This window comes from Rubripirellula obstinata, assembly GCF_001642955.1.
Lineage (GTDB): Bacteria > Planctomycetota > Planctomycetia > Pirellulales > Pirellulaceae > Rubripirellula > Rubripirellula obstinata.
The window spans coordinates 1-57671 of the sequence record NZ_LWSK01000013.1; the positions used below are offsets into that span (position 1 = coordinate 1).

Consider the following 57671-nt stretch of genomic DNA (forward strand, 5'->3'; position numbering starts at 1 on the left):
ACCCGGATGGCTGCCCCACATCAATTCTCTGGGTCGGTTTCGCGGCTACGCCGCGAAACCGACCCAGAGAATTGGTGAGAGATAACGCTGCCATCCGGGGATTTACATCCCCGGCAGAGAGCTTCCGTCCCGCCGGGACTATTTACGAACGTTATGATCGCGGATCGATAAGCGACAATTTGCATTTATTTGTTCGACTTCCCTTGGGATGAGTGACGACACCAATCCGGCAGTAACTAATACGACGTTCCCTGCGAAATGACCTGCGAAAGGCGACACTTATTCCCCGCTCGGTCCTAAACGCGTGGGCATCGCCCCGCGCGTCGTGCTGGCCCGAACGCGCGGGGCGATGCCCACGCGGTTAAACAATTTAGAAACCCTTCACAGCGTTGGGCGGTACGGCCTTTCAAAAACCACTACAAAACCTTCGCTGGTCCAGTCGTTTGTTCGTCGATCATTCGGCTGATCAAATCATCGACCGTGATGCCGTCCGCTTCCGCGGCGAACGTGGGGACAATGCGATGTCGCAGCACCGGATGCGCCAGGGCTTGGACATCATCAATTGTTACATGCGTTCGTCCCTTCAATAGCGCTCGCGATTTTGCGGCCAGCACCAGTTGTTGGCTGGCGCGAGGCCCTGGGCCCCACTGAATCAGTTCCCGAACCCAAGGCTGACAATCAGGATCTTTAGGGCGGACGCTGCGCACCGAATCCAGAACCCAATCCTTGACATGTTTTGGTAGCGGAACACGACGAACGGTGCGTTGGAAACCGACGATGTCCTCACCACTGACCACCGCATCGATCGCAGCAGCAAAGGTGGACGTGGTTCGATCGACAATCTCTGACTCTTCATCACGACTGGGGTAATCGACCACGACGTGAAACAAAAACCGATCTCGCTGTGCTTCGGGCAGCGGGTAAGTTCCTTCTTGCTCGATTGGATTTTGTGTCGCTAAAACAAAGAAGGGCTCATCCAATCGATAGGTCTTTCCCGCAGCGGTGACCTCGTGTTCCTGCATCGCCTCCAGCAATGCCGCTTGAGTTTTTGGTGGCGTTCGGTTGATCTCGTCCGCCAACAACATCTGAGTAAACACGGGCCCTTTCTCAAAAATAAACTTTCGACGACCTGTTTCCGGATCCTCCTGGATAATGTCCGTCCCCGTGATGTCACCGGGCATCAAATCCGGCGTAAACTGGATGCGGCGGAACTTCAAATCCATCGATTCGGCCAACGTGCGAACCATCAGCGTTTTTGCTAGGCCGGGAACGCCTTCCAGCAAGCAATGGCCACGGGACAAAATCGCGATCAACAATTGCTCTAAGACCGTTTCTTGTCCCACGACAACTCGAGCCACTTGTTGGCGAATTTGGTTGCATGAGTCGACTAAACGTTCAGCCGCGGCAAGGTCGTCATCAGATTCAATCGGAGGTGGAAGAACCATGGAGGAAGTTTGAAGAGTGAAAGGTGAGGAGTGAAAGCCAACGCCGTGAAGGGTTTCTAAGCTGTTAAACCGCGTGGGCATCGCCCCGCGCGTCGTGCGGCCGCGAACGCGCGGGGCGATGCCCACGCGGTTAAACGAACTAAACACGTGTTTTCCGGGACCAAAACTGCTCACGGCGTTGGGTGAAAGCTGCTGCCGTCTCATCTTAACAGCCAAATCGTTTATGATCTTTAACCACTCGCCTTCCAACCCTAGAATTCCCGTTGACGGCCTTTCACCCTTCACCTTTCACTCTTCAAACTTCCCAATGGCCTCTTTGTTTGTTGTCCGTGGCCGAGACCAAGGAAAGCACTTTCAGCTTTCCCGGGGAGCAATCAAGATCGGGCGTGACCGAAATAGTGAAATCCAGCTCTCAGATTCGGAATCGTCGCGTCACCATGCCGAAATCCATTCTGATTCGACCGATGGATTCGAACTGGTTGACTTAAACAGCAGTAATGGAACGCGGGTCAACGGTAAGGCCATTGATCGAGTGGGCCTGGCGAGCGGTGATCGAATTGAAATCGGATCAACCTTGTTGATCTTTACCGGCACCACGCACACGACGTCAACTTCCAGTCTTTCGAGTAGCGAAGATGGTTCTCGCTACCTTGCGACGGGAAGCAGAATTCGCAGCGGCAAGGAAATGGAAGCGGCGCATGGCGTTGATATCGTTCAAAAAAGCCAAGTTGACGCTAGCCGAATCGTGTCTTCTCTTTCGCAAGCAGGCGTTGCGCCGTTTGAATCTCCGGTTCAATCTCTGGCCGACGATCAAGGTCCCCAATCCCAGGACCAACAACGCCATCTCGAAAGTGGGCTGAACGACGCGGACCGATCTTTGGAAGTGATGTACTTGACCGCGATCGCCGTTGGTCGAACCGACGACTTGGGCGAAGTTTTGAATCGGGTTCTTCGATTGGTTTTCGATTGGGTGGAAGCCGACCGAGGTTGCATCATGTTGCGTGATAACGAAAGCGATGATCTTCGCGCGGCAGCTCGCTGTGATCGCGATGACGCAAAGAACTCCGTTCGCGGCAAACCTATTTCCATCAGCCAAACCATTCTGCAATGGGTGATGGAAAAAAAGCAGGGCGTCCGCACCAGCGATGCTCGCGATGACGTTCGTTTTGACGCAGCGGCATCGATTGTCACCGCCGGTGTCCGTGAAGCTTTGTGCGTCCCGCTTCAAGGTCGTTACGGGATTGTTGGCGCACTTTACGTTGACACCTACACCACACCAGGAAACCTGATCGCCAGTGGAAACAAAAAGCGTTTCAATGACGATCACCTTCGATTGATCACGGCGATCGGGCATCAAGCTGCACTCGCCATCGAAGATACCACCTATTACTCGGCGCTGGTGCAAAGTGAACGCTTGGCAGTGATGGGCCAAACGATTGCAACATTGTCTCACCACATCAAAAACATTCTGCAAGGCATTAGTGGCGGCAGTTACTTGATCGAATCGGGACTCGGACGTGATGACACCGATGCAGTCCGCCGGGGATGGAGCATCGTTGATCGCAACCAGGAAAGAATTTCAAATCTGGTCATGGACATGCTGACGTTTAGCAAAGAACGCGAACCAGAAAGAGTTGACGCCGACCTAAACGAGACGGTTCACGACGTGTTGGAATTGATGCAGGCTCGCGCTGGCGAATTGGGTGTCGAATTGGGCAGCGACTTGGGGACTGACCTACCCGTTGCCTCGTTTGACCAAGACGGGATGCATCGCGCAATCATGAACTTGGTCACCAATGCGATCGATGCCGCGTCAGGAATGATGGCGGTGGAGGATGATTTCGATTCAGACGATTCAGAGGATCAGGAAATCAAAGAATCGCCGAAGGTATTCGTGCAAACGACCTTTGATCCTAAAACGGGATGGATGATCGATGTCGTTGATAACGGACCAGGCGTTGCACCGGAGGATCGCGAGAAGATCTTCTCGCTCTTTGAATCTCGTAAAGGGATGCGTGGAACAGGCCTGGGATTGCCCGTTAGCGCGAAAATCATGCGTGAACACGGTGGAGAGATTGACATCGTGCAGCCCGAGAATGTCAGCGGAACCTGCTTTCGCCTACGCCTACCACCTATCGGAACGCGTACGTCGGAAATGGAAAACCGGAAAACGCTTAGCTGAAAGCGGCGCTGGCCCGTTTAGCCGCTTGGGGAACGCCTAGGCTGACGAAAATGTTTGCGTGGAGGGAAACTGGACGGCTTTGGGGATTTGTGGCTGACCGGCCTCGGTGTTGATTGCAAAATGAACACTGAAAAATGTAAATTGACCAGCAAATACCGCTTCCCAAGAATTTTCAGTTTGCAATGTTCATTTTGCAATTTGCAATGTTCGACTGGTTCGCGAAAAACATCACCCACCGCATTTTCATCAGCCCAGGCAACGCCCCGCGTGTCGTGCGGCCCCACAGTGCGCGGGGTGTGTCCACGGCGGGGGGCCGCCATGCTACTTTTCGCACCGCATGGACGCGCGGGGCGATGCCCACGCGGTTAAACAATTTAGAAACCCTTCATAGCGTTGCCCGGCAGGGGCGGCAGCGAGCATTTATCGGATCGATTACCCCTCCGGGGCAAGTCATGTTTTCTGGTCGATTACCGGTGGCCGTTGGCCACCGGCAAAGTGCTATTACCCCTCCGGGGCAGTTCAATGTTTTTAGCAAGTGCCATTGGGCGATGCGCACGCGGTCAAACAGTCTATCCCATCCAATTTTGCGGCATGATTCCCTGATAGCGTGCGTCTGCAAAACTCCGAAGCCACTGGGTTGCTCGAAGGGTTTTTGCTTGTTTTGCTTCGGTTAATTGATTCGTCGGCTGGGACACTTCCAGCTCAACGCGGTTCGCAAATTGATAAAGCGATTCACTTGGTTCGCGAACAAATCCTTTGCGGCCAAGCATGCGATCCACACGAGCCAACATTTTCCGACAAACCCGCTCGGCAACTTCACCTGGTGTCTCGTTGGCTCTCCTAAGCCGTCCAACCAACCAACCGATCAACCCAATCAGAATCGCGACTTGGCCGTATCGGAAAATCACGAAGAACGTGTCGGTTGCTCGTATCGAAAACAGATAACCCCACATGTTGCTTAGAAACCCTCTGACACCACCGCCCGAATCCGATTCACCAGCAAGTCCTGCATCAATTTCGGTTTGGGATGCCAACACATCCGGTGGCGAAACACTCTGGTAGCTACGTCCGGGGGTTGATTCGACTGCGAACCAACGCCGCGCCGCGTCGTCGTAGGCTTCGGCCCAGGCGTGTGCGTCGCGATTGCGCGCCAGCCATCTGTCCCGATCGTCACTCTCTTCGTCGGCAGCGTAGCCCACGACATATCGACTCGGGACACCGGCGGCTCGAAGCAAAAGCACGGTCGCGGTCGCAAAGTACTCGCAGTGCGCCGGATGGCGACTGTTCAAAAAATGCAAAACTGGATCAACGTTGGGCGGACGGCGGATCGATTCCAAGCCATATGAAAAATTGGATTGGAAGTAAGCTGCGACTGCATCCGTTTTCTCTTTTGTTGATTGCGTATTCGCAAAAACAGTATCCGCGATCAGGGTTAGTCCCTCCCGCTGCTGCGGTGCAACTTCTGTCAAAAGCATGCGCTCGGTCTCGGACAACGTCACTTCTGCTGGACCAGATTCAGCCCCGACGACGTACGGTTTGCTGGTATCGACCCCCACTCGTATTGCTTGATGACAAGTGATGGTTAGCGAATAGCTTCTTGCTTCCATCCAGCGAGTTCCAAGCGGCACAAAAGCGTTGTTGCCGCGCATCGGATCACCAACAATTTCCATCTGCGCTTGTCTGCCTGAAGCCACAGGTGCAAGCTCGAATCGATTTAGCTTTGCGCCCGAATTTGATTTCAGTTGGACTCGCCCACGTCCACTGGGCGAAACGGATCGATCAGCGAGCGGAGAATCGAGCAGGTCATCGCTGGGGATTTGTTCGGTAACGCTGTACCAACGTGAATCTCGATACAGGTCAAAAACATTGCCTCTTAAGTAACCCGGGCGCTGGTTTGAGAGAATCACCATCACGACAGCTTGTGGATCGATCGTCAAATGCTGTCTTATTGAACCTAAGCTGCTGCCACGCACATACCTCATTCCGCCGACCAAACGATTGTGCTCAACCACCTCGATGGTTGATCGCAATCGTTTCTGCAAATCGTTTTGAATCGAAGGTAAAAACATCTCCGTCACGCTGGCGACCGCACCAGTGACCATCATCAGGGCAGTCGCAGTTGCGATGATGACAACGCGACGTTGTCTAAATGCCTGGCTTAAATGCTTCTCAGTGCTCTCTGCGATTTGAATGGCTTGTCCCTCAGCTCCACGCGACGCTCGCTGCGGGAAAACGATCTTTGTTACCGACAAGAATCCCAGACAAGCAAAAACGCCGACGGTTGTCTGCGCCTGAAGCGAACGGCTGACGCCCCCGGATGCCACGCACAGTAAAACGACCGTCAAGCCAAGGAATGGCATCAGCGCGTGTCCTCGTGACGGCCGAAGCGACCATAGCATTAACGTTGTCAGCAGAGAAAAATGGGCCAGCGTATCCACCGCGACTGCGACCACGTTCCCGCCTTCGCCCAGGTTGCCGGGAACCCGCCAAGCAATCGAAATGACCGCGATGATCAGCATTCCCACCATCACCGATAGTGGCTTCAATGGTGATCTCACGTCGAAATCATGATTGGCTTGCTTCCGAATCAAACCACTGCCATGAATCCCCATAACCAGGGCGATTGCTAAGGCAAAGAAACCTCCCAACGTGATCCATTCATCGAAGGTCGAACAAACCAGTGCAGCCTGAGCGGCAACGATCATTCCCAGTACACGTACCGACCGATTCATGACGCATCCCTCACTTCAGCCAAGTCGGGTACTGCATTACCACGCAGCTTGGGTTCCGATTCGTAGCGAACGATGTTCACTTGCCCAATCGAACTATCCCGGTATTCGGTCTGATGGGTCATTCCTACGTCCTGGTCCCCTTGGTTTGGGCCAAATCTTTTTCGGACGGTAAACAAGATCACCGACTTGGGATCAACATTGCCAAGAACCGTTTCAATCCGTCGCTCACTTTCATTGGCTTCGATCATTGTAGCGGCAGCCAATTGCACCATCAATTTTGGCAAGTCAGAAACGCCAAGATAGTCGGACCCTAGAAACGCGGATGCAGGTTCACTTGAAACATACATGCGAGTTGCCACCGACAACCGGCTCCAGTGCTCGATGGCGGTAGCGACCCATCGCAATAGCTGTTCAAAATCAGCTTCCTGTTCTTTAACGGACTTATCGCTATGAATCGAAGTATCAACGGACGAATCAACAATAATGGTTGCCATCCGCGTGGAAGGGCTTTGGAATTCTTGCACGATCGGTCGCCCAAGCCTGGCCCACGAACGAAAGTCCCAGCGTCGAACCGGCATTCCAACTTCATACTCGCGATTGCCTGCGAAATCAAAGCTGTCGCCTGATTGCCATCGCCGAGTCCAGCGACTGATTTGATCGATCAAAGCTCCGCACATCACGTCCTTATCACGATCCAAAGGCGCGGGAGCGATGGCGATCGATGCGTTACCATCCCACGCTCTCTTGCACTCAAACAGATGAAACGGAAACAGAGTCGTCGCTTCGACTGGCGGCAAAATGTGAATACCGCGTCTGAATCCTTTGAGCGAAACATGGGTTTGAAGCCGTCCGTTTGCTTCAATAAACGGAACCATCTGAAAGCTCTGTTGATCGCATGGAACGATTGACCGTTCACGGTTCGAAAGCAATCGACTCGGCTGATTCTCAAATCCAATTCGGTTGTCAAACGTTGGCAATCGACCGCGATGGTGCAGGTGCATCGTGACCGAGAACGAGTCACCCGATACTGCATAATTGGGCAGCGACAATTGCACCGCCAATCTTGGTCCAAGCAAGCGGTTGACGATAATGCCAATGACCAGCATCGTGGACGTGGCCGCAAACATGCCCATCCACGGGTAACCCCAAACAATGTTCAGCGAAACAATTGCGATCAATAGCAATGACGCCGAGGCTCCGGTCATCGATCGACGAATGCCCACCAGTAGCGAAACGGGCATCCACAGCAACCTCCAAACGCGGCGTCCAGCGTGCATGTTTTCGCCTAAACGGGGATGTCAGTCTTCTGCAAGATATCTTCGACGATCCGCATCGCACTCGAACTCGATCCCACGCCGCTTCGGGGAACCAAGCGGTGTGCGATCACTGACACAGCCAGCGATTGAACGTCATCTGGAATCACAAAGCTGCGTTGTGACAACATTGCTTTTGCCTTGGCCGCTTGCAGCAACATTTTGGACCCACGCGGACTGCACCCAACGCGAATCCGAGAATCGCGACGTGTCGAGCCGACTAGATCCACGACGTAGCTGGCGACCTTACGTTCCACATGAATCTGCCTGACCGCTGATTGAAGCGTCAACAATTCGGAACGATCCATCACGGGTTGATGACGGCTGCCATCGTCCCTCCCTTCGTCTGATACTAATTCATCCTTCGCTTCCATCAGCAAATCGATCTCGCTTTCCGCATCGGGGTAGTCCATGGAAAGACGTAGCAAGAAACGATCAAGCTGGGATTCGGGCAGCGGGAACGTGCCCTCAAAGCCACTGGGGTTTTGCGTCGCGATGACCAGGAAAGGTTGCTTCAGTTCGTATTGATTTCCGTCAATGGTGACCTGCGATTCCGCCATTGCTTCCAACAGCGCACTTTGGGTCCGAGGTGACGCGCGATTGACTTCATCTGCGATCAGTAGATCACAAAAAATGGGGCCGGGCCGAAACTCAAACTTGCCGGTCGCAGGTTGAAAAACCGAACTTCCCAAAATGTCGGCTGGCAACAAATCCGGCGTGCATTGAACGCGAGCAAACTTCAAATCGATCAACGAGGCAAGCGATTTTGCGAGCGTCGTTTTGCCGACTCCCGGAACGTCCTCCAATAATACTGAACCGCCGGCCAGCATCGCGGTAAGCACAGACTCGATCACATCCGCTTTACCGCGGATGATGTTTTGCAAGCGGGAACGGACTTGATCTAATTTGCGTAGCGATTCTGTGATCTTGGCGTCTTCAAAAGGAGAAACGCTTGCATCTTGGTTGCCGATGCGAGGTCTGTCATTCCCAAGCTCGGGTTGATGTTCAGAAACAAGTGACTTTTCACTTGAAGGAGGGTCTTGAGACTCAGATGGGGCGTCTCTAAACGCAGACGCGCCGTCGCTAGACGCAGACGCGCCGTCGCTAGACACTGATGAGCCGTCACTAAACAAGGGGCATATCCAAGATGCGGAAAGCAACAATAGAGAAAATCGTAGGGGTTCAGCGTGCCCTAGTTTACGAATACTGGCAAGGCGTGTGTAAATTCTGAACGTTCTTTTTTCGATCAATCCACGTAACGGGTACCGGGCTATCCGCCAATTGATTCTCGGCCTCATTCGACCTCAGTGCAAACACATGAAGATCCTCGCTCGGGATCGCCTGCAAATCTAAGCTGCCGGGACACCGCCATTCACGCTCCTTTCGCCAGTCATAAGTTTTACCGACGGGGTGAAATCGAAATCGATCATCGGGTTTTAGTTTCGTCTTCATTGCTGGCTGGCCGTAGATGACTGGTTGACACCCCATCGCTGTGGCAGCGGATCTGCGAATCGCGACACCGAATGGTTCATAATCCCATCGGCCCAAGTGGGGACGAAAACAACGCTGAGACAACGTAAGTGATAATGTGTTTTCAGTCAGGCAGACCACCGGGTAATTTTTGGACGTGGCAACCGATGACGCTACCAAACGACCGCTTCTTAGAATCTGTTGCAGCGAATCGAGCGGTTGGCGATTCAAAACAGACCGATCACCAAGGATCATCGAATCGCGGTATTGATTGATCGTCTGGTCAGGCCATGGTCCCGTCGGGGCGCGCGTGCAATGAATCAACCATTGTCCCGATTGCGTTGCCCAGGAAGCGTCAGTTTGGAAACTGAATTCCTCGGACGACGTGGATGACGTGGACGATTCAGCAGCAATCTTTTCCGAATCGATGCTGAAATCGAACCAGCCGACTGCACCGGCTTGGACCAATGCGGCCGCGTCGGACTTCAGCGATTTGGAAACACTGGCCGGCGGGATCGCGACGCGGATCGACGCATCATTGGATCGCAACATGCGAGACCGCAACGCTGCCGAAATGCGACCGCCCCGTCGCACATGGACTGCATCGATTCGGTCGGCAATCTCTAACAAAATCTGATCACGAGAAAGCGACTGCTCTTCCGATCCAATCGAGATTTCAGCGTGTGTTTTTTCGCAGCGCTGATTCGAAGACTTCTCGCTAGCGACAGCAATACGAACAACCGGCGCATCAAAAAGTTCAGCAGCTCGAATCGCCCAGGGCTCGATCGCCGAACCAGACGCGACCAACAGAATTGCGTCACGGCGACGACAATCCAAAATGCTCCGCGATAAAAATCGACAGACGTGCCAATGGATTTCAGAGCGATGTCCAAGCCGGCTGCTGGTCAACGCGATCAAGGTCTTGGAAGATTTCAGCCAAGCATCCGGGTCGTCCACTGTTGCCTTTCCCAGCACGTCGGCGATTCGCTGTTCGCGTTGTCGATTTGGCCGCCCATGCCTGAGTTGTTCTGACCACTCCTGCATCGATCCATCCCTAGCGAGTATCATCCGGACTTTACGCAAGTTCATTGTACTGGATTTGCATCGCGATCACCAAAACCAGATTGTTTGTTTCGTGGAAGAACAGTTCGCAGGCGATTCATCCGTCGATTTAGAGACAGTTTTCGATGACACGCCGTGGCAGGTTGGTCAGGAATGGGCGAACGCATTGACGCACGGGTTGGCTGCGATTGGAACGATTGCAGTCGCAATTCCGTTGTTGGCGGCGACGCAGACCACCGGGATGATGTTGGCGTGCGGTGCCTACATGGCCTCGGTTTTTGGGACGTTTACCTGTTCGACGCTGTCGCATTTGGTGCGTCCCAGCCCGTTATTGATTCGATTGCGTTCTTGGGATCAGGCTGTCATCTATACCATGATCGCCGGTACCTACACGCCGCTGATTTATCGTTTCGCCGATGACAGCGTTCGACCGTGGTTGTTGGGGGCGGTGTGGATTGCGGCCGGATACGGTTTTCTGGGGAAGGTGGCGTTGAAGCATCGCGTCAATTCAATCAGCACCGTCACCTACCTTGCACTGGGTTGGCTACCCGCAATTCCGCTGATCGGCCGCGTACCGGGGAACGTCGTAATGTGGATGTTCATTGGCGGTATTCTTTACACCGTTGGCGTTGGATTCCTGATCAACGATCGCAAAGTTCGTTACATGCATGTGATGTGGCATTTGTTCGTGATCATGGCGGCACTCGCGCACTACTGGACCATCTATCAACACGTGGTGGTGCTATAGCAACGATCGGGGAAGTTAGTGTCGCCTTTCGCTCCGCGAAAGTAGCGAATCTACTACTTTCGCGGAGCGAAAGACGACTATAAGAAATCGCACGTTCCTTAGTCGCATCATTGGTATTCAAAATTTTTCGCAAATGATGTTGTGCTGAAAAATCCTCTAGCACGAGCGATGCGATCGCCTGACGAATATGCGGGATCTAACGATTGTGAAGGCATCGGTTGTGAATCCCTCGGCTGGTTAATCAGTATTTGTTCGCCTACTTGAAAACACGAACTAGCTTCGGGGTTTCAATGGGTTGCGTGAATGTTTACTGAACACGCGTCCCAGTAAGACACTGGTACGTGTCTTGATCCAACACCTGTGTTTTTCATCCAGATTGAAACCGAAAGAGTAACCACCATGAAGTCAACTTTCCGAACACGATCGCTGATCGCTTCGCTCGCGATTGCCGCCCTGACGTTTGGCAGCCTGCAAGCTCAAGACAAAGATGGCAAGAAGGCAGCGATCGCCAAGGCCAAGCCAGTAGCACGCGCCGTTGCGTCCACCCCCAAAATTCGTCCGCTTAGCGTCTCGGTTGACTTGCTCAGCAAGACACGGCTGGAAGGCACATTGACCGACGCGACGACCCTTGAAATGCAAACCTCGTTTGGCGGAGCCAGCATTCCACTTTCCGAAGTCGCAGGCATCCGTTTTGCTTCGGCTGAAAATGCCTCGACAACCGTTGTGATGCTTAATGGTGACTCGATCACCGGTGCAACCGACGTAAAATTGGTAACGGTCGAAACCGAATGGGGCACTGCAACGATCAACGGGTCGAACATTTCTTCGATCATGTTCGTTCCCGGCTTGGATTGGAATCCGGCATCGGGTTTGAATGGCAAGCGATGGAACCTGATCAACGAAAAGACCGCCGTAAAGCCTAAGACCACCACGGTTCCCGCGACTTCCAGCAATGGACGAACGATGGCTCCACCGGCACCACGTCAAAGCTACCCGAGCAACATCCAGCCAAGCCAGATCTACCGAACTCGCTAGTTGATTCGGATGGAATCATCGTTGAAAAACGATGGTTTCTGAGCCAAAAGAGCACAAAGGCGGCCCCGTCAGCGGATGGGGCCGTCTTTTTTTTGCTTTCGTAGTAGTGAACGATTGTATTGAACAGCGTTTGACCTACTATCGAGTAGTCCTTTGACCCAGCAGGGTTTGGGGACCGCCCTGCATTGATTTGCAGAGCAAAACCGCTCGGCATTATGCAGAGCAAAACCGCTCGGCATTATGCAGAGCAAAACCGCCCTGCATTATGCAGAGCAAAAACCGCCCTGCATTATGCAGAGCAAAAACCGCTCGGGGGATGCGGATGTCCGACGCCATGTACAGCACGGCACGCAAAAACGTTTGAAACTCGTTTCTTTTCCCCTATGGAGGATTTCTACTGTGAAGTGGATTTCTCAATTGTTCTACGCGTCGGCATTCCTGTTGACGACAGCCAGCATCAGTGCGGCTGGAAACTGTGGCTGCGACCCTTGCAGCAGCGGATCTGGTGCTTGCACCGGCGGTGCCGGCGGCATGTCGTCCAGCTACGGCATGGTCGATGGTGCCGGTTCGGGTGCTTCGCTTGGTGCCGGTGGCGCTTGCGGACCATCAGTCAGCTATGAAACGCGAACGGTAATGCGTTCGCAAATGGTCACCGAAACTCGCGAAGTTCCTGTGACGACGTACCAACGTCAAACTCAAACACGCATGCGCAGCGTTACTCGCCGCGTCGCACGCGTCGAAACACGCCAGCAAACCTACACGGTCAACGTTCCGCAAACGCAAACGCGTACCGAGAACTACACCGTTCAAGTTGCTGTTCCTTACACCGAGGAAGTGCCGTACACGGTTCAGGTTCCTGTGACAACGCAAGTTCAGCAGTCCTACCAAGTATCGGTTCCGTACACCGAGCAAGTTGCGCAAACGTACACGGTTCAAGTTCCACAAACCTCGCAAGTCGAACAGACTTACACGGTCAGTGTTCCTTACACCGAAACGCAAACGCAAAACTACATGGTCAACGTTCCTTACACCGAGCAAGTCGAACAGGCTTACACGGTTCAGGTTCCTGTTCAACAAACTCGCGAAGAAACCTACACCGTTAGCGTTCCTTACACCGAAAATGTCGAACAGACTTACACCGTCAACGTGCCCGTCACTTCGACGCGAACGCAGACTTATCAAGTCAGCGTTCCCTACACCGAAATGGTGACGCAGAACTACAGCGTTCAGGTTCCTTACACAGAAACGAAAACGCAAACTTACAGCGTTAACGTTCCTTACACCGAAACGGTACAGCAACCTTACTCGGTCACGGTTCCTTACACCGAAGCAGTTCAGCAGAACTACACGGTGCAAGTTCCTTACACCGAGCAAGTCGCTCAAAACTACACCGTTCGAGTACCAGTTCAGGAAACCCGCACTGCTTACCGAACGGTCAGCAAGCGAGTTCCGGTAACTACCATGCGTACGGTTAGCCGTGACATGGGCAGTTACCAAAGCGTTCCTGTCACCGTCGGTGGCGGATCGTCCTACAGCAGCAACTACGGCGGTGGCGGTTACGCCAGCGGCGGACGTCGCAGCGGTGTTCTGGGTGGTCTGCTTGGCGGATTGCTCGGTTGCAAAGGCGGAAACGGATGCGGCGGCGGTTCATCCTGCGGCAGCAGTTGTGGAAGCAGTGGCGGTTGCGAATCCAGTTGCGGATGTGCACCTGAACCAGCTTGCCCGACCGTTTGTTACAAAAAGGTTTGGGTTCCAAACGTTGTTTGCGAACAAGTTCCTTGCACCACGTATCAAACTCAGTGCAGCCAAGAACCGTACACCTACACGGTCACCAAGTACACGTGCCAAACGCAAACGCGAATGGTTCCTGTCACCCGGACTCGCACCGAAACTCGTTCGCGTACGGTCAACGTGACCAAGTACACGACCGAGCAACGCATGCGTGCGGTTCAGGTTCAACGTTGTCGAACCGAGCAACGCTCGCGCGACTACACCGTCACCAAGTACCGCACTGAAACTCGTGCTCGTCAAGTTCCCGTTCGTCGTTGCCGCACTGAAACTCGCACCCGCGAAATTCCAGTCACCACGATGACGACTCAAACGCGAACTCGCACTGTGCCTGTCACTCGCACCCGAACTGAAACTCGTACTCGATCGGTTCCTTACACCGTCATGACGACTCAGCAACGGACTCGAATGGTCACGGTTCAGAAGACACGTCAAGAACAACGGACTCGTAGTTACCAAGTGCAAAAGACTCGCACTGAAACTCGCACCCGTACTGTTCCTGTCACAACGATGACGACTCAAACTCGCACCCGCATGGTGCCTGTCACACGTACTCGTATGGAAACTCGCACCCGCATGGTTCCTCAAACGACCATGACGACCGAGCAACGTACTCGTACCGTCAATCGCACTCGAATGGAATCGCAAACGCGAAGCCGTCAAGTGAACTTCACCGTGAACGTACCCGAGCAGCGTACCCGATCTTACAACGTGACTGTCTATGACAACGTCACCGAGCAAGTGCCGGAAAACTACACCGTGTGCGTTCCCGTTCAATCGACTCGCACCGTTCAAGTGCAAGTGTGCAAGCAAGTGCCATCGACCGTTCAGGTCCCGGTATACAGCTACAACACTGCACCTGCGATGTCGTCTCCTGTAATTTCTTCACCAGTAATGTCGTCACCGGGCATCAGCAGCGGCACCATCATTGATGGCGGCAGCAGCACGATGGGCGGAAGCTCGATGCAAACTGGTGCTGGTTGCACTAGCTGTGGTGGTTAATACCATCCATCCCGAACAGTCATTCAAAGTGAGTGACTGATAGAAAACGAAAGCCTCGCAGTGAAAACTGCGGGGCTTTTTTTTGGCCGAAGAACTAGCTGGACTACGCCATTCCGAACACCAACATCAGCTAATACGAGATCACCAGCCGCAACACGATACCGATCGTCCAGCTTTAGATGGTGCCATGAATGCATCGCAAACCAGCCAATCTAGCCGCGTAGCACTGACAGCCCTTTGCCGTAACGCTGTGAAGCTTTTCTAAATTGTTTAACCGCGTGGGCATCGCCCCGCGCGTTTCGTTCAGCGTGGACGCGCGGGGCGATGCCCACGCGGCTAAACAAAACAATGGGCTTTTACTGGATAAAATCTCTTCACGGCGTTGCCTTTGCCGGGTGCCATGGCCCTCTAAAACGGCACCACCTCAACTTGTTCGCTCGGTAACCATCAGTTGCGGTCCCGCCGAGGCAAGCTCGGACGAAAACAGTCCCTCGCGAAATCAGCTTCCCCTGCGATTCCTCCCCGCTTCCGCCGGGCTCGCCCCGGACGGAGCGCACAACTGGCGGCTACCAGCCAACGCCAAAAACAATCATAAATTCTGAATTTTCAGGCCTCCGCTCCGGGCTGTCCCGGCGGAGCCAACGACTCACGACTCAAGCTTCCGCACCACCCCGCGATCATACCCACCAAACGTCCCGACATAATAGCTGAACTTCAGGATCGGTTTCATCTCGTACACATGCGCGATATTGTTCATCAGCGATAACGCCACCGACTGTGGAGAATCCGTCACATCAGCACCGAGCAGCACATGCACATGGTTGCTCAACAATCCAATGCGAGACAATCGCCACGGCTTCTTCTCGCAAGCACGAACAATCACGCGACGCACTCGCTGCAATTGAGAATCGCGCACCTCGTGCCAGCTTTCTGCATTCTCCACGACGACTTGCAGCGAGTTTAGGTATTTTCCGTAAGTGCCTATCGAGGTTTTCGAGAGATCAACGGATTCGTCATGGAACTGCGCGGCTTCGATTCGTGCCTGAACCGCGTCGTCGGCAATCGGATGCTTCGCGGTCTGCCCAGCGACGTACTGATCCAGGACATTTGAGTTTGCTTCGCCGACGCTTTGGATGTGGTAATTGCGACGGAACGCCTTCGGGTTTTGGTCGCGAATTAGATACTGCAAGCGACCTTTAACACTGCGAACAATATCTGAAGGCGATGATTCAGGACGGGTACTGGCGAGGAATTGAATTGTGTTTTCAGACCGAGCATTGGCTGAAAGAATTCGCACACCATCGGCTTCCGTGGCCGCTTGCAGTTCTTCGAGCCAAGCAGATTGATCTGATAGGTCCGATTTCCCGAACAGCGCGAGTGACCAATTGAGTTGGTACGCTGCGGTGGTTTTGTCGGCTGTGTAAATTGGTTCCATGCGCGGGTGCCAAGCCGAGTCGTTGATCCCGCCGGGGCAAGCCCGGAGCGGAGATCGCGAAAGGGAATATAGGACGGTTCGGTTTTAGTTTAGCGTTAGTAGCTGCCAGTTGTTTGCTCCGCCGGGACAAGCCCGGACGGAAGCAATCACTCACGATATCAGCTTCCCTTGGATCGGCACCGCGCTTCCTCCTCGCTTCCGTCGGGCTCGCCCCGGTCGGAGCGCACAAGTGGCGGCTACAACGCAGACTCAAGAATTACCCATCTACATTCCTGATTTTCAGGCCTCCGCTCCGGGCTCGCCCCGGCGGAGCAAACGACTCATTTCTCGTATGCACCCGAGTCGAAGAAACCGCCCTCGGACAAATCAGTGGCGACGTAAGAATTTCGGATTCGTTAGTTCTCTTCTACCCTCTTTTCCTTTGATCCGTCTTTTGACGCGCCAAGGGTCGCGAAAACACAGACGAGCGTGAACAGAACCGCCATCATCAGGTTTTGCTCGTAACGAAAGTAGTCCAACCAATGGATGGGCCGAACATCAGGCAAGCTCTGTAGTCGTTGCAAGCTTGCAACTCGAACGCAGCTATGGCTGTGTAGTCGTGACCATTGATCATGCGGGGTTGGTCGCAGGTAAGAACGTAAGGCGTCGATCCGCACGCCATCGGGAACGCCGTAGGTCTGCATCAATTCAATGGCATCAACCGTTGCCAGTTCATTGCTGAAGTTCAATTTGGGACTACTGGCAAATCCGCCTCGTCGGGTGCCAAATCTGCCGCTTAAACGCTGCCGGTTGACCAGTGTCTGGTGAACGAATTCGCGATGCGAATCGATATCGAGGGGCCGATTGATCCGTTGAGCGAGTTTCGTGATCGCCAACTGCTGTTCCAGATCTACCTGCCAGTGAAACACTCCGCCGGGACGGAGCAGTCATCGAGATTCGCTTCGACAATGAGCAGGTTGGTGGCAGCGTTTCATCAGCGGTCGCACCACTGGATCATTGTGCTGGATACTACCGAACTAGCTTGGCGATGCGTCACGTACCGTGACAAACCTCCGCGACACCCAGTTAGCAAAATAGAACCAAGGCAGCAAAAGCCCGATCCAAGCCCAAGTCAAAACATTAGCGGTCACGAAGTCGGCATAGAAAAGCAGCCCCAATGCTGCGATGAACTCCGCAAACGGCTTGATCATCCCCGTCACCAAAACAATCGTTTCCGAACGTATCCGTGGATCCAAGATTGAGTAGGCCGCGGCCAAACCCGGATCATGAAGTGCCCGCCGCAACACGTTCAGACCGCTGCCGACGGTGAACACAAGCATCAACATCGGTAAAGAATCTGACGCCACTGCGGCGAGTCCCATCACCGCCAGGCAAACCGGATACATCCTTAGCGGCACGCCAATGCCGAACCGATCGAGCAGCTTACCGGAGGCTGCAAGCTGGATCAGCAAAATCAATCCATCGCTGATCGCGTAGAACGCTGCAAAGTAGCGAATCATCTTTTCTTCTGACAACAAGTAATCATTGACCACAACATTCCATTGATAGCCCACCAGCGTCAGTACAATCACTTTCAAGGCAACGAGTGCCGCCAACCGGTAACGATAGTGTTGCAAACGGTTGGACGTTTTCGGAGGAGCTTTTAAGACGCTCAGAGCTTCGTTCTTCGGCTGCGTCCAATCCGGCAAGAAACACGACAACAACATTGTCATGGCATCCAAGCCCGCAATGACCGCCAACCAAGTTGTCGCGGAAATAACAGAAGCTTCGTAAGACAGCAGAAACCCGGCTAAGATCCCGGCAATCGGTGCCCCCGCAAATACCAATACAAACGGTCGAGCAGTGGTCGAGTCGGCAAAAAAATCGTTCGCCATAGTCGTGGAGTAGACCGTATTCAAACAGCCACGGACTTCCGCCAAAACAAAGATCGTCCCAACCACGACGAACGAATACGGCATCGTCACAATCTTCAACGACAGTATCAGTGTTACAACGCCCAGCGCAAACCAAGTCACCATCAAGCAAAGACGATGATTCGCATAGCGAACAGCAAATCGCGTCAGAAAGGAAATTGCAATCACCGCAATCGCCGACGCGCTCAAAGCAAGCGGCAAGGCTTCACTGCCGACCCGTGCCATCAACAGGCTGACGCCAAGAGCACGAGTCAGGACGTAAGCGGCAGTGCTTAGGAAGGAAAACCCAAACAGGGTCGCCGTCGGATTCGGTTTTCCAACCTTCAAAACATTCCCTCGCTCGCAAAGATGTCCAGTCGCACTACTTCTCTTTCAACCTCAACACAGCCGAGCGAGCCCTCGCTAAAAAATCATTCTTTGGCTCGCCAGCTTCTAAAAAGATAGGCGGTCCAATCGTGATGCATGACAACAGGGGAACCGGCAACACTTCGCCGCGCGGCAAGATACGATTGACGTTGTCAATATAGACGGGAACCAATTCAAGGTCGGGACGTTTCTTCGCCATATAGAACAGACCACTTTTAAACTTCCCCATTTCATCCTCGTTCGCCGACCGTCCGCCCTCAGGAAACATGATTAGCGAATACACGTCGCCCATTTGTTGCAACATGATATCGATCGGGCTCTTGTGAACCTTGATCTCCTTGCGATCGACCAACAACGCATTGAAACTTTTGGCCAAATGCGGTTTTAACCAGCCGCCGGTCCAGTAATCCTTCGCCGCGACCGGTCGAGTCACGCTGCGCAGCTCGCGCGGCAGCGACGACCACAACACCACCGCATCTAAGTGGCTAGTGTGATTGGCAAAATAGATACGTTGGCACGTGTCAGGCTGGCAATCGACCCAGCGAACGGTAAATCCGCTGAAAAGTTTGGCCAACAACACGATCGCGTGGCTGGTGAGCGTCATGGAGCAGTTGGGCTGAATCACAAGAGCAGCACAAAACAGCGCCGCATCACCCGCCCAGTTTAGCCGCTAACCATTCAGAAACGCAGACCACTGAATAACGCCTCACAAGGCAAACGAAACCAAGAACCGCATCAATCCCGCAAAAACCGTTCTTCCAGAGCGCCACTAGCAATTCTGTCGCCATTCGATACACTTTCCGGCGTCGCCAGGAGACACAACTCGTCTTCCACCGACACGCCTCCGTAGCTCAACTGGATAGAGCATCGGTCTTCGGAACCGAGGGTTAGGGGTTCGAATCCCTTCGGGGGTACTCTTTTCAATCTGCGGAATTGGCCCTCCCGGCCAGTTCGCGGGTTGGGAGTCCTTTTTTGGCCAAGCTGGCGGGTCAAGAGACTCCGTGATTCGGGCGTTTTTTTGATTCCTGTGATTTGCCCTGGGCCTCTTTTCCGGAATCGGCTGCTCCAAATCCGCATGGGTTGCATCCGTCTCAACGGTTTTTTTTCTGCGAACCATCGCGCTCTCGGTTCACAAAGTGGCTGCTAGTTGCCACGCCGTTTGCCTCCGACGCACCGAACCAGACGGGGCGTAGGCAGCTAGGTCTTTGTGAATTGAGAAGCGGTTTCACTCTGCACCGTGGAAGGACCGAACGTGTCACGGAAGAAGTTACAATCCCGGCATGGAAATTGAGAGACTGGTCGCTTTTCTGGAATCTTCACCCACGGTTCGTTTGCTGCGTGCCGATCAGGCGGCGTTTGTGGTGTGCTTTTTACGCAAAACGCTGAAGCTGACGAGCGAGGATTCGGCGATCTCGTTGTCTCATGAGGAACTTCAGCACCAACTGACGACTTTTCAAGAACAACTTCGAGACGATGGCTACGACGCGTTCTCGGGAACCCAGGATCGCTATCTTCGGGAATGGTCCGATGCGGGTTGGCTGCGGCGGTTCTTGCCGGCTGAATCGTCGAGCCCGCATTATCAATTGACTCGTTACGCCGAAGACGCGATCGGATTCCTTGAAAATGCAGTCTCGCGTGAACACCGAATGGTCGGTACGGAGAGTCGATTGCGGTTGGTCATCGATACGCTGACTGACCTGGTGCAGGGAGCGTCGGCGGATCGCGATTTGCGACTGCAAACATTGGTCGCACAACGTGACGACTTGAACCGCCAAATCGACGCAATCCGCGGCGGTGCGGAAATCGAAACCTATCATCCGGCTCAGGTGCGCGAGCGGTTTCATACGGCGGTCGATCTGCTGAAGACGCTGCAAGGCGATTTCCGTGCCGTCGAAGATCGCTTTGAAGAGATCGCTCGCGACGTCACTCGCGGCGCGCTGAATGTTGACCGCGGTCGCGGCGACATTTTGGCCGGGGCACTCGACGCGGAGGACTTGGTCAAACAACAAGACGAAGGCGTTAGCTTTGATGCCTTCGTCGCGTTCCTGTTTTCGCCCCAAGCCCAAGCAAAACTTCGTGAGACGATCGGCGAAGTGACGCGATTGGAAGCCATTGCCGATCAACGCGGTGCGATTGAACATGTCCGGGCGATGGTGCCGTCGCTATTGGCCGAAGCCGAGAACGTGCTGCGTCAGACGGGACGGTTGTCACAAACGCTCCGTCGGTTGTTGGACAGTCAATCGACCAGCCATCGCAAGCGTACCGCCGAATTGCTGCAAGGAATTCGGACGTTGGCGTCGAAGATGAAACAATCAACTCAGCAAACCGGCGAACCCGTGCCCAGTGAAATGGGTTTGCGAGTCGACACAACGCTGGGCGTCAATTCACCACTGGCCCGACCCTTTTGGACGCCGGCCCAAGTTTTCGACATCGCCGTCGAAACCAACGAGATCGATTGGGAAACCGCCAAACGGCAAGCTCGCAAGTTGTCCGGGCTCAAACGCTTGCAATGGGATCGTATGCGAGCATTGGTTCATCAGATCACCGATCTGCAAACCAACATCACGTTGTCACAGTTGTTGGAACATCGCCCGCCCAAGGTTGGCGTGATTGAATTGGTCGGATGGATGCAGATCGCTCACGAAGATGGTCACAAAATCGATGCCGAGGCGATTGAGCAAGTGACGGTGACGACGGACGATCCGTTAACGGGCGAGTCGAGCACCGTTCGCGTACGCATCCCGTTGGTCACCTTTTCAAAAACCCAACAAACCGAAAACAAAACGGTTCGCAAAGGAAAACCGAGATGAATGAATCGCCTTCGGATCCGAACTCATTCACCAGCGACGCTTTGCCCGACACGCTGCCGCCTCCGGTGCCGTGGGCACCCGCGGCGGTTCGGTTGCTGCAAGGCATTGTCTACCACGACGACGCCGGCGACACGTGGGAACGAATTCTATCGGGCGTCACGCCGCTGACGGATTACTTCGCGCGCATCGGGTTGCAATTGATCGTCAATGAAGAAGACGGGATGGCCTATTTGCGTCAGATTGATCCAGAGACATTGCCGCCTGAATATCCACCCATCCCCAAATTGTTTCGTAGCATGCGATTGACGTTTGAAGCGTCACTTTTGTGTGTCTTGCTGCGCGAAGAATTGCGACGGTTTGAGGAAGAGATTCATCGCGACGGTCGTTGTGTGGTAACGCAGTCGGCGCTATTGGAAGTTTGGCAATCGCTCGTTCCTGAGGACACTGACGACGTGCGTGCGAATCGAAATTTAGGCGGGCAGCTTCGCAAGTTGGAAGAACTGAAATTCGTTCGGCAATTCGACAAGGAGCCACCAAGCTGGGAGGTGCGGCGAATTTTGAAGGCGAGGTTGCCGCTTCAAGAATTGGAACGATTGAGAAGTGATTTGGAGGCGGAATTGAAACGACGCGGGGAGAAAGCAGGTGACGCAGAGGATGCCTTGTGAAAGTTCTATCTCCCGCGTTCCCCTCTGCGTCTCTCGCGACTCCGCGTCAATTTATTAGTGAATGATCGATGACCAAATTGCCCAAACAAAATCGACCGCTCGAATTGTTCGCCGACGATGACCTTGTCTTGAAGCAAACAACGCCAGGTTTTCGTCTCGCAACGTTCGAAGTTTTCAACTGGGGAACCTTCGATGGCCAGGTTCATTCGATTTCGCCGCAGGGCACCTCTTGTTTGTTGGTCGGGGAAAACGGGGCCGGCAAGTCGACATTGGTCGATGCGATGCTGACATTATTGGTTCGTCCAGGCGTGCGAAATTACAACGTCGCGGCCGGAGCGGGGAAGAAAGAACGCGACGAGCGAACCTACATTCGCGGCGCTTACGACCGGACCGCCGGCAGCGACGAAAAGCCCAAGATCCAGTACCTGCGCGAAGGCAATGGGTTTTACACCGCGCTGTTGGCAACCTTCGCCAGCGGTCGATCCGATCGGACGTTCACGATTTGCCAAGTCATGTATTTGACGTCCAGCGGCGACAAGAAAATCTACTACGCCTTCGATAAGAAGCCTCGCAGTATTGCTGGCGACCTGGGCGACTTGACGTCCGGCGGTGACATCAAAAGCACGCTCACCGATCGCGGCTTTGACGTCACCGAGAGTTTCAAAACGTATCACGGATGGATCAAGCGATTGGTCAAGTTCCGGTCCAAGGCTATGGACATTTTCAACCAGACCGTCGCGGTCAAGGACGTTCAACGGCTCGATCAATTCATCCGCGATCACATGCTGGAGAAAAAATCGTGGAATGATAAGGTCAGCAAACTGCTCGAGCATTTCGCTCAACTGAGCGAAGCCCACCGGGCGCTCGTGCAAGTGCGTCAGCAATCTGAATTGTTGGTTCCCATCTTGAAGGCGGGTGAGCGGTTTCGCAAAACCAACGTCAAACTGCAATCCGCCCGCGACGAATTGGCTGCGGCAGGACTCTTCTTTGACGTCGCGACCGGCGACTTGCTGCGGCCGATGTGTCAGCAATGGAAGTTGCGGATCGAGCATTTGAATGAACAAATCACGCTGCTGGATCGATCGTTGAAATCCAAACGTGGCGAAGCGGCATCGGTGGAGCACGAGATCGGGCACAGCGGCGGCGCGAGACTGCAACAGCTTCCGTTTTTGATCGAACAACAAGAACAGCATGCGGCGTCCAAGAAAGAGAAACGGCTCGCCTTTGAGGCGAAGATCCAGCAAGTTGGCATCCGTCAAACGATCAACAGCCCCGAGCAGCTTGAAAAGGTTCACTGCCAGATCGCGGAGCAACAACAACGCATCGCGGCAGAAAAAACAGCGGCCGTCAGTCAGCTTGAAACACTGAACTATGAAATCGGGACCTTGCGTCAAGAACTCGCCGCTGACGAAAACGAACTCGAATCGCTTCGTCAACGCAAAGGAAATCTGCCCGATGCGTTCATCGAAATTCGCGGTGATTTGTGTACCGCATTCAAACTGTCGCCCAGCGACCTGCCGTTCGCGGCCGAGTTGATTTCGGTCGATCCGGATCACGGACGTTGGGAAGCCTCGATTGAACAGGTGCTTCATTCGTTTGCACGCACGTTGTTGGTCCCTGACGATCTGTATGCAAAGGTTTCCGGCTACGTCGATTCCCAACGTTTGACCGATTCGCGTGGTCGTGGTTTGCGACTGACCTACGATCGAGTCGGCGCTCGCACGTCCGCGACGTCGCAACGATGGACCGAATTGAGTTTGCCGGACATGTTGCTTTACCGTGACGACCATCCGCTGGTTCCGTACGTTCGCGGCGAGATTCTGTCGCGGTTTGACCACTTGGCGTGTGATTCAATCGCCGACTTTCAAATGGCCGGTCGCCGCGCGATGACCATTCACCGACACGTCAAACAGAACCAACGTCAGCATGCCAAGGACGACCGTGCCAGCCTGGGCGACCGCAAACACTTTGTTCTGGGTTGGGACAATCGTGCCAAACGCGAAGCGTTGGAACATTCGATTCGCGAACAAAAAATAGCGATTCAAAAGAAGACGACGTCGGCCGAATCATTACGCCGCAGCAACGACCAAGCGACGCGGCTCATCAGTCTTTTGGATGAACTTTCCGTGGTGACGCAGTTCGATGCGATCGATGATCACCGGCATGATTTCGAAGCGTCGCAGTTGAGACTCGAAAAGCAGAAGTTGGAAGCGTCCAACGATCAAGTTCGACAGCTCAAGGCAAAGCTGGCCGCGCTCAATGCCGAGGTCGAGGGTCTGGAGTCCGACCGTGATCTGTTGGTGGGCGAACGGTCGAACTTGCAAACCCGAATCGGTGATGGCGAAACGGTTCTGAAACGTGTCGACGCCAAAGTGCAGCAAGCTCGGGCGGAGGATCGTTTCGCAGCGGCCGAGAAATTCTTTGACGGGATCACCACCCAGATCGGTGAACGAAAGCTGACGCTGGACAATCTCGGGATCCTGCCGCGGGATGTTTCGGATGAATTGGCGGCGAAAGTCAATGAACTGGAAGAGCGCATCGATCCGCTTCGGGATAACTTGACCAAAGCCATGAGTCGGTTGTTGAATCGGTTTCCGGTTTTTGAATCGGAACTGGATCCGACGCCTCAGGCTTTGCCCAGTTTCGAACAACTTGCCGAGCGAATCAACAAAGACGATTTACCGCGTCATGAACGCCGCTTCAAACAACGACTCAAAGAAAAGGTGTTGCAAGAAATCGGTTTGCTTCACGGTTCGCTCGAAGACGAACGCGAGGAAATTCGCAGCAAGGTCGAAACGCTCAACGAAGCCCTGCGTCAACTCGATTGGAATCCCGGCACGTTCATGCGGTTGGAACCGAGCGACACGTCGGACGCGGAAATTCGTGACTTCCGGCGTGAGCTTGCCGGTTGCCTGGAAGGCACCCTGGGCGGCACCGACGAGGCGAACGAAGTGACGTTCAAGAAGATTGAAAAGCTGGTCGATCGGCTTCGCGATGACGCGAACCTTCGTTGGCGAGAAAAGGTGATCGATGTCCGCAATTGGTTCAAATTTGCGGCCCGCGAATACGACGCGGCATCCGGTGAGGCGGGCAGCTATTACGACGGCGGCACGGGTCAATCCGGTGGCGAGAAAGGCAAGTTGGCGTTCTTGGTTTTGGTGGCGGCGATCGCGTATCAATACGATTTGCAACCAGACGATCCGGCCAGCGAGCGGTTTCAATTCGTCATGGTGGATGAAATGTTTTCGCGCAGCGATGACACGCGGGCCAAGTACGCGCTGAATCTGTTTGAACAATTTGGATTGCAACTAGCGATCGTCGCACCGCTGGATGCGAAGGCGCGAATCACCGAAAGCTATGTCGGCACCTACGGTCACATCATCAAAGACCCGGACACGCACCGCAGCCAGTTGATCAGTTTGACAACCGAGCAGTACCGAGCCGCCGCGGGCGATGAATCATGATCGACCCGCAATCGATCCGCGACAAAGCGAAACGTTTGTTTGGCAAGGCGATCAAGGCGTGGTTGGCGGGCGAGATGGAAGTTTTTTTCCCCCACCGAATTCCCGCCAACCTGACACCGTCGAAGGATCAATCCAAAGCGATCGCGGAAGTCGAGTCGCTGCGTGATCACAGCCAACAAGCAACCGGCGCTGGATACCGCATCGAATGGGAATCGCGTCGCAGTCGAACGCACGGGAGGAATGATTTTCCCCACGCGATCTTTGTCGACACGATGGAGGATCTGGCTTGTTTGAGCAACCGCATGGACGACTGGAACAGGCTTCAATCGTCGGTTGATCTTCTGCGAAGCCGCCAGCCGAATCTTGAAAGCTGGCTGCGAAAGGGAACGAATTGGAAGCTGCTGCTGGAGTTGTCGGATGGGCTTTCGGATTTGCTGTGCATCTTGGACTACATGGTTGAACATCCGCGACCAGACTGTTTTGCCCGCGAACTTCCGGTCGCCGTATCGACCAAACTGATCGAACAGCATCGTCGTCGACTTGCGAGCTGGTTGGATCTTCTGCTGCCACCCCAAGCGATTGATTTTCGGTTTGGGTATGACCAATTCGAGCCACGGTATGGGCTTCGCTACGCGCGGCCGCATTATCTGTTGCGAGTTCTTGATCAGGATTTGCAACACGAGCTCGGTCTTCCGTTTGACGAGCTTTCGTTACCTGCGGAATCGATCGCCAAGCTACCGGCGAGAGATCAACGAGTCATCATTGTCGAAAATAAGGTGAGCCTGCTGTCGCTGCCACCGATGCGTCGAACGCTCGCTCTGGGCGGCCTCGGCAATGGCGTGACCCAGCTTTCCGGTATCTCGTGGCTGCGACAGTGCGATGTGATTTACTGGGGCGATCTCGATGCCGATGGCTTTCGAATCCTCGATCGACTACGAGCTGTTCTTCCCCATGTTGAAAGTCGATTGATGGAGCAAGCGGTCGTGGACGAATTTCGTCATCTGGCAACAGACGGCAACGGCGACCAGCCACACGAAACTGAAAATCTCTGTGAAAGCGAACGTCAGTGCTATCACTTCTTGTGCCAAAGAAACCTGCGAATCGAGCAAGAACACTTGCCGAATGTGTTGATCCACAATGCTTTGTCACAATGAGATTTTCAAGACTCACCGTGGGCGACCATTTCACGCCACTGCCTTGACATTTCGCGTTGACGTTTCCAATCAAGTGTTTTGGCGATGGATCGGCTGGCAAAGCGAGCGGAACACCTGTCCGCTTCGGGAAAACTCTGCCGGCTTGATAACGCGGCGATGTTGCAAGGGGCGTGCCAATCGCCCATGTCTGATGGATCGAAATGTCAGCGGTTTGCGCCGCACGCGACGTCGAGACCGCCCGTTGGCATTGATGAAAGGTGCAATCGCTGCTTCAAGAATCTATTCATCCGCGACGACTTGCGAGTGGTTCGCCACGGTGGTCAGAAACACGCCACCGAGAACGTTTCCGATCAACGCTGGCATCGAGTAGTCAAGCAGCACGGTGGTCCAGGTTTCCGAGCCTGCAGCGGCGAGATAGAACACCTCGATCGAACCGGCAATGACGTGAGTAAAATGGGCCAATCCGATGAGATACGCAAACACGATGATGGCCCAAAATCTCGCCGAGCCGGCAGCGGGCAGAATCCAAACGAGCAGAGCGATCAGCCAACCGGCGAAGATACCACGCAGGACGGTGACGCCGAACGAAGGCTCCATGGCGGTCCGGCCGATCTCTTGAAAGGACGCTTGAACTTCGGGCGCGAAGGTTTGTGTCTTGGCAAGAGCGATTGCGACCAACGCACCGCCGAGCAGATTGCACACCAGGACGACCGACCATACACGAAGCACATTCAAGATCGTCTTGATTGTTCGATCGCGGAGCAGCGGGATGACGACCGTCAGCGTTGTTTCGGTGAACAGTTGCTGCCGACCGAGGATGACGACCAGGAACCCGGCGCTGTATCCGAAGTTGGTGATCAACGGACGCCAAGATTCTTGGGGCAAGCCATGATGCAAAAGCCCCTCGGTGATCAGCGAAAGACTCATCGCCATTCCGGCAGCGATGCCGGACCAAATCAGCGCCGATGTGCTGCGTTCCAGTTCGTGCTCGCCATCGGATCGTACCACGTCGTAAATAGATCTCAGTGACGCACGACTGTCACCGGAGGCGTCAGATTGTCCACTCAGTTTCGATCCATCGTATTGCATCCGTGGAATCCGTCGTTGGTAAGAAGGTTGAGCGGTTCGTTTGTTTGCTCGTGAGAATTTCGACCGCCTAGTTGATATGGGTTCCTTGCAATTGATAGACCAAAGGATACGTGCTAACTGATCAAGATCACCGTCGCATACAGGACGCATCCAATCACAAACGAGCCGAACCGGCTTTCACGCTGGGCGGGCAGCTCTTCCTTGAACGTGTTGAGCAAAATACCGCCCGCCAAGAACGCGGTCAGTCCCGCCGTCAGCAGGTCATGAACCGACGTCACGGTACCGAGGCCCCAGCCAGCCGCCACCGCCAGAACGAGCACCCAGCGGCCGACACGGTGATAGCGATCCGGGTAGTGGCGACGCAGTGCGTCGTCGTTGACCAGAAAATGCAGTCCGATTCCAATCGTGTAGAGCGATAGCTGCGACAAACTCCGGTCTTCGCGGACCAAGACGTAGCCGGTGATCGCGTTGTAGGCCGCAAAGATGGCGACGTGCGACCAGAACAACGTGCTGCTTTCTTCCGCACTTGTTTCGGATCGCTCGGCGTACCAGTCGATCCCGTAGAAAACGACGAGACCCGCCAAGGCGATTGCGTAGATCACATGCGTGACGCCCGACCGATCAAATTGCTCGCTGATCGCTCGCGCGTATTCGGCAAGTTCCGGCAGAAGATGCAACAACGCATAGGAGACCGCGACACCGCCGGCAAGCGAAAGCCAGCGACTGCGCGGCCGAGTGTTCAAGAACTTCAGCTTGCCAGCCGAGGCGTGAACCACCACCAATAGCGTCGTCGCGATTGCCGAAGTCAACAGACGGTTGCTCGACCAGTCGTCAAAGTTTGAATCCCACATGTGTCGTTGGTCCTGCAAATTGCGAACCGATCGGAACGCTGCCAGGGATCACCGGCACGTCGGTTGCATCGTCCAGGATGCAATACGACTTCACAGCACTCTTGCAAAGGATTGACCAATACGATGTCCACTACCCAAGCCACTTCTGACAGAACCGCGGTCGATGATCGCCGAGAGCACGTGAGTCAGGCGAACGACGTGAGTCAGGCGAACGATGAACAATCCTCGTCAAAGATCGTGCTCGGATCGCTCACGCTATTGAGCTGCGTCCTCGTGGTCGCGGCTGACTTCATCGGCTGGGCGATCGTCGAAAAGCACAACCCGATCTCTGAAACGATCAGCAAACTCGCGATCGGCGATTACGCGTGGGTGATGGACTGGGGGCTGAACCTGTTCGCCGCCGGCATCATCGCGGTCGCCGTCGGCATGTTCCGTTGGAACTTCGGAAACAAAAAGTGGAAACTCGCCAGCGGGCTGCTCGTTCTGACTGCGATTTCGATCCTGGTGATCTCCGAATACGATCAATACAGGGGCTTTGACGGCTTCGGTGCCGACGTTCACTACGGCGCGTGTTACGCACTGTTTGGGGTCGTTTTCGTTTCAGCAGCCTGCCTCGGCTTTGACCTCCAGGCGATCGGTCGACGCTACAGTCGCTTGACGTTTGCTTTCGCCGCGTTGTGGTTGATCGGTTGCCCGTTGTTCATGTTCGCCGCACCGGACAGCATCGACGGTGCGGTCGAACGCGGGCTCGCGATCGCTTTGGTCTCCTGGATCGCGATGCTCGGTTGGTTGCTTACACAAGCGCCATCACGCCGAGCAGACTCAAGTAGATGATGATGATGCCGGTCGATTCAAATCCGATGCCCGCCACCCCGCTTTTTTCGCGGTACAACAAACCGCCCAGCAGTAACGCCGTCATCGCGATCGTTGCGGCGATCAACGTCATTTCGCTCGGACCTGATGAACTGGTTGCGGTCGCGGCGGCGTGATAGATCGAACCGTCTCGGTAGGCGATGTCCGACACCGCAGCGAACAGTGTGTCGAAGCAGTTTCCGCCAACGATCCCGCCGACCGCGAGCGTTAACGCGCCGCGACGGATGGCGGCAATCGACGTCACCAATTCGGGCAACGACGTCGCGACGGCGGTCATGAACGCACCGGCCGCGGATTCACCGAGCCAGTTGTGATGGTCCACCATCGTGGAAACAGCCTTCGTGACAACGATGCCGCAAATCACGACGACCAACGCGAACCCGGCAAAACGAAGCCACAAACCCCAGTCTTGCGACGCCGGCGTTTCTTTTTCATCCGGTTGGTCGGTTCGCGTGTGGTCGGTCGAACGTGGCTGCCACATCGGATGTTCCTTGGCTCGTTTGACCATCACCAATCCGGCGAAGTAAATCACGAACATCAATGGCGATACCGGATGGATACCGAAGAAAGCGATCGCGGGTGTCGCCATCGTGATCAACAACAGCGACAAGATGAACACCAACAGAACCGCTTGCAGCATATTGGCCAAGCTCGCCGCCGCGTGTTCCAAATTCGCTTTGCGATACGTTAAGTCGGCGATGGCCAAGAACATCGTTTGGGCGGCGATGCCTCCGATCGCATTGGACAGGGCCATTTGCGGTTTACCATCCACCGCGGCGGTGACCGACGCGGTGATTCCCGGCAGACTCGTCGCCGCTCCCAGCAACGTGGCTCCCACGATCGCTTCGCCCCATCCGGTGCGATCGGCCAACCGGTCGGCCACCGCCGTCATGCGAGTACCGACTGCGGCAATCACCACGGCAGCGATCGCGAATAAGCACCAGGCGGTAATGATGGACAAAGCTTAGCTTCCGTTGAATGGACTATCGGCGAAACCGACTTCCCACGAAGCGCGGCTGCGGTCGAGCAGGCAACTTGCGATCAATGACGCACCTTGCGTGCCGTTTGCTCGCCCCCGAAACAGCCCAGTCAGTGGTCCAACGAATGGCACAGCGATTGCAACCCCGAGCGTTCATTTGAAAACACTGTTTCGAGGAACGATTTCGCCGTCAAAGGGAGACCCGAACGGATGAGTCACTCTCAAAACGGCATGGATGCTTGCCAAAAATGCGCGATCGCGTGCGAGCGATGTCTCAACGCACTGATCGACATGAATTGCGATGACGACTGCCCACACTTCTGTCGCCAGTGCATGGAAACCTGCCACAGCATGGCGGCATAACGATCAACGGTCGTCAGAGGTTGGCGATCCAGTCCGCCACCAAACGCTCATCTTCGAGTGGCATCAAGTGACCGACATCACGCACCCGTGTGAGCCGGCTATCGGGAATGATGCCGATGACATCACGCTCAAGGTTGGCCATCGGAATCACTGGGTCGTCATCGGACGCCAAAACTGAAACGGGCACGTCGATTTGCGAGGCTTCTTTTGCGATCGAGTGCTCCATCCCCTCTCGGAGCCACCAACGCCACGCTTGCCGATGCGACTGCAGGTTCGTCTGGACGGCTAGGTCTCGACGATCCATTGACAGTCGGCTGATTGCCGAATCATCAACCATGTTCTCCGCCGCCGCGGCGCTCGGGTGAGTCGATTCTAACTCGTCCTTTTTTGATTCGGGCATCGGTTCGCAAGTGGCCGGTGAGGGCGCGATCAAACCCAGACGTTGTAGGCCGCTGTGTCGCTGGCTGTCACCGGGTTGCGATGACTGCATCGCCGCCATGTCCATCGCGATCTTGCCGCCCATGGAATGACCGATCAAGACAAATCGTTCGATCCCAAGATGCTTGAGCTGCTGCCAAACCCAAGTCGAATAGCCACGAATGCTTGGGTTAGCGATCATTGGTGATTGCCCGAATCCGGGGAGGTCCAGCGTCACCACTTTCCGATCGGCTGGCAAGCATCGTGCAACATACCTCCAGCTTTCAGAGGAACCGCTGAAATAGTGCAGCAAGACAATCGTTTGCGTCATGAGTTGTTGGCCGCCATCACGCTGTTGCTGTTAACACGGTTTTGCACTGGTCGATCCAGAAGAGAACGTCTTGCGTGTCGTGACGTTCGAGTCCTGACGTATGCCAAAGAAAAAGCAACCGTCATGCCAATTGGGATATGTTTTTTTGAAGACGCTTCGTCGCAATTCCATTTTTGTTCCTGATTGTCGTTCCCCTATCGCAAAGGGATTTCAGCCATTCGCCGGGGGTCGAGCGCAGCGAACACCGCCGGAACAGAAATCATCACGGAACACCGACCCCGAAGGTGTGGTCGTCATCGTTGCCCCCAGGTGCGCTACGCGACCTGGGGCTAATCGAGATATCCCTTCGGGATGAAGACAATCGCAAGCCGAAACCCCAAAGATATAGCGGCCCAGGTCGACCCGGCCAGTACAAAGTAAATCCTTGGTCGAAAGCTTCGCGTATCGGCGAAAGCGTGGTGCTGTTCACCGAAAAGGAGGCGTTGAATCCAAAGCTGAATCGCAAACCAATTGTCGCCTCCGGACGATTCGTAGATAATTTGCTCCGCGATCTCATCGGGAATGAAACCAACTTCGACAACTGACCGGCGATAACACTCATGAATCAACTGACTGAACCCGTTGAAAATGATTCCCCCATCGACCGCCCCGTCGTCGTGGGCGTTGGCGCATCAGCCGGCGGACTCGAAGCGATCGTGCAATTGCTGATCCAATCACCGGTCGATGTGGAGATCAGTTATGTCATCATTCAACACCTCTCGCCGGATCACGACAGTGCGCTCGCGGAGATCCTTGGCAAACGTGTCAAGCTGCCGATTCATCAGGTCACCGAATCGACCAAGGTGCTGCCCAATCACGTTTATGTGATTCCACCGGGAAAGTATTTGTCGATCAAGGATTGCGAGCTGACTCTTTCCGAGCCGCCGGATGCTCGCAACGCTCGCATGGCGGTGGACTACTTCTTTCGATCGCTTGCCGAAGACGCTTGGGAACACGGCATCGGCGTGATCTTGTCGGGCACGGGCAGCGACGGGTCAGCGGGCTTGAAAGAGATCAAAGATCACGGCGGTTTGACCGTTGTGCAAGATCCTGACGAAGCCTCGCACCGCGGGATGCCTCAGGCCGCCGTCAAAGCCGGCGCGGTCGACCTGATCTTGCCGGTCAGCGAGATCGCACCGCGGCTGGTGCGTTATGTCCATCACGCGCGTGAGCATGGACCATTGTCGGCACAAGCGATCGCGTCGATGGAACAAGCCGACCACACGGCGGTCATGGACGTGCTGCGTCAAGTCACCAAACATGACTTTCGCAATTACCGCAACGCCACGCTCGCCCGACGAATTTCACGGCGAATGGGATTGGCCGGACTCGATCAGATTCACGACTACGTCGCGTTGTTGCACGACAACCGTGATGAATTGGAACAGCTTCGGAACGATTTGCTGATCGGTGTGACCCGTTTCTTTCGCGATGCGCGTTCATGGAAGATGTTGCAAGAGAAAGTGATCAAAGACCTGGTCATGAAGGCGGACGAGCGCACGCCGCTACGTTTTTGGTCGGCCGGATGTGCCAGCGGCGAAGAGCCGTACACGCTGGCGATGGTCGTGCTGGAACAAATGAAATTGAGCGACAAACACGTTCCGTTTCAAATCTTTGCTTCGGACGTGTCGGCCGAGTCGTTGGATTTTGCCCGTGAAGGTGTGTATCCCGATTCGATCGCGGCCGACGTCCCGGTCGAACAATTGCGCGAGTACTTTCAGAAAGTCGACGGTGGCTATCGCGTCAGCAAACAACTTCGTGAGCATGTCGTTTTTGCCGAGCAAAACGTGTTGGTGCAGGCCCCGTTTTCCAAGTTGGATTGTATCACGTGCCGCAACTTGCTGATCTATTTGAAACGGCAGGCACAGGAGAACATCTTCTCGGTGTTCCAGTTCGCTTTGAAAACCGGCGGGCATCTTTTCTTGGGTAGCAGCGAATCCGTCGAACGCAGTGCGGACTTGTTTGACACCATCAACGCCAAGCACCGCATCTACCGACGCACCAACGCGAAAGTGTTCCCACCCACGCGTGCCAACGAAGCGGAATCCCCTTCCATTGTGAAGTCCGACCAGCCCAGTTCGCCACCGCCACCGACCGGACGACTCGGGCATCTGGCCTATCGCCAATTGATGCAGGAATTCGAGCAAGGCGTCGCGATCATCGACGAACAGTTCCGGGTGTTGTACGTCGAGGGCCGAGCCGACCTGTACCTGCAACTGCACACCGGTGAGATGTCGGCGGAGCTTCCGGATCTGTTTGCGATCGCTCGCGATGGCGTCAAGTCGCGATTGCGAACGATGATTCGGAAAACTCGACAAGCCAACGATCCGGTGGAAGAAACTTGCCGTGTGCAACGGGACGGTTCCGTGTTTCCCTGCCGCATTCGGATGCGGAAACTGTCTGCCGTGACCGGTCCTGATCGACCGATTCTGATCACATTTCAACCGCTCAGTGTGGAAACGACTCCGGTCCCCGAACGTTTGCTTTCCGGCGATGAAGCGCCGGTGGATCAAGAGGAACTACGGCACGAGTTGCTGACCACGCGAGAGCAACTCAGCACCACGATTGCCCAGCTTGAAACCGCCAACGAGGAATTGAAGGCGTCCAACGAAGAAGCGATGTCGATGAACGAGCAGTTGCAATCGGGCAACGAAGAACTCGAAACGTCGAAAGAGGAACTGCAATCACTCAACGAAGAACTGACGACGCTGAACAATCAGTTGGAATTGAAACTGGAGGAATTGCAGCACACCACCGATGACCTGAACAACCTTCTCACAAGTGCCAGCGTTCCGACGATCTTCCTGGACACGAACCTGCGGCTGCGTCGGTTCACGCCATCTTGCGATGTGCTTTACAACTTCATCGGCACCGACGTTGGTCGACCATTATCGGACATCGTGCAAAAGCACGACGACGATTCTTTGATCGACGATGCCAAGCGGGTGCTGCAAGACTTGGTGCCACTGGATAAGGAATTGATTTGTTCTAACGGCCAGTGTTTCATCCGTCGGATTCTGCCATACCGGACCGAAGACGATCGCATTCAGGGCGTTGTCGTCACCTTTGCCGACGTGACGGAACTTTCAGGTGCCAAGAAAGAACTTTCGCAGAACCTTGCCGTGATGGACAACATCTATCAGTCCGCGCCGGTCGGTTTGGGGTTCCTAACGCAAGATTTAAAATTCGTCCGCATCAATGATGAACTCGCCGAGATCGACGGGGTGTCGGCAGACGATCACATCGGCCGTCACTTGCGAGACATCCTGCCACCCGACTTGGCGGGTGATGTCGTCAAGCTTTATCAGAAAATCATTGACACCGGCGAGCCGCTGCTCAATGTGGAAATCAAGGGCAGGACCAAGGCCAGCGAGTCCGAACGGACTTGGCAAGCCAGCTACATGCCGGTCAAAGGTGACGATGGGAATGTGATTGGCATCAACGTCGTTGTTCAAGATGTGACAGACCGCCAACGCAACGCGAAAGACCTAGCCGAAAGTCGCGACCGTTTGGAGATCGCGTTGACCGGCGGCCGAATGGGAACATGGCACTACCACATCGAAAGCGGTCAGGTTGATTGGTCGAGTCAGATGTACGACTTGTTCGGTGTCAACCGCGAGGAGTTCGTGCCGCGTCGAGACAGCTTCCTCAAACGCGTCCATCCCGACGACCGAGAATACGCCAACGAAGCGATCGACGGACCGCTGCAAAATGGAGGCGAGACGCATCGTTTGGAATGCCGCATCGTTCGCGACAATGACCGTGAAGTCGTCTGGATCGAAAGCCGAGGATTGATTCGTCGCGACGAAGACGGCAAACCAATCAGCATGACCGGTGTGACGATCGACGTGACCGAGCGACATCGCCATGAGGAACGTTTGCAACTTGCCAAAGATTCCGCCGAAGCCGCCAACCGATCTCGCGGCGAGTTTCTGGCAAACATGTCGCATGAAATCCGCACTCCGATGACAGCGATCATTGGCTACGCCGACATGCTGTCGAGCCACTTACGTGATCCGGACAATCTGCAGTGCGTCGAAACGATCCGCCGCAACGGACGGTTCCTGCTGGAGATCATCGACGACATTTTGGACCTGTCGAAAATCGACGCCGGCAAGTTCGAGGTCGAACGAGAACGCATCGCGCCCGAACGCATCATCGCCGATATCGTTTCGTTGATGAACGTGCGAGCCGAGGAGAAGAAGTTGAAATTGGAGGTCGAATTTGAATCGGAATTGCCCAAGTTGATCGAGACCGATGGCAAACGTTTGCGGCAGATTTTGTTGAACCTTGTCGGTAACGCGATCAAGTTCACCGAAGACGGCAAGGTGCGTTTGGTTGCCCGCTACGATCACGACCAGAACCAGTTAGCGTTGTCGGTCGAGGACACCGGCATCGGAATCGACAGCGAGAGTTTGGACAATTTGTTCGAGCCATTCACGCAGGCTGACGGCAGCATCACGCGAACGTTTGGCGGCACCGGCTTGGGGTTGGCCATCAGCCACCGATTGGCCGAAGTGCTGGGCGGAAAGATCGAAGTCGAAAGCAAACCGGGTCAGGGCAGCATGTTCACGCTGGCCATCGACCCCGGCGAGATCGACGGTGTCGAGTTCGCCATGCCCAGCACGGTTCAGGTGGTGTCAAACGCCGACGAGGAAGACGTTCAACTTGATGGCTACTACCTGATCGTCGACGACCGTCGCGACATCCGCTACTTGGCCCAACATTTCATCGAGTCGGCTGGCGGCACGATCAGCACGGCCGGCGACGGCCAAGCCGGCGTTGACGCGATCCAAACCGCCATCGACGAAGGCCGCCCGTTCACGGCCGTTTGCATGGACATGCAAATGCCGATTCTAGACGGTTACGGTGCAGTCCGCGAAATCCGCCGCCGTGGCATCGACGTCCCCATCATCGCCCTGACCGCCAACGCCATGCAGGGCGATCAAGACGATTGCATGGAAGCGGGATGCACGGCGTTCATTAGCAAGCCGATTGATAAGAAGGCGCTGCTATCGAAACTAAAGGAAGTCAGCGGGAAGAAGCATGGGGAAGTTGGGTGAGCGGTAAGGCCAGGTGCCACGACCCCTTAACGCGTCGATTGTTTTAGTAACGGCAGGTAAGACTTCTTGTTTCTCGATCGCTTGTTGCTCGATGACTTGTTGCGCTCGGGGGTTCTTGGATGTTTTGACATTCAGGTTCGATTGTCGTGGCAGTCACGCGTTCACCTTGTTTTTGAGAAGTCAAACAAAACAACGGCCCGCTTCATGGCTAGATTCTGAGCCATCGACTCGAACAGAGATCTTTTTTGGCAGAAATATGTACGATGAAAATTGGAAAGGAAGTTTTTCTATCGATGAGGCAGCACCTGGCCTGATGAAAATCATTGCAACGCAGCAAAATTGGGCAAGCTGCACCATGGCAGACAACACAAACTGGGACGCTGTGAAGCATTGTGGCAACGGCACATTTTCTTATTCGCCAGCATGTAGGCCGTAGCGAGCCATAGCGAGTTACGGCAATTTGCGCAACGCCGTAACTCGCTATGGCTCGCTACGGCCTACTTTGGAGCGGGCTGTTGAAACAAAAGCGTAGTCGCGCAAATCCCGTGCAAATCAAAATGGGTTTTGAAAAATCTTTGTGGGTAATCAACAGCTCTTAGCCTCGTTCACTACGTTTCAACCGGCACACCATTTGCCTTGAACCGATGGCATTACTCATTACCCACACTGGAGCACTGCCGATGTCAATCACACAGCCCACCACTCGCCGCGATTCACACAGTCGATCCTGGCATGGTTTTGAAACCCGTTCGATGCCAGAGGTTCCTTCATGGATCGAAACGCTGGGCCGGTTTGGTCATGCCGCAAAGGGCGTCGTGTACTTCGTCATCGGTTTGTTGGCGTTCAAACTGGCGGTTGGTGCCGGCGGTGAAATTTCTGGATCACGCGACGCGATCCGCGAAATCGGACAACAACCGTTTGGCAAGTTTTTGCTTGGGCTGATGGCCATTGGGTTGCTCGGCTACACGGCCTGGCGATGGGTGCAGGCGGGCAAGGACACCGAAGGTGCCGGGCACGATGCGAAAGGGATCTGCAAACGAACCGGTTACGCGATCAGCGGCTTTGCCTACCTGTCGCTCGGTATCTTTGCGGGATCGTTGGCGTTGGGTCTGGGTGGTTCCTCGGAATCAGGAAACAGTACGACCAGCAGCCTGCTTGAATCATCTTGGGGACGAGTTCTGTTGGGCATCGCCGGAGCCGTGACGATCGGTGTCGCGATTTTCTTTGTTTACAAAGCGTTCAAGGCAAAGTTCATGAGCAATTATGCGATCGCCGAGATGAGTGAGAAGGCTCGCAAAGCAGCCCTGAATGTGGGTCGCATTGGACTGTCCACTCGCGGCGTTGCATTCGCAATCATTGGCGGATTCATCTTGGTGTCCGCCATTCGTGGAACAGCCGATGGCGAGATTGCGGGAATGAGTGACGCGTTGGCCGCGATCGCTTCGCAAACCTACGGCAAGGTGCTCATTGGACTGACGGGATTTGGGTTGATGTGCTATGCCGTTCACATGTTTTTGATGGCTCGCTATCGCAAGTTCAACGTGGCATCATCATGATTGAAAAATGGATCACCGCGTCGCTTCCCCAGTTGGCCATGATCTTGGCGACATCGTTCTTCGTCTATGCAGGCATCTTGATTTACACCCGCATCGCCGGTTTGCGAAGTTTCTCCAAAATGTCATCGGCCGACTTTGCGATGACGATTGCCACGGGGTCACTGTTCGGTGCGACGATCTCATCCCCAACCCCCACGCTGTTCATGGGACTGTTCGCGATTTTCTGCATCTTTGCCGGACAGTGGGCGCTGGCAAGGCTACGAATGCGATCGGACCGCTTTTCACGAGCCGTCGACAATCAACCGTTGTTGTTGATGGCGGGAGGTGAAATTTTGCACGACAATTTACGTCAGTCGAACATGACCGAAAGCGACCTGTTTGGAAAATTGCGAGAAGCGAACGCGATGAATTTTGATCAGGTGAAAGCTGTTGTGTTCGAGACGACCGGCGATGTTTCTGTTATCCATTCAGCGGAAGAACGTGAACTGGACATGCGCATCTTCGCAAATGTCATTGATGCCAACAGGCTGGTTCACCGTCAACAACACGTGGGGAATTCTGTACTCTCTTAAAACCCGGCGGGGTTTGTCTTGGTGGCGTTTGCAATTTGCTGTTTCGTTGGATGGGCGAGCACTTCGATTGTTTCTGCGGTTGGATCGAAATGGATCAGCCGCATATCCGCGAATGCGTTCAACCACGACTCCATCGGCCAGACATTCCAGCGCCTGCGGAACTGGATCGCGTTGCGAACCATCGCGTCGAAGTGATTCAGTGGCGGTTTGCATACCGAATGATGTTGGTGGTATGCGGTGGCACCGACAAAGCCGAATGGCACCTCCGCCGATCGGGCAGCGAACGCAAAGTCGGTGTCTTCCCCGCCGTAACCAGCGAACGACTCATTGAAGCCACCAATACGTGTGAACGTTTGCTTTCGTACCGCGAAACAAAGTGACCAGAACTTCTCGTATTCGGTGGACGCTAGCCGTTGAGCCGACGTCAGTTCTGGTTGCAGCGGATGCTTCACGGCCGAGGATTGCAGGTCTTGCATCGACCAGTCTGCTGCGGCAGCGTTCTTGGGCAAGTAACGCGGGTGGCCCATCCACAATCGGTCCTCGTCCGCGACGGCTGATACTAGATGAGACAACATCGCCGGCGCTGGAATGCAGTCGACGTCCAGAAAAACCATCGTCTTGGAATCACAAAGTTTGGCGGCGTGGTTTCGGGCGCGAGCAAGCGGCAACGATTTGCCGTCGCCGTCTACACGACTGGTGATTACCTTGATAGAACCGGCACGTTCCGGTGGCTCGACATCCTGATCCATGCCGACAATGATCCAGCGATCCGGTTTCTGTTCCGATTGCTGCCATCCCTTCCACTGATTTAGCAGATGCGTTTTGCGGCCGCGAACAATCGTCAGTGCACTGACACTCATAACGAGATCTCCGCGGGTGTCCGCCGCTGTTCCAAGGACCAGCATGCAACGTCGTTGATGTGCTTTGCCGCCTGTTGTGCTCCGTCGTTTGCGAAAACTTCGTCCCACCGCGTAACGTTAATCTGCTTCGCTTCGACAATCAACGAAGGCCAAGCATCATCGCTGGGCCAACGGTCCAAGCCGATGGCCAGTCCTTCCCGCTGAAGCACTTCGGCTTTGCGAACTTGTTCGTCGAACGGTCGTGATTCCGCAACCGCAATGAACGGACGTCGGCGCGATCCCAATTCCATCACGCTGTTGTGACCGGCGGCGGTAACGACAACTTCAGCGTTGTCGGTGTAGGTAGAAACATCGTCCACCCAACCAAGGTAGTGAAGGTTGGAAGGATCACGATCACGATCCGTGTCAGCTTCTTTGCCTAGAACCAGCAATCGATGCGAGGGAAGAAGCTCTGCGGCCCGACGCAGACGCTCGTGAACTTCTTCGTCGCCACCGCGGCCGAACAGGAACACGATATCCTTTGTGGATCGTGCCAAGGGTTCGCAAGAAGCACGTGGTGCCACATCCACTTCGTTTGTGCTGCGACAAAACCCATTCAGGTAAACCGTCTTGTTCCGAACCCATGGCGGCGTCCTCTCGTCCTCCATCATTTTTGGGAACGGAGCCAGCAGCGAATGAGCGGCCGCGTAAGCGCTCGCGTGGGCCGCATCGTTGCGATCACCATGTTGTCGCATCACGACTTGCGGGACACCGGACAAACGAGTCAGCATCGAAATTTCAGCACTGACATCTACAACCATCACGTCCGGACGTTTGTCGGCCAACCAAGCCGTGTAATTCGCAACTCGCGAGGCAACGTTGTCGGACCACAGCGGCGCAAAATGCAAGGCCGGAACGTTGGACGCTGCGCGCAATCCATCCTCGTTCAACCCGTCGTTGTCGCACGGCAAGTCGATCACTTCCCCGAGTGTTGGCCCGGACCACTGCAGTCCGCCGGATCGGCTGGTGACGACGGTGGCCATGACAGTCAGATGTTCCAAGATCGCTTCGGTACGATGCTTGTGTCCTCTGCCGTGATAGTGAACGTAGAATCCGACATGTGGCATCCTCACGCCGCGACCTCAACTTGGCTGTTTCGATAAAGCAACTCGTACTGATCGACCATTTGATCCCACCCGAACCGACGCTGGGCCACATGACGGCACTGCAACGCAGAAACCGAAACGCATTGTTTAGTCGCGTCCGCCAACGCATGGATGTTGCCCGGTTCCGCGAGTCGGCCGGTGGAATCATCAATGATTTCGGGAAGGGCACCGCGAGCGAACCCGGCGACGGGAGTGCCGCAGGCGAGTGCTTCCGTCACGACCAACCCGAACGGTTCGTCCCAACAGGGCGTCACCATCGCCACCGATGCTCGGCCGATAAGTTCGCAAAGCTGACCATGATCTTTGTGGCCAAGATAGGAAGCCTGTTGGTTGAGGCGCGGTACGATTTGTTGGTTGAAGTATTCTGCGTCGGCGATCGGGCCAACGATGTCGATCGGTAGCCCGGCGAGTCGCGCGGCGTCGAGTGCCATGTGAGTTCCCTTGTCGGGCAGGATTCGCCCAAAACAGATGGCCCGGCGTTGTCTGGAATTTTGTTGGCTGGAATTTTGTTGTCCGGGTTTTTGTGGTCTGGGTTTTTGACAACCACTGTTCCAAAACTGCGTGTCGATTCCGTTGTACACCACCGTTTGCTCCGACACGTAGGGCCGCCAAGCACCCGCGTTGGCGTGTGAGATATTGACGAAGTTGCCGCATTGGGTGTCGGCTCGGTTCGTCAATTCTTCCAACATTCTTGGCAACGGCGGTGCGTGCAGCGTCGTCAACATCGGCGTCGGCAACACGCTGGCAAAACGAAGCGGAATGGGGCTGAGCGAGTGATTGTGAATGACATCGAAATCTTGATTGCCAAGTCCCACGAACAGGTCTGCGTAGGAATCATCCTCCACCTTTTCAATCCATTCATGGTGAACATGGCCCAGCCGACGACGACTTTCGTTCACCGTGGCACGCTGGACGATTGGTGTGATCGGCAACGTCGAATCTGAATCACCCGATGCAAACAGCGTGACGTCGTGACCGCGGTTTATCAGGTAACGCACAAACGAATGCGTGAACGCTTCCAGACCACCCGCGAAGGGTTTCGCGATGGGGTGCTTCAAGTGTCCGATTATGCCGATTTTCATCCGTTCATCTCCGTTGCCAAATTATGGAAAGCCGTTCCATCGGGTTGCGTTCAGTCCGTTTGATCCAGTGCCAAGCAACGTGTGTGCCAGTTTGATGTTTCAAATAAACAAACAAGTACGAATCGATTTTTCATGCGTCAACGAAAACCAGCCAGACGAAGCATCGCTCGCCTGGCTGGTTGCACTCGATAGGGTTCGTCTTGATCGCTAGAAGCTGCGGCAATACGACGGTTACTCGGTCACCTGTTTCGCAGCCGAACCATCCGAGAAGGTATTGAAACGTTGCGACAGGTCATCAACTTGGCGTCGCAAATCATCAAAATCGCGGCGGAATTGATTCATGTTCATGGACCCGCGATTACGCATCATGCCGTCCCAAATGGGCCGCGCGGATCGGTAAAGTTCATCCTGCATCGTTGCCGATCCCAAAGTCGCATTGGCACGTTGCTGTTGCCCGTTGCGGGTGTAGTCCATGACCAATGGATCGCCTGCGTTCATCTGGCCGACTCGATTGACGAAGTCTTCAGAACTGGTCGCATCCTGATCGTTCACGCGGTTGATGATGTCGCCGGTGCGGATTCCCGCTTGCTCAGCGGCACTGCCGGGTTGAACGGCGGAAACTTGCACGCCCGACGGCGTATCCGACAACGCAACGCCCAGGACTGGACGTTGATTGATCGCAAGTCCGTTTCGATTTCGGTTGGCCGTGCGTGGACCGTAAACTTGATCTTCGTAGACCGAATTACCTGCTTCGTCGCGATAGAAGAATCGCCCATCGTTTCCGCGAAACCAGGGTTGGTCGGGACCAGGTCGAGTGATTTGACTGCCTGCTTGTGGTTGGCTTTGCGATTCACCACCGGCATAGCCGTTGGTTTCCGCGTTCGGCTCGCCCGCCCAGTCGGGGCCGTTGCCCGGACTCAATCGGTCACGTACGGAATCTTGCGCCGTGGCGGTTGAGGCAACAAAGCAGAGGGTGAGCGACGCCAAGGCTGCTGTTGAAAGAAGCTTTCGCAGGCTGCGCCGATGAGTTTTGATTGGTTGGTAAGTCATACTGTTTCCTTTCTGATTTGGAATCTTAGAACGACCTCATGCGATGCGGAGGTTTTTTAACGTTCGTGAGTTGATGAACCGAAACTGCAAGTCGGATGCCAAGTCATTCAGGCGAATGCTGCCCAGAGTTTTCGGTAGCCATGCTTTCGGTAGCCATGCTTTCGGTCGCCATGCTTTCGGTCGCCATGGTTTCGGTCGCCATTGGAATCGACGCGGACCTTTCAACGGTTGGGATCACGGCACCGGCACGGTGAAGTCGCCGATTGGATTGATTGATGAAGGCGATCATTCTCGCCAGACGCTGTATCAATGCGCGGAATGGGGTCAAACCGCGGAATGGGTGGGAGCGGACGTGATCGGAACTGCGATGCGTGTGCTTGGTCGGTGCGGAAGTTGCTGACATGGTTGACTTTCAGTTGCGTGAAAACGGGGCAGTCTGTTTGTTTTCAGTGCCCTGCATCTTCCGAACCAATCTTCCGAACCAATCGCAAAGAAAGAAGCCGCCCATCGTTTTGTCTTTTCCAACGAATTCAAAAAACAGCCGAGATCCATTTGGGTATTGGGCGATCTTGGCCGTTGCCGTGCCATTGGCTGCGACCGTTGGGTGCTTTTCGATCACGCTCTTCACCGATCGAACCCTGTTGATGTGGTACGGTCCCACGTCGTCGGCGGCCTCGGTTTCGGCCGGCAATCTGTACTGGGCGGTCGCTTGCATTCCCGTGACCACGATGGGGTTCATCACGCCGTTGGTCGCGTTGGCGATGGGCAGGCAACGCCGACGCGGGGCGGCGACGCGGCGAGTTTGGGCATTGGTGTGGCAATGCGTTTGGTTGACGCTTGCGTGCTTACCAGCGTTGCTGCTGATTGGGGTTTTTAGCTCCAATCTTTTCGCCGCGTTCGGGCACGAGCCGCAACTCGCTCGCCAAGAAGCTCAGTACTTTCGCACTTTGTTGTTGGTCGCGCCGGCGTCCATGTTGGAAGCCGGTTTGACCGCGTTCTTTGTCGGTCGACGAATCACGCGGCCGATCTTGCGAACCAATGTTGCATCGTCAGCCATCAACGTGCTGCTCGATTTCTGGTTGATCTTTGGCGGACTGGGCGTTCCTGCAATGGGCGTGTTCGGAGCGGCGTTTGCGACAACGTTGGCAATGTGGTTCAAGGTTGTGGTCTTTGTCATGCTATTGATCCGCGTGAAGTCTTTCCGTCGCAACTTCGCTGCTGCGTGGAAGCCAGATCGGACGATCATTCGCGAAATTGTCGTTCCGGGGTCCGCGCTGGGACTTCAGCAACTGATCCGATCAAGCTTGTTCAGTTTTATCCTGCTGGTGATCGGATCCGCGTCGGTGGCAGGCTTGGCGGCGACCTCGGCGGCGCTCAGTCTTTATCAATTGCTCTCCATTCCCGCGATCGGATTGGCAACCGCAGTCACGGTCGTGACCGGGCAAGCCTATTCGTCCGGTGGAATTCGATTGGCCCGCGTCGTGATCGGTCGAGCACTGGTGGTTGGGATGTTCGTTGCGATCATGGTCGCGGGATCCTTGGTGGTGTTTCCAAATGCCTTGCTGCAGATCCAACTTGGCGGTTTGGAACCCAACGAGCGCGACAGCATTCAACCGCTCGCGATCACGCTGCTTGGTTACGCCGCTGTTTATGGATTGGCGGACATCGCCGGTTTGGTGCTGGGGGCATGCATCAAGGGAATCGGTCGCACGTTCATCATTTTGGTCGCGACTGCGGTTCCCGGTTTGGTTTGCGTCGCCGGCGGTTGGTTGCTTGAACCAACGGGCGAAGCTGCGGTGACGCATTGGTGGCTGACTTTGGCCGTGTGGGCGGCGCTGCAAGCATCCATCATCGGCGCGAGTTTGCTGCGGATCAGCCGAGACCCTGGCGTCGCATCGGTGAGTCAACGGCACAAGGCTTGCTAACGTGCTAACGGGAGCTTGCTAACGGGAGTCTGTCAATAAATAGAAAACAGATCCACTACGAAGAAGAAAGCCCATGCCATGAACGTTTCCACCCCACCGCAAACCATCCGCCCGCTATCGACGCGAATTGGCTGCGTTGTCAAAGCATTTTTGCGTCAACCAGTTCAGGTTGCCACGGTGGTGCCAAGTTCCAGCAAGTTGATTGGAGCGATCGCCAATCGTGATTGTGTTCGCAAAGCATCCACAGTGGTTGAACTGGGACCGGGTGCGGGTGGAACGACCGCCGGACTGTTGGCGAACATGCGCCCCGAATCGACTTTGTTGGCAATCGAAAAGACGCAAGCGTTCGATCAAGTGCTTCAGGAAATTGCAGATCCACGACTGCGAATTGAGTACGCCGACGCCATGCGAATGCTGGAATTCTTGCAAGACCACGAACTTGGGTTGGTCGACGTAGTGGTCTCGGGCATCCCGTTCAGTACTTTGCCCGAACAGGTGGGGAAACGAATTTCGCAATCCGTTCACGAAGCCCTACGCCCCGGCGGCACGTTCATTGCATATCAAGTTCACAACGATGTCGAACGGTACACGCGACCCTTGTTCGGCCCCTCTAAAACCAACGGTGTGCTTTGGAACCTGCCGCCACTGACGGTCTATTCGTGGGTGAAGGTCGACATCGACGATCAGGCGATCGCCAAGACGTGAACACCAATCCGCTCTGCACGAGTCACGATTCAATTCTAATAAAAAAAAATAATCCAATGCGTCAAACAACCCACCAAGTCATCGTCCTGTATTTTTTGATGGCTGCGTTTGCAGCCGTCTCTCTGGTCGGCCAAGAACCAGCACCACAATCGTCTGAAAAGCCGGACGGAAAACCCGGCGCGATCAGTGAATGGGGATTGTCAGGCATTGTCTGGAGCGAAGCCAACTTGGTTCGCAAGCTAGCGGTGGAGACGGCTCAGTCGGATCCATCGCTGACGCCGAAGCAGGTCGAGGAACTCGAAAAGGTTGCTTCGGGAGCGGAAACGTTGGTCGAGTCGATGGAACGATTCGGTTGGCGACGACTGCGGCGTGGCTTAGGTCCCAGTGGCTCTTCGCAAACCACCGACAGCTCACTCGATGACGATTCACTCGGCGAAACAGACCTGCCCGATCCGCAACAAGTCGGCCGGCAGCTTGCGGATTCGATGGGATTGGAAACGGACCCGAAGGAGATCACCAATCTCAATCCAGCACGCGATCCGGCCATCGTGTCGCGCTACGACACCGAAACACCGATCGGCCACGACGATCCTGGCATCGACGACGAACGAACGGCCAACCGCTTGCGAATTGACATCGACCACTATCGCGTCGACGACTACATCGACGAGACACCCCAGGAAGCACGCAACCTTGCCGACGCTCGTGAAGACGGTGTGGAGGGTGCCATTGCTGCGGCCGATCCCGAAGGCATCGCCGGTCCTACCGCCGGCTACATCAGTCGCCGCGAGGTGCAAACTCGATCGACGACGTTGCCCTATTCGCAGGATTCAATCTATGACGCCGACGACTATGATCCCGATGTCGATTATGACGTCGAGCATCCGTTGACCGAGCGAAAAATGAATCGCGAGGCGTCTGAAATGCTCGACGGTGACGATGACATTTCGGTTCGCAACCCGGCGATCGCGGCCGAGGGCGAAGACGAATTGCTGGCGGCAATGGAGCGTGGCGGCACGGCCAGACCAGATTGGGATCCTGCCACCACCGCCATCGAAGGCAACCCGACAGACCGCGATCACGATGCTTCGATGCCGCGTTACAACGTGACGCCCGACGCTCGCCCCGCCGATGCGGATTGGGTCCAGTTGCATTTGGAACTCAACGAGGCGAGGTGGTTTGCGGCTCGCGATCAAGGGTTGAGTTATCAAGCGGTCCGATCAGCTCAATCGCGTTTGATGACCACCGTCGAATCAGTGCGTCGTGCCAGCGACAGTCGGCGTCTGCGAAATTTGTTGGGAATGAATTGATGTCGATCGTCACCGAACAGGAATCCTGCGGTCAAGCATTGGAAACACCCGACGGCCGGCGGCTTGCACTTCGCTGCGAAGGCGATGCGGACGTGCCGTTAGCCTTTGTGGTTGTTCATGGCCTTGGCGAACACATCGGATGCTATGGCGACTTCATCAACAGAATGGTTGCGGCGGGTCGAGGCGTGTTGATCTATGACCAACACGGCCATGGCGAGAGTCCCGGACGTCGCGGTGACGCTCCCAGTTTCGACACGTTGATCGACGACATCGCGGTTGCGTTGGAATATGCCGCCAAACATTTTCGCGGTGCCGAGATCGTGCTTCTTGGACACAGCATGGGTGGCAACTTGGTCCTGAACCATCTACTCGATCGTGACCACGAATACGTTCACCGGGCGATCGTCACCAACCCGATGATCCTGCCACCGAATCCGCCGACGCCCCCACAGGCCTTTGCCGCGTGGCTGACCGGCAAACTCATTCCGCACCTTCGAGTCTCCGCGTCAGTCGAACCAGAACAACTGACTCGCGATGCCGGCGTTCAAAACATCATCGCCGACGATGAACTGACGCACGAGAAGCTAGCGGTTGGCATCGGAGCTCAATTGATCAATCAAGGACTTTGGCTCAGCGAACATGCCGATCATTTGAGCGTCAAACTTCTCGTCTTGATGGGCGACCAGGATGAGCTTTGCGATCACGACACGACCAACGAATTGATCGCCAAAGCGGGCAAGCAATGTCAACAACAAGTCTTCCCCGGCCTCCGTCACTCCTTGTTGATCGAACGAGATCGCCAACAGGTCTACAACGCCATTCACGGTTGGCTCGAATCCACTTCCGATCATGCGTTAAAGTAGGAGCATCGATCGAGACTCTTCACCGATCACTCCGGCTGCATGGAAACCATTATCGAAACGCATCGCGGGTCAGAGACCGCGCGCCGAAAAGACGCCAATCAAACGCTGTTGTTGATCGAGATCGGTATCGTTGTCGCTGGCGAGCTTGATTCGATCGACCAGCGGTCGCTACGTGACGCGGTGGAATCATTGCGATCGAACCTGCAGCGGTCGCACCAATCCGCTGGACTAACGTTTCGATTTGTTCAAGTGCAACGGCGTGAGATGGTTTTGGGGACGCGAGTCGAGCCAAGCGTGTTGCTGCGACGGGCGCAAGAAGAACGTGATGCGAAGGGTTGGGATTTCGCGTTCGTGGTGACGGCCGCCGAATTGCTTGGCAAGTATTCCTCGTCCACTTGCTACGCCGCGCTCAGTCGCCCGCTCGACGCGGCGGTGTTTTCGACTTCGCTGATCGATCCGCATGCCATCGGTGAAAAAATCGAGTCTTCGCAACGAATCAAGCGTCTGACCGAACGATTGCATCGCTTAATGCTCCACGCCATCGGCCATCTTTCGGGGTTGTCGCAAACGGATGCCAACGACCGGATCATGTCGCGGCCGACGGCAATCGCGGATCTGGACACCGCTGCCAGTTTCAGTGACACCGAGCAAACGAAGATTCAGCGTGCGTTGATCGAGACTGCTGACCAGCGTTTGGAAGAACAAAACGGGGACGCGGGAAACGAGCTGTCGTTTTTGATGCGAGCCGCTTGGATCAACCGGCATGAGATCGCCGAAGCCGTCCGCGCGGCTCGCCCGTGGCAATTTCCACTGCGGTTGCCTGGTTTGACGATCGCTTCGGTGTCAACGCTGTTGATCTTGTTGATGACCGCCGAAGCATGGGATTTGGCTTTGTCGCAAAGCACAACGTCCGTGATCGTGCTGGGCATTCTTGTCGCAATCACGACGACCATTTTTGTGGCTATCCGGCAACAGTTGTTGATTCGCCGTCGACGCAATCGCAGCGAGCAAAACGTCGTGACCGCCTTGTCCGCAATTTTGATCGTTGCCGGTGGAATGGCAACGACCTGGGTTTGTTTGGCAGCGGCAGGAATGTTGGTGGTGACCGCACTTTTTTCGTCGAACTTGATCGCGGGTTGGGCGGCATCGAGCGACCTGGACGCCGTCAACGTCGGTCTGAGTAGCCGGTGGATGATGAGCTGCTTTTGCAGTTCGCTGGGGATTTTGATCGGTGCCTTGGGAGCAAGCTTTGAATCGCAGAACTATTTTCAGCACGTGATCTTCGTGGACGAAGAGTTGTGATTTTGTGTCATTCTCCGTCAGCAAATGCCAGATCCCTCGGCTCTGGAACAACGTTTGCGGTTTCGTTCCAACTGTCCGGATCCACCATGCAAAGCCACCCAGCAAAGAGAATCAAATGACTCGCACTTTGAATGACCAGCACGAAGAAACCTACCAGCAGTTCAAAGACCTGGTGAACATGCAGCCGCAGGAACTCGCCGATTGGCTCGAGACGGATGAATCCAAATCCGTCGGGTACGTGCGCGATGGCGAAGACGAATCAGTCGGCCATCAATCGGGCGAGTCGATCGTTCAGATCAAACGGACCAACAAAGCCGACTTAACCGATCAACAGATCGAACACATGAACAAAGTCTGCCATTACATCAAACGACACACCGCCCAGCGACCGGAAGGCGACATCGCCGAAACCGATTGGTGTTACAGCTTGAAAAACTGGGGACACGATCCCACGAAATGATTTCAAAACCCAACGCAATTCCCCCAACGCCGTTTCTTCAACCAGAATCGAGTCATCCCATGCTCCGCATCCACATTACCCTGTTCTTTGTTCTCTGCTTTGCATCGGGGCGTTCGATCGGAAACGAACCGGTCGACGACAAAGAAATGATTCGCAACGTCGAATCAGCGATCGCTGAACAAACCAATGCCTTTCGCGCTCAAAACGGGCTGGAACCGGTGTCGATCGACGAAGACTTGAACCAAGCCGCTGCCAAGTTCGCTCGGTTCATGGCCGAAACCGGAAAGTACGGGCACCGCGCCGACGGACGAACACCGGCTGCCCGTGCCAAAGCAGCGGGCTACCGATACTGCGTCGTCCGTGAAAACATTGCCTATCGCACCAACACGGGCGAAGTGAGTTCCGACGGTTTGATCGAAACGTTCGTGCAAGGTTGGATCGACTCGCCACCGCATCGTGAAAACATGCTCGCCGACTACGTCCTTGATACTGGCGTGGCCGTCGCGACCACTGATGGCGTCACCTACTATGCCGTGCAATTGTTCGGTCGGCCGAAGTCTGCGGCGATTGAATTGGAAGTGACCAACCGGTCAAGCGAAGCGAAGACGCTTGAGATTTTGGCCAACGACAGCGAAGACACCGTCGAGCTTCCGCCGCGAGGAGTCATTCGCATGAAACGCTGCTTCCCAACCACCCTCCAAATGCAGGAAAGCGAAACAGAGTTCTCAATCACGGAATCAACCCGATTGGTGATCACCGACGACGGCCTGCAAAAGATCTCGCAACAAGCCCCATAAGGCTCGGCACACGATTCGCTGCTGTGTTCACAAAGAGTTACCTTTCTTTCATCCAAAGGAGCGAAACATGACTGACAAACAGCTACGTGGAAAACGCATTGCATTCTTGGCAACCGACGGATTTGAACAAATTGAACTAACGCAGCCCTGGGAAGCGATCCGCGACGCCGGAGCCGAAGTGGTTTTGGTGTCGCCGAAGGATGGCGAGATTCAAGGAATGAACCACGACGAAAAAGCCGACACGTTCTCGGTGGACTTGAACGTCAATTCGGCGTCGGCCGAAAACTTCGACGGCTTGGTTCTGCCAGGCGGCGTCGCGAATCCCGATTCCCTGCGGACCTGTGAAGACTCGGTAAGTTTCGTGCGAGACTTTTTCAAACAGCACAAGCCCGTGGCCGCGATTTGTCACGGCCCTTGGACGTTGATCGAAGCCGACGTTGTCCATGGACGCCGAGTCACGTCTTGGCCAAGTTTGAAAACCGACTTGAAGAACGCGGGAGCCGAGTGGGTCAATGAGTCGTGTGTTTGCGACCAAGGACTGGTCACCAGTCGAAACCCCGACGACCTGGACGCGTTTTGCGCAAAGGCGATCGAAGAATTCGCTGAAGGGAAGCACGCGGAGCAGACCGCCGCAGGCTGAGAACAAGGGTGAATCGTGAACGAGCTTGTGCAAGTACTCTTGCTAACCACCATGGCCGGTGCGGCAATACCGATCGGTGGCGCGATCGCGATGATCGAGAAGATTTCGCCACAGTGGATCGGCTATCAGCATTTATCCGCGTACCCGAAAGTCGTCGGCTTCATCATGCTCTTCGCCGCCAGTGGCATCCTCTATCTCACCTTTCAAGACCTTGCCCCTCAATCCAAAAGCGGCAATCAAAGGGCACCTGCCGTCGCTTCCGTTCTGGGGTTCTTGCTCGGTGTCATCGGCCAGGTTTTGCTCGACGGATGGCGTCGTGGACGAGGTGACGAGTCCCCCGGCGCTTTCCCGTGCCAGGACTCGTGACCTCATCCACCACTAAACCACACTTCCCCAACCCCCGAGAGACAATCATGACATTTGCAGAACCGACCTTTGAAACCGATCTGGACACCGAGGGCTTCACGCCAACCGAGCGTGAGCAAGAAGCCATTGCGGCCGAGTGTGACCGTATCCGCCAACTCATCGAAGAATTCCCGACGCAGATCCTGCACATCAACGTCGAATACAACTCCAACAGCGAAGAGTACGAGATCAAACTTGCGTTGGTGCTGCCCGGCCAAACGTTTGCCACCGGCGACGTCAGCGAATCGTGGGAGCAGAGTCTCGAAAAAAGCGTTCAAAAGATGATCCGCCGCATTGAACATTACAAGGCAACCATGTCCGGCGAACCGGAACAAGCTCGCATGGCCGCAGGCACGACGATGGAAGTCGAACCAAATCGGCGGATGGATGGAAAGCAAGTTGCCAAGGCGGTTGAGCAAGGCAACTACTTGGAATTTCGCAAGGCGATGTATCCGATCGAAGAGAGTTTGCGAGAGCGAGTTGGCCGCTGGTTGCAGCGTTACCCGCAAATTCAAGCCAAGATCGGAAATCGCTTCACCATCGCCGACATCGTCGAAGAAACGTTCATCATGGCGTTCGACAACTTCAACGATTGGCAACCCGAAATGTTGTTCGGCCAATGGGTGGAGACGCTTATTGACCCTGCCATGAAGGCGATCGCACGTGACCCCGAAGGCGAGTTGGAAGCGATCAGCTTTCAACAAACCTGGAATGAGGTGTAGAAGCTGAGAACCGCCGTTCGCCGCTCAGCCTAGGTCTGTCATTGCTCACGCTATCGCTAGAAGAACCTTCATGAGTACGTCTGCCAAATCTTACGCCATGACATCGCAACAACTCTTTCGAGCGTTGGCGGCGTTCGTTCTACTGGCATGCGTTTCCGATTCCGCTTGCGCTCAATCGCTGCTTTCGTCCGGCGATAGTCATCCCGATGGTGGACGGCCCAAGTCGACGCAAGTTGGTTTCTTTGAATTGATGGAATCCGGCGGCGATGCGATGCTGGATCTGTTTCAACCTGAACACCAGAAGTTCACCGCCGAGTCGCCCGAGTACGATTCACAGGCGAGTCCGCGTGACGCCTTGATGACGTTCGTTGAAGCAATGAACCACGTCGCCCAAGGTCGGCGAGAACCGTTGGATCGGGCACTCGGTGTCCTTCCTGCTGGTACGAACAATCCCGAGCAAGTTGCAACCGATTTGCTGCACGTCTTTGATCGACTGCCAGAGATCAGCCCAGGAACGATTCCCGGCGAGAAGATGGTCGCCGACCAAAAAATCACGCGTTTTGAGTTGTTCCCACGCGGAATCGCGAGCGATTGGGCGTACAAAGCCATTGGCAGTGCTCCCCAAGGCAGCATCGTGTTGGTGGAAAATGGCGACCAGTGGAACTTCAGTGAGAAGACCGCGAGCGGGGCGGCCGATCTGCTTGATAGTTTGAAAGCCATTCCGCCACGTAAACGCATTGAGCGGAAAGGCGATCTGTTTTTGAGCGTCGTCGAACCGACCTATCGCAAGACATCGGCAGTGGATTGGTTACTGGCAATCGTTTGGACGGTTGCGGGGATCGCTGTCGCTTGGCTTGTCTACAAGGGCGTCACTAAGTTGATTGCCAAACGTGAAAGCGATGGTGACAACTTCATCACGCCAATTTTAAGCAGCTTGATGATCCCGGCCGTGATCCTGCTAATCGTTCTGGGGGCGGCGATCGGTTCGGCCAAAATCTATATGCACCCGGCGTTGTCGGCGTTCCGTTGGAACTTGATCGAAGCCGCCATGGTGCTGGCAGGTGTCTATCTGATCGTGTCACTGATCGAGTTGCTTTGCTTGGGCGTCCGCCGTACTTTCTATGGCGATGATGATCCGTATGCCAAAATGATGTCGCTGGTCGTTCGGCGTGGCTTGCGAGTCTTTGCCACCGTGGTCTTGCTGTTGTTCGTCTTTCAAAATGTTTTCAAGTGGAACGTGACCGCTCTGATTGGTGGGTTCAGCATCATTGCGCTGGCGTTGTCGCTGGCGGCACAGGACGCGGTGAAGAACTTGTTCGGAGCGCTGACGATTTTCGCCAGCCGTCCGTTTATCAAAGGTGACTGGATCAAGTTCGCGGGCGAAATTGGTCAAGTCGAAGACGTCAGTTTGCAGGTCACACGAGTGCGGTTGTTGTCCGGCGAAGTCTTGTCCGTGCCCAACATGAAGTTCATCGACGACACGGTAGAAAACATGTCAATGCGAAAGTATTTGCGGCGGATCATGGATGTGCAGATCACCTACGACACGCCCGCCCACAAGGTTAACGAAGCGATCGATATCCTGAACGATATTCTTAACAGCGACCCGATCGTCAGCGACGGACAAGCCGATCTGGATGCTCACCCGCCACAGGTTTGGTTCGAGGAATTTGGATCGCACTATCTAAATATACGCGCTGACTATTGGTACATGATGGACGAAGATTCCACCTCACCGCAGCGTGACACCGAGCGAGGTTGGTTCAGCTATCTCGACCATGCCACGATCGTTAACACGATGTTGCTGGAACGTTTCAATGACGCCGGAATCGACTTTGCTTTTCCTACTCAATCGATTCGACTGTCCAACGAAATGGGTGAAGCATTGGTGAGTTAATGAGTGGCACAGCATGTGCATTTGGTTTAGGTATCTCCGCCAGCGAGCGCTGGACCAACGGAACACTCATTACTTATGCACAAGGAACACAACCATGGCAACTCAAACTGCCCGCAACACCACCGCTAGCAACACTCGTCACAACACCAAACACACCAACCGCGAAACCGTCGTCGGTGTCTTCCACTCGCACGCCGAAGCTCAAAAGGCTGTCCGCGATTTGAAGAACGCCGGCTTCACCGAAGAACAAATCGGCATCGCCGCCAAGGACCACGATGGCAGCTACGGCAAGCAAACGAAAACCGAAGGCAATCACGCCGCCGAAGGTGCCACCGCGGGTGCCGTGGGCGGACTCGGCGCGGGAGCATTGTGGGGACTCGGCATCGTCGCTGGTGCGCTACCCGCGGTTGGCCCCGTGATCGCTGGCGGAGCACTCGCCGCGGTCGCTGCCAGTGCCGCCGGAACCGCCGCGGCTGGCGGATTGATCGGTGCTCTTGTCGGTTTGGGCATCCCTGAAGAAGAAGCTGAATACTACGAAAGCGAATTCAACCGTGGCCGCACTGTGGTGACCGTTAAGGCGGGCAAGGACAAGTACCACAAGGCAAGCTGCATTCTGGATGACAGCAACTCGTACGATTACGACCGCCGCGAAAGCGACCATGCCAGCAACCCCAAGGCAAAGCAACGCGTCAACACTGACGGCAAGATGGTCGCTCGCAAGGAAGTCTTGGACGTTGACAAGACGACCGATCACCACGCCGGATCAGCCACGGTTCGCAAGGAAGTCACCAGCGACACCAAGCACGTCGAAGTGCCCGTCAAGCGAGAAGAATTGGTTGTCGAACGCACTGATATGGACGGCCGAGCCGCTGGCCCGATCACCGGCCGCGACACCGACGAAGAACGCATCACGTTGAAGGAAGAAGAGGTCGACGTGAACAAGCGAACCGTCGCCAAAGAAGGCGTCAAGGTCGGCAAGCGAACCGTCACCGATCACGAAACCGTCCAGGCGAACGTGAAGGAAGAGAACATCGTCGTTGACCGCGACGGTTCATCGAACAAGAAGAACTGATGATTCTGTTGAACGTACATGTTGCACCTCACCCCTTCCTGAGAGGCCAGTACGATGAAAACGACTCTCATTATGCTGACCTTTGCGCTAGGTCTAGCGCTGGCTGGATGCAACGACAGCGTTTATGACGAGCAAGCCGATGCCGTCCGCAACCGAGCAGACGCGATAGCCGACAACGTCGAAGAACGTGGCGATGCGATTGAAGAACGGAGCGAAACGCTGGCGGACGAAATCGAAGACGCCGGCGAACGTCGCGCTGATCAACTCGAAGCGATGGACGACCACGGCGTTGTCAATGAAGTTAAGTAGGACGCTTGACAATAACTTAAGCGATCCGATGGGCCGCACCACAAGGTAGCGGCCCATTTTTGCGTTAAAGCAATCGAATCAAACCGCTAGAAGACGATTCCCAAGCTAGCCATTTTCCATCGCCTTGGGGCCAAGTTGGGATACAGAACCCAGACCGGGGAAACGGTCAGCACCGTCAACACCCACAGTGTGATTGCCGTTAACCAGGGACTGATTTGGGTGCTGAACGCGCCAGCATAGATCGCGTACAAATTCCAATAAGACGGAAAGCCGCGAAACACGCCGCGTGATTCATCTTTGGCGTGTTGATGCGCGAACCCCAGCAGACTGGCGACCATGGCAAACGTCACCGTGAACCCAAGTCCCGCGGGCATCCACTGCATTCGCCAAATCAACATCAACGGAATGAATGCGAATGTCAGGTAGTCGAGCAAGTCGTCGATCACTCGCCCGTCAATGCTGCCCGCGTTCTGCTTGACATCAAACCGCCGAGCGAGCGGTCCATCGACGGCGTCAATCAATGTTGCAAGCAGTAGGTATGCAAACACGATTCGCGGATCGCAATCGGGCTGAACCAGCTCGCGGACCGCCAGCGCCGCCGGGATGACACCGGATGCGGTCAACAGGTGAACAAGATAGGCGGGATTCATTTAGCGTTGGACACTTTTCTGATGGAACCACAGAGTCACAGAGGAGCACAGAGTTTCCACTTCCAGAAAACTCTCTGTGTCCCTCTGTGGCTCTGTGGTAAACTTTTCGCTGGTCGAATCTTTGTTGCTTTTTCCTTCTTGCTTCTCGTCTTCGCTGTCTTTTGATTTGCCTTGCATCGAGACCGACTCAATGGAGAAGCCGTTGGCCTTTGGCAGCGGCAACAATGGCAGTGCAAGCGATCGCTCGCAGCGTGCCTCGCCATGAAGGATGAATGGTTCGTGACATGATCGTGTTCTGATGTGAGGGGTGATAAAGGCAAGTGAGTCGCTCGCTCGGTGACCAGTCGCAGTGACGCGCAATGGGTATGCCAAAATTATTTGATGGGGATGTTTAGACACGGCAGTTGAATGGGATCGGGGTTTTTAAAAGGCGCATCGTTTGCGGCTTGGTTGAGAAACCGATCGCGAGTAGATACACGGACGGCGCAGTGAATAACGTACGCGTCGCCGGTAGCATGGCCCCCTGGGCCGTGGAGATCGTGGCGTGTTGCTAAAGACCACGGCCCAGGGGGCCATGCTACTTGTTGGTTGATCGGCTGCGTCGGGTGTTTTCCTGCCAACCCCGTTTACTTGTACTTTCGTTTTTAATGTCTCACTGTTCTGCAGATCACTGGACTACTCGACCGAGGCGAAAGATCGCGGCGATCACAGGGAAGATCCGCGGACGATTCGCGTCGTGGTGTCCAATGTCGAAGAGGAGAACGACCAATTCACGCACTGGCGAGAAACGGTTGCCGGTGCCAATCCGGACATCCTGGTTGTTTTGGAGACAGATGAGCGATGGGTGCAAGCGGCCAAGCCGGTTCATCCGCGATTGAAAACGGAACGCCGAGTCCCGCGAGATTTGGCACGAGGGTTGCGAGGGTCGTAGCAACATCGCCCTAACGTGGATCGTCCATGGGCAAGTAACAAACACACATTCACTGATAGGAAAAACCATGAAGACCGCACTGACCGTTTTGACGTTGGCACTGGGATTGATCTTCGTCGGCTGTGACGACTCCGTTTACGACGAACGGGCCGAAGAGGTACGCGACACGACGGAGCAGTACGCCGACGATGTTCGCGATAACTACGACACGGCGGCCGAGACCTTGGAAGATCGTGGGGAGATGATTGCGGACAACATCGAAGACGCGGGCGAAAATCGCGCCGACAACCTCGAAGAAATGGACGACGATGACGATGTCGTCACCGAAGTCGATTGAAGGGGAAAGGGTACCAGCCCTGCGCAGACTTACCCTGCGCAGACTTACCCTGCGCAGACTTACCCTGAGCAATCTTACCCTGGGCATTCTACAGATCCGTTCGATCCAGCGACGGACCAAAATACGTAACTGCGACGGTATCCCGAAGGGATTTCACGATTAGCCCCAGGTCGCGGAGCGCACCTGGGGTCAACGATGACGACCACACCTGATCGACCCCGAAGGCGGTCGCAGAACCGTCCGCGCCGAGTCGCTGCGACCACCTTCGGGGTCGGTGTTCGGTGATGATTTCGGTTCCGGCGGTGTTCGCTACGCTCGACCGCCGGCTAATGGCTAAAACGCCTCCGGCGTAAAGACACTGACGTTTAACGGACAGGGCCGCCGTAGGCGCACCCCAACGCCGTGAAGAGTTTTGATCCCGTAAAAAACGTGTTAGTTCGTTTAGCCGCGTTGGGCATCGCCCCGCGCGTTCGGGCCAGCACAACGCGCGGG

48 protein-coding genes and 1 tRNA gene are annotated in these 57671 nt (G+C 55.1%); 30 read left to right on the plus strand and 19 right to left on the minus strand.

All coding sequences use genetic code 11. The features are described 5' to 3' along the window. Nucleotides 1-416: 416 nt before the first annotated feature. Complete coding sequence (locus RC85_RS05970) at nt 417-1445, minus strand: AAA family ATPase (RefSeq protein WP_068259865.1); 1029 nt, start codon at nt 1443-1445, stop codon at nt 417-419. Between the two features lie 307 nt (nt 1446-1752). On the opposite strand from RC85_RS05970, the gene RC85_RS05975 reads away from it, so the two are divergent. Beyond that, the gene (locus RC85_RS05975) at nt 1753-3627 is read left to right on the plus strand and encodes an ATP-binding protein (protein ID WP_068259867.1); all 1875 of its coding nucleotides are present in this window, start codon (nt 1753-1755) and stop codon (nt 3625-3627) included. Nucleotides 3628-4196: 569 nt separating this feature from the next. Here RC85_RS05975 and RC85_RS05980 read toward each other — a convergent pair. From RC85_RS05980 to RC85_RS05995, 4 genes are all read right to left on the minus strand, one after another. Continuing rightward, the gene (locus RC85_RS05980) at nt 4197-6359 is read right to left on the minus strand and encodes a transglutaminase-like domain-containing protein (RefSeq protein WP_084422387.1); all 2163 of its coding nucleotides are present in this window, start codon (nt 6357-6359) and stop codon (nt 4197-4199) included. Further along, nucleotides 6356-7600: a DUF58 domain-containing protein gene (locus RC85_RS05985; RefSeq protein WP_160148174.1), complete on the minus strand. Its 1245-nt coding sequence runs from the start codon at nt 7598-7600 to the stop codon at nt 6356-6358. Before RC85_RS05985 ends, RC85_RS05980 begins: the two co-directional genes overlap by 4 nt. A 44-nt stretch (nt 7601-7644) precedes the next feature. Continuing rightward, a complete protein-coding gene (locus RC85_RS26645) occupies nt 7645-8784 on the minus strand; it encodes an AAA family ATPase (RefSeq protein ID WP_420852604.1) in 1140 nt (379 codons plus the stop codon). 85 nt (nt 8785-8869) lie between these two features. Continuing rightward, complete coding sequence (locus tag RC85_RS05995; RefSeq protein WP_068259875.1) at nt 8870-10186, minus strand: hypothetical protein; 1317 nt, start codon at nt 10184-10186, stop codon at nt 8870-8872. Between the two features lie 91 nt (nt 10187-10277). Here RC85_RS05995 and trhA point away from each other — a divergent pair, with 91 nt between their 5' ends. The 3 genes from trhA to RC85_RS06010 all read left to right on the plus strand — a co-directional run bounded on the left by trhA (nt 10278) and on the right by RC85_RS06010 (nt 14777). Beyond that, nucleotides 10278-10952 (plus strand): PAQR family membrane homeostasis protein TrhA, encoded by a 675-nt coding sequence (gene trhA, locus RC85_RS06000; RefSeq protein WP_068260054.1) that lies wholly within the window; start codon nt 10278-10280, stop codon nt 10950-10952. Nucleotides 10953-11351: 399 nt separating this feature from the next. Continuing rightward, entirely contained in the window at nt 11352-11987 is a 636-nt protein-coding gene (locus RC85_RS06005; RefSeq protein ID WP_068259878.1) for a hypothetical protein, read from the plus strand. A 417-nt stretch (nt 11988-12404) separates the two neighbouring features. After that, entirely contained in the window at nt 12405-14777 is a 2373-nt protein-coding gene (locus tag RC85_RS06010; protein ID WP_476748591.1) for a hypothetical protein, read from the plus strand. A 646-nt stretch (nt 14778-15423) separates the two neighbouring features. Here RC85_RS06010 and RC85_RS06015 read toward each other — a convergent pair. The 4 genes from RC85_RS06015 to RC85_RS06030 form a co-directional block, all read right to left on the minus strand. Further along, on the minus strand, nt 15424-16212 hold the full coding sequence (locus tag RC85_RS06015; RefSeq protein WP_068259883.1) for a transposase: 789 nt from the start codon (nt 16210-16212) through the stop codon (nt 15424-15426). 395 nt (nt 16213-16607) lie between these two features. Beyond that, the gene (locus RC85_RS06020) at nt 16608-17087 is read right to left on the minus strand and encodes a hypothetical protein (RefSeq protein ID WP_149752896.1); all 480 of its coding nucleotides are present in this window, start codon (nt 17085-17087) and stop codon (nt 16608-16610) included. A 141-nt stretch (nt 17088-17228) separates the two neighbouring features. Further along, complete coding sequence (locus tag RC85_RS06025) at nt 17229-18452, minus strand: hypothetical protein (RefSeq protein WP_068259889.1); 1224 nt, start codon at nt 18450-18452, stop codon at nt 17229-17231. 34 nt (nt 18453-18486) lie between these two features. Beyond that, nucleotides 18487-19095, minus strand: a complete 609-nt coding sequence (locus tag RC85_RS06030; RefSeq protein WP_068259892.1) for a lysophospholipid acyltransferase family protein — start codon at nt 19093-19095, stop codon at nt 18487-18489. A gap of 236 nt (nt 19096-19331) precedes the next feature. Here RC85_RS06030 and RC85_RS06035 point away from each other — a divergent pair. The 5 genes from RC85_RS06035 to RC85_RS06055 all read left to right on the plus strand — a co-directional run bounded on the left by RC85_RS06035 (nt 19332) and on the right by RC85_RS06055 (nt 26584). Then, nucleotides 19332-19405, plus strand: a tRNA-Arg gene (locus tag RC85_RS06035). 366 nt (nt 19406-19771) lie between these two features. Then, the gene (locus RC85_RS06040) at nt 19772-21301 is read left to right on the plus strand and encodes a DUF3375 family protein (protein WP_068259895.1); all 1530 of its coding nucleotides are present in this window, start codon (nt 19772-19774) and stop codon (nt 21299-21301) included. After that, entirely contained in the window at nt 21298-21966 is a 669-nt protein-coding gene (locus tag RC85_RS06045) for a DUF4194 domain-containing protein (RefSeq protein ID WP_068259898.1), read from the plus strand. Before RC85_RS06040 ends, RC85_RS06045 begins: the two co-directional genes overlap by 4 nt. A 68-nt stretch (nt 21967-22034) precedes the next feature. Continuing rightward, a complete protein-coding gene (locus RC85_RS06050; RefSeq protein ID WP_068259901.1) occupies nt 22035-25430 on the plus strand; it encodes an ATP-binding protein in 3396 nt (1131 codons plus the stop codon). Next, complete coding sequence (locus RC85_RS06055; RefSeq protein WP_068259904.1) at nt 25427-26584, plus strand: Wadjet anti-phage system protein JetD domain-containing protein; 1158 nt, start codon at nt 25427-25429, stop codon at nt 26582-26584. Before RC85_RS06050 ends, RC85_RS06055 begins: the two co-directional genes overlap by 4 nt. A 279-nt stretch (nt 26585-26863) precedes the next feature. On the opposite strand, the gene RC85_RS06065 is transcribed toward RC85_RS06055, so the two are convergent. Continuing rightward, complete coding sequence (locus tag RC85_RS06065; RefSeq protein ID WP_068259910.1) at nt 26864-27673, minus strand: formate/nitrite transporter family protein; 810 nt, start codon at nt 27671-27673, stop codon at nt 26864-26866. Nucleotides 27674-27786: 113 nt separating this feature from the next. Further along, complete coding sequence (locus RC85_RS06070; protein WP_068259912.1) at nt 27787-28524, minus strand: ZIP family metal transporter; 738 nt, start codon at nt 28522-28524, stop codon at nt 27787-27789. 123 nt (nt 28525-28647) lie between these two features. Between RC85_RS06070 and RC85_RS06075 the strand changes: the two genes are divergently transcribed. After that, complete coding sequence (locus tag RC85_RS06075; protein ID WP_149752894.1) at nt 28648-29358, plus strand: DUF998 domain-containing protein; 711 nt, start codon at nt 28648-28650, stop codon at nt 29356-29358. On the opposite strand, the gene RC85_RS06080 is transcribed toward RC85_RS06075, so the two are convergent. Continuing rightward, nucleotides 29318-30358: a sodium:calcium antiporter gene (locus tag RC85_RS06080; RefSeq protein ID WP_068259920.1), complete on the minus strand. Its 1041-nt coding sequence runs from the start codon at nt 30356-30358 to the stop codon at nt 29318-29320. The genes RC85_RS06075 and RC85_RS06080 overlap by 41 nt on opposite strands. A gap of 228 nt (nt 30359-30586) precedes the next feature. On the opposite strand from RC85_RS06080, the gene RC85_RS27415 reads away from it, so the two are divergent. After that, nucleotides 30587-30739 carry a hypothetical protein gene (locus RC85_RS27415; protein WP_162273173.1) on the plus strand — a complete coding sequence of 51 codons (153 nt, stop codon included), beginning with the start codon at nt 30587-30589 and terminating at the stop codon, nt 30737-30739. A gap of 13 nt (nt 30740-30752) precedes the next feature. On the opposite strand, the gene RC85_RS06090 is transcribed toward RC85_RS27415, so the two are convergent. Then, a complete protein-coding gene (locus RC85_RS06090; protein WP_068259928.1) occupies nt 30753-31487 on the minus strand; it encodes an alpha/beta fold hydrolase in 735 nt (244 codons plus the stop codon). Nucleotides 31488-31660: 173 nt separating this feature from the next. Between RC85_RS06090 and RC85_RS26650 the strand changes: the two genes are divergently transcribed. The 4 genes from RC85_RS26650 to RC85_RS06120 all read left to right on the plus strand — a co-directional run bounded on the left by RC85_RS26650 (nt 31661) and on the right by RC85_RS06120 (nt 38717). Continuing rightward, entirely contained in the window at nt 31661-32071 is a 411-nt protein-coding gene (locus tag RC85_RS26650; protein ID WP_149752893.1) for a hypothetical protein, read from the plus strand. Between the two features lie 15 nt (nt 32072-32086). Further along, nucleotides 32087-36589 (plus strand): CheR family methyltransferase, encoded by a 4503-nt coding sequence (locus RC85_RS06105; RefSeq protein WP_068259946.1) that lies wholly within the window; start codon nt 32087-32089, stop codon nt 36587-36589. A gap of 680 nt (nt 36590-37269) precedes the next feature. Further along, complete coding sequence (locus RC85_RS06115) at nt 37270-38145, plus strand: DUF1206 domain-containing protein (protein WP_084422392.1); 876 nt, start codon at nt 37270-37272, stop codon at nt 38143-38145. Continuing rightward, a complete protein-coding gene (locus tag RC85_RS06120) occupies nt 38142-38717 on the plus strand; it encodes a DUF421 domain-containing protein (protein WP_068259952.1) in 576 nt (191 codons plus the stop codon). Before RC85_RS06115 ends, RC85_RS06120 begins: the two co-directional genes overlap by 4 nt. Here RC85_RS06120 and RC85_RS06125 read toward each other — a convergent pair. The 5 genes from RC85_RS06125 to RC85_RS26655 all read right to left on the minus strand — a co-directional run bounded on the left by RC85_RS06125 (nt 38714) and on the right by RC85_RS26655 (nt 43257). Then, complete coding sequence (locus RC85_RS06125) at nt 38714-39577, minus strand: glycosyltransferase family 2 protein (RefSeq protein ID WP_068259957.1); 864 nt, start codon at nt 39575-39577, stop codon at nt 38714-38716. The two genes, RC85_RS06120 and RC85_RS06125, sit on opposite strands and share 4 nt — an antisense overlap. Then, nucleotides 39574-40683 carry a glycosyltransferase gene (locus tag RC85_RS06130; RefSeq protein WP_068259959.1) on the minus strand — a complete coding sequence of 370 codons (1110 nt, stop codon included), beginning with the start codon at nt 40681-40683 and terminating at the stop codon, nt 39574-39576. The genes RC85_RS06125 and RC85_RS06130 overlap by 4 nt, the downstream gene beginning before the upstream one ends. A gap of 2 nt (nt 40684-40685) precedes the next feature. After that, the gene (locus tag RC85_RS06135) at nt 40686-41804 is read right to left on the minus strand and encodes a glycosyltransferase family 4 protein (protein WP_068259961.1); all 1119 of its coding nucleotides are present in this window, start codon (nt 41802-41804) and stop codon (nt 40686-40688) included. A 231-nt stretch (nt 41805-42035) separates the two neighbouring features. Next, nucleotides 42036-42854, minus strand: a complete 819-nt coding sequence (locus RC85_RS06145; protein ID WP_068259966.1) for a PDZ domain-containing protein — start codon at nt 42852-42854, stop codon at nt 42036-42038. Nucleotides 42855-42957: 103 nt separating this feature from the next. Further along, a complete protein-coding gene (locus RC85_RS26655) occupies nt 42958-43257 on the minus strand; it encodes a hypothetical protein (RefSeq protein ID WP_149752892.1) in 300 nt (99 codons plus the stop codon). Between RC85_RS26655 and RC85_RS06155 the strand changes: the two genes are divergently transcribed. The 13 genes from RC85_RS06155 to RC85_RS06215 all read left to right on the plus strand — a co-directional run bounded on the left by RC85_RS06155 (nt 43256) and on the right by RC85_RS06215 (nt 55261). Continuing rightward, complete coding sequence (locus tag RC85_RS06155; RefSeq protein ID WP_084422396.1) at nt 43256-44779, plus strand: MATE family efflux transporter; 1524 nt, start codon at nt 43256-43258, stop codon at nt 44777-44779. The two genes, RC85_RS26655 and RC85_RS06155, sit on opposite strands and share 2 nt — an antisense overlap. Nucleotides 44780-44857: 78 nt before the next feature. Beyond that, nucleotides 44858-45484: a class I SAM-dependent methyltransferase gene (locus RC85_RS06160; protein ID WP_235033373.1), complete on the plus strand. Its 627-nt coding sequence runs from the start codon at nt 44858-44860 to the stop codon at nt 45482-45484. Nucleotides 45485-45540: 56 nt separating this feature from the next. Beyond that, the gene (locus RC85_RS06165) at nt 45541-46794 is read left to right on the plus strand and encodes a hypothetical protein (RefSeq protein WP_068259972.1); all 1254 of its coding nucleotides are present in this window, start codon (nt 45541-45543) and stop codon (nt 46792-46794) included. Next, nucleotides 46794-47657 carry an alpha/beta hydrolase gene (locus tag RC85_RS06170; RefSeq protein WP_068259974.1) on the plus strand — a complete coding sequence of 288 codons (864 nt, stop codon included), beginning with the start codon at nt 46794-46796 and terminating at the stop codon, nt 47655-47657. Before RC85_RS06165 ends, RC85_RS06170 begins: the two co-directional genes overlap by 1 nt. Nucleotides 47658-47696: 39 nt before the next feature. Next, entirely contained in the window at nt 47697-48959 is a 1263-nt protein-coding gene (locus RC85_RS06175) for a hypothetical protein (protein ID WP_235033372.1), read from the plus strand. Nucleotides 48960-49074: 115 nt separating this feature from the next. After that, on the plus strand, nt 49075-49419 hold the full coding sequence (locus RC85_RS06180) for a DUF3140 domain-containing protein (protein WP_068260065.1): 345 nt from the start codon (nt 49075-49077) through the stop codon (nt 49417-49419). Nucleotides 49420-49478: 59 nt separating this feature from the next. Further along, a complete protein-coding gene (locus tag RC85_RS06185) occupies nt 49479-50216 on the plus strand; it encodes a CAP domain-containing protein (protein WP_084422397.1) in 738 nt (245 codons plus the stop codon). A gap of 67 nt (nt 50217-50283) precedes the next feature. Then, nucleotides 50284-50856 carry a type 1 glutamine amidotransferase domain-containing protein gene (locus tag RC85_RS06190; protein WP_068259980.1) on the plus strand — a complete coding sequence of 191 codons (573 nt, stop codon included), beginning with the start codon at nt 50284-50286 and terminating at the stop codon, nt 50854-50856. Between the two features lie 15 nt (nt 50857-50871). Then, nucleotides 50872-51222: a ZIP family metal transporter gene (locus tag RC85_RS06195; protein ID WP_068259983.1), complete on the plus strand. Its 351-nt coding sequence runs from the start codon at nt 50872-50874 to the stop codon at nt 51220-51222. A gap of 47 nt (nt 51223-51269) precedes the next feature. Continuing rightward, the gene (locus tag RC85_RS06200; protein WP_068259986.1) at nt 51270-51983 is read left to right on the plus strand and encodes an HPF/RaiA family ribosome-associated protein; all 714 of its coding nucleotides are present in this window, start codon (nt 51270-51272) and stop codon (nt 51981-51983) included. Nucleotides 51984-52053: 70 nt separating this feature from the next. Next, nucleotides 52054-53880: a mechanosensitive ion channel family protein gene (locus RC85_RS06205; protein WP_235033371.1), complete on the plus strand. Its 1827-nt coding sequence runs from the start codon at nt 52054-52056 to the stop codon at nt 53878-53880. Nucleotides 53881-53974: 94 nt separating this feature from the next. Further along, nucleotides 53975-54952: a YsnF/AvaK domain-containing protein gene (locus tag RC85_RS06210; RefSeq protein WP_068259989.1), complete on the plus strand. Its 978-nt coding sequence runs from the start codon at nt 53975-53977 to the stop codon at nt 54950-54952. A gap of 54 nt (nt 54953-55006) precedes the next feature. Then, complete coding sequence (locus tag RC85_RS06215; RefSeq protein ID WP_068259992.1) at nt 55007-55261, plus strand: hypothetical protein; 255 nt, start codon at nt 55007-55009, stop codon at nt 55259-55261. 86 nt (nt 55262-55347) lie between these two features. Here the strand turns inward: RC85_RS06215 and RC85_RS06220 are convergent, their stop codons facing one another. Further along, on the minus strand, nt 55348-55911 hold the full coding sequence (locus RC85_RS06220) for a CDP-alcohol phosphatidyltransferase family protein (protein WP_338060568.1): 564 nt from the start codon (nt 55909-55911) through the stop codon (nt 55348-55350). Nucleotides 55912-56650: 739 nt separating this feature from the next. Here RC85_RS06220 and RC85_RS06230 point away from each other — a divergent pair. Together RC85_RS06230 and RC85_RS06235 are read left to right on the plus strand one after the other, a co-directional pair. After that, nucleotides 56651-56842 carry a hypothetical protein gene (locus tag RC85_RS06230; RefSeq protein WP_149752891.1) on the plus strand — a complete coding sequence of 64 codons (192 nt, stop codon included), beginning with the start codon at nt 56651-56653 and terminating at the stop codon, nt 56840-56842. 67 nt (nt 56843-56909) lie between these two features. Continuing rightward, nucleotides 56910-57179 carry a hypothetical protein gene (locus tag RC85_RS06235; protein ID WP_068259999.1) on the plus strand — a complete coding sequence of 90 codons (270 nt, stop codon included), beginning with the start codon at nt 56910-56912 and terminating at the stop codon, nt 57177-57179. Nucleotides 57180-57671: the final 492 nt, after the last annotated feature.

Bases quoted from the DNA above. Each gene is read 5' to 3' on its own strand.
- RC85_RS05970 (WP_068259865.1), bottom strand. From the start codon at position 1,445: ATGGTTCTTCCACCTCCGATTGAATCTGATGACGACCTTGCCGCGGCT.
- RC85_RS05975 (WP_068259867.1), top strand. From the start codon at position 1,753: ATGGCCTCTTTGTTTGTTGTCCGTGGCCGAGACCAAGGAAAGCACTTT.
- RC85_RS05980 (WP_084422387.1), bottom strand. From the start codon at position 6,359: ATGAATCGGTCGGTACGTGTACTGGGAATGATCGTTGCCGCTCAGGCT.
- RC85_RS05985 (WP_160148174.1), bottom strand. From the start codon at position 7,600: ATGCCCGTTTCGCTACTGGTGGGCATTCGTCGATCGATGACCGGAGCC.
- RC85_RS05995 (WP_068259875.1), bottom strand. From the start codon at position 10,186: ATGCAGGAGTGGTCAGAACAACTCAGGCATGGGCGGCCAAATCGACAA.
- RC85_RS06005 (WP_068259878.1), top strand. From the start codon at position 11,352: ATGAAGTCAACTTTCCGAACACGATCGCTGATCGCTTCGCTCGCGATT.
- RC85_RS06015 (WP_068259883.1), bottom strand. From the start codon at position 16,212: ATGGAACCAATTTACACAGCCGACAAAACCACCGCAGCGTACCAACTC.
- RC85_RS06030 (WP_068259892.1), bottom strand. From the start codon at position 19,095: ATGACGCTCACCAGCCACGCGATCGTGTTGTTGGCCAAACTTTTCAGC.
- RC85_RS06040 (WP_068259895.1), top strand. From the start codon at position 19,772: ATGGAAATTGAGAGACTGGTCGCTTTTCTGGAATCTTCACCCACGGTT.
- RC85_RS06045 (WP_068259898.1), top strand. From the start codon at position 21,298: ATGAATGAATCGCCTTCGGATCCGAACTCATTCACCAGCGACGCTTTG.
- RC85_RS06050 (WP_068259901.1), top strand. From the start codon at position 22,035: ATGACCAAATTGCCCAAACAAAATCGACCGCTCGAATTGTTCGCCGAC.
- RC85_RS06055 (WP_068259904.1), top strand. From the start codon at position 25,427: ATGATCGACCCGCAATCGATCCGCGACAAAGCGAAACGTTTGTTTGGC.
- RC85_RS06065 (WP_068259910.1), bottom strand. From the start codon at position 27,673: ATGCAATACGATGGATCGAAACTGAGTGGACAATCTGACGCCTCCGGT.
- RC85_RS06070 (WP_068259912.1), bottom strand. From the start codon at position 28,524: ATGTGGGATTCAAACTTTGACGACTGGTCGAGCAACCGTCTGTTGACT.
- RC85_RS06075 (WP_149752894.1), top strand. From the start codon at position 28,648: ATGTCCACTACCCAAGCCACTTCTGACAGAACCGCGGTCGATGATCGC.
- RC85_RS27415 (WP_162273173.1), top strand. From the start codon at position 30,587: ATGAGTCACTCTCAAAACGGCATGGATGCTTGCCAAAAATGCGCGATC.
- RC85_RS06090 (WP_068259928.1), bottom strand. From the start codon at position 31,487: ATGACGCAAACGATTGTCTTGCTGCACTATTTCAGCGGTTCCTCTGAA.
- RC85_RS06105 (WP_068259946.1), top strand. From the start codon at position 32,087: ATGAATCAACTGACTGAACCCGTTGAAAATGATTCCCCCATCGACCGC.
- RC85_RS06115 (WP_084422392.1), top strand. From the start codon at position 37,270: ATGTCAATCACACAGCCCACCACTCGCCGCGATTCACACAGTCGATCC.
- RC85_RS06120 (WP_068259952.1), top strand. From the start codon at position 38,142: ATGATTGAAAAATGGATCACCGCGTCGCTTCCCCAGTTGGCCATGATC.
- RC85_RS06125 (WP_068259957.1), bottom strand. From the start codon at position 39,577: ATGAGTGTCAGTGCACTGACGATTGTTCGCGGCCGCAAAACGCATCTG.
- RC85_RS06130 (WP_068259959.1), bottom strand. From the start codon at position 40,683: ATGCCACATGTCGGATTCTACGTTCACTATCACGGCAGAGGACACAAG.
- RC85_RS06135 (WP_068259961.1), bottom strand. From the start codon at position 41,804: ATGAAAATCGGCATAATCGGACACTTGAAGCACCCCATCGCGAAACCC.
- RC85_RS06145 (WP_068259966.1), bottom strand. From the start codon at position 42,854: ATGACTTACCAACCAATCAAAACTCATCGGCGCAGCCTGCGAAAGCTT.
- RC85_RS06155 (WP_084422396.1), top strand. From the start codon at position 43,256: ATGGTTGACTTTCAGTTGCGTGAAAACGGGGCAGTCTGTTTGTTTTCA.
- RC85_RS26655 (WP_149752892.1), bottom strand. From the start codon at position 43,257: ATGTCAGCAACTTCCGCACCGACCAAGCACACGCATCGCAGTTCCGAT.
- RC85_RS06160 (WP_235033373.1), top strand. From the start codon at position 44,858: ATGAACGTTTCCACCCCACCGCAAACCATCCGCCCGCTATCGACGCGA.
- RC85_RS06165 (WP_068259972.1), top strand. From the start codon at position 45,541: ATGCGTCAAACAACCCACCAAGTCATCGTCCTGTATTTTTTGATGGCT.
- RC85_RS06170 (WP_068259974.1), top strand. From the start codon at position 46,794: ATGTCGATCGTCACCGAACAGGAATCCTGCGGTCAAGCATTGGAAACA.
- RC85_RS06175 (WP_235033372.1), top strand. From the start codon at position 47,697: ATGGAAACCATTATCGAAACGCATCGCGGGTCAGAGACCGCGCGCCGA.
- RC85_RS06180 (WP_068260065.1), top strand. From the start codon at position 49,075: ATGACTCGCACTTTGAATGACCAGCACGAAGAAACCTACCAGCAGTTC.
- RC85_RS06185 (WP_084422397.1), top strand. From the start codon at position 49,479: ATGCTCCGCATCCACATTACCCTGTTCTTTGTTCTCTGCTTTGCATCG.
- RC85_RS06190 (WP_068259980.1), top strand. From the start codon at position 50,284: ATGACTGACAAACAGCTACGTGGAAAACGCATTGCATTCTTGGCAACC.
- RC85_RS06200 (WP_068259986.1), top strand. From the start codon at position 51,270: ATGACATTTGCAGAACCGACCTTTGAAACCGATCTGGACACCGAGGGC.
- RC85_RS06205 (WP_235033371.1), top strand. From the start codon at position 52,054: ATGAGTACGTCTGCCAAATCTTACGCCATGACATCGCAACAACTCTTT.
- RC85_RS06210 (WP_068259989.1), top strand. From the start codon at position 53,975: ATGGCAACTCAAACTGCCCGCAACACCACCGCTAGCAACACTCGTCAC.
- RC85_RS06215 (WP_068259992.1), top strand. From the start codon at position 55,007: ATGAAAACGACTCTCATTATGCTGACCTTTGCGCTAGGTCTAGCGCTG.
- RC85_RS06220 (WP_338060568.1), bottom strand. From the start codon at position 55,911: ATGAATCCCGCCTATCTTGTTCACCTGTTGACCGCATCCGGTGTCATC.
- RC85_RS06235 (WP_068259999.1), top strand. From the start codon at position 56,910: ATGAAGACCGCACTGACCGTTTTGACGTTGGCACTGGGATTGATCTTC.